Annotated in this window: 53 protein-coding genes; 21 read left to right on the forward strand and 32 right to left on the reverse strand. The window is 58.0% G+C overall.

Translation table 11 applies throughout. The annotated features are described in order from the left end of the window. Nucleotides 1-560 precede the first annotated feature (560 nt). Genes puuE through P4L78_RS12410 form a run of 3 tightly spaced genes read right to left on the reverse strand, consistent with a single transcriptional unit; the run spans nt 561 to nt 2,965 of the window. Entirely contained in the window at nt 561-1,487 is a 927-nt protein-coding gene (puuE, locus tag P4L78_RS12400) for an allantoinase PuuE (protein ID WP_309328372.1), read from the reverse strand. A gap of 16 nt (nt 1,488-1,503) precedes the next feature. After that, on the reverse strand, nt 1,504-2,235 hold the full coding sequence (locus P4L78_RS12405; protein WP_309328374.1) for an aspartate/glutamate racemase family protein: 732 nt from the start codon (nt 2,233-2,235) through the stop codon (nt 1,504-1,506). Between the two features lie 31 nt (nt 2,236-2,266). After that, nucleotides 2,267-2,965 (reverse strand): GntR family transcriptional regulator, encoded by a 699-nt coding sequence (locus P4L78_RS12410; RefSeq protein ID WP_309328375.1) that lies wholly within the window; start codon nt 2,963-2,965, stop codon nt 2,267-2,269. Between the two features lie 340 nt (nt 2,966-3,305). Here P4L78_RS12410 and P4L78_RS12415 point away from each other — a divergent pair, with 340 nt between their 5' ends. Then, nucleotides 3,306-4,745 carry an NCS1 family nucleobase:cation symporter-1 gene (locus tag P4L78_RS12415; RefSeq protein ID WP_283150792.1) on the forward strand — a complete coding sequence of 480 codons (1,440 nt, stop codon included), beginning with the start codon at nt 3,306-3,308 and terminating at the stop codon, nt 4,743-4,745. Between the two features lie 245 nt (nt 4,746-4,990). On the opposite strand, the gene P4L78_RS12420 is transcribed toward P4L78_RS12415, so the two are convergent. From P4L78_RS12420 to P4L78_RS12450, 7 genes are all read right to left on the reverse strand, one after another. Then, complete coding sequence (locus P4L78_RS12420) at nt 4,991-6,037, reverse strand: OmpA family protein (RefSeq protein WP_283150791.1); 1,047 nt, start codon at nt 6,035-6,037, stop codon at nt 4,991-4,993. 396 nt (nt 6,038-6,433) lie between these two features. After that, nucleotides 6,434-7,093 carry a 3-oxoacid CoA-transferase subunit B gene (locus P4L78_RS12425; protein ID WP_309328377.1) on the reverse strand — a complete coding sequence of 220 codons (660 nt, stop codon included), beginning with the start codon at nt 7,091-7,093 and terminating at the stop codon, nt 6,434-6,436. 1 nt (nt 7,094) lies between these two features. Further along, nucleotides 7,095-7,802, reverse strand: a complete 708-nt coding sequence (locus P4L78_RS12430) for a CoA transferase subunit A (protein ID WP_309328378.1) — start codon at nt 7,800-7,802, stop codon at nt 7,095-7,097. Nucleotides 7,803-7,883: 81 nt separating this feature from the next. Further along, on the reverse strand, nt 7,884-8,660 hold the full coding sequence (locus tag P4L78_RS12435) for a 3-hydroxybutyrate dehydrogenase (protein WP_309328379.1): 777 nt from the start codon (nt 8,658-8,660) through the stop codon (nt 7,884-7,886). A gap of 39 nt (nt 8,661-8,699) precedes the next feature. Further along, nucleotides 8,700-10,091: a GntP family permease gene (locus tag P4L78_RS12440; protein WP_283150787.1), complete on the reverse strand. Its 1,392-nt coding sequence runs from the start codon at nt 10,089-10,091 to the stop codon at nt 8,700-8,702. Between the two features lie 430 nt (nt 10,092-10,521). Beyond that, nucleotides 10,522-11,091 carry a hypothetical protein gene (locus P4L78_RS12445; RefSeq protein WP_309328381.1) on the reverse strand — a complete coding sequence of 190 codons (570 nt, stop codon included), beginning with the start codon at nt 11,089-11,091 and terminating at the stop codon, nt 10,522-10,524. Nucleotides 11,092-11,343: 252 nt separating this feature from the next. Continuing rightward, nucleotides 11,344-13,401: a S46 family peptidase gene (locus P4L78_RS12450; protein WP_309328382.1), complete on the reverse strand. Its 2,058-nt coding sequence runs from the start codon at nt 13,399-13,401 to the stop codon at nt 11,344-11,346. Nucleotides 13,402-13,779: 378 nt separating this feature from the next. Between P4L78_RS12450 and P4L78_RS12455 the strand changes: the two genes are divergently transcribed. Both P4L78_RS12455 and P4L78_RS12460 read left to right on the forward strand, forming a co-directional pair. Beyond that, entirely contained in the window at nt 13,780-13,989 is a 210-nt protein-coding gene (locus tag P4L78_RS12455; RefSeq protein WP_283150784.1) for a hypothetical protein, read from the forward strand. Between the two features lie 3 nt (nt 13,990-13,992). Further along, nucleotides 13,993-14,262, forward strand: coding sequence for a hypothetical protein (locus tag P4L78_RS12460; RefSeq protein ID WP_309328384.1), 270 nt, complete (start codon nt 13,993-13,995; stop codon nt 14,260-14,262). Between the two features lie 10 nt (nt 14,263-14,272). Here P4L78_RS12460 and P4L78_RS12465 read toward each other — a convergent pair whose 3' ends face one another. Then, nucleotides 14,273-15,166, reverse strand: coding sequence for an HTH-type transcriptional regulator ArgP (locus P4L78_RS12465; protein WP_283150782.1), 894 nt, complete (start codon nt 15,164-15,166; stop codon nt 14,273-14,275). 134 nt (nt 15,167-15,300) lie between these two features. On the opposite strand from P4L78_RS12465, the gene P4L78_RS12470 reads away from it, so the two are divergent. The 3 genes from P4L78_RS12470 to P4L78_RS12480 all read left to right on the forward strand — a co-directional run bounded on the left by P4L78_RS12470 (nt 15,301) and on the right by P4L78_RS12480 (nt 19,580). Continuing rightward, on the forward strand, nt 15,301-17,679 hold the full coding sequence (locus P4L78_RS12470) for a PBP1A family penicillin-binding protein (protein ID WP_309328386.1): 2,379 nt from the start codon (nt 15,301-15,303) through the stop codon (nt 17,677-17,679). Then, entirely contained in the window at nt 17,669-18,307 is a 639-nt protein-coding gene (locus P4L78_RS12475; protein ID WP_309328388.1) for a trimeric intracellular cation channel family protein, read from the forward strand. The genes P4L78_RS12470 and P4L78_RS12475 overlap by 11 nt, the downstream gene beginning before the upstream one ends. 64 nt (nt 18,308-18,371) lie before the next feature. Further along, complete coding sequence (locus P4L78_RS12480) at nt 18,372-19,580, forward strand: winged helix-turn-helix domain-containing protein (RefSeq protein WP_283150779.1); 1,209 nt, start codon at nt 18,372-18,374, stop codon at nt 19,578-19,580. 18 nt (nt 19,581-19,598) lie between these two features. Here P4L78_RS12480 and P4L78_RS12485 read toward each other — a convergent pair whose 3' ends face one another. Then, nucleotides 19,599-21,038, reverse strand: coding sequence for a PLP-dependent aminotransferase family protein (locus P4L78_RS12485; RefSeq protein ID WP_283150778.1), 1,440 nt, complete (start codon nt 21,036-21,038; stop codon nt 19,599-19,601). 176 nt (nt 21,039-21,214) lie between these two features. On the opposite strand from P4L78_RS12485, the gene P4L78_RS12490 reads away from it, so the two are divergent. From P4L78_RS12490 to P4L78_RS12500, 3 genes are all read left to right on the forward strand, one after another. Beyond that, entirely contained in the window at nt 21,215-21,589 is a 375-nt protein-coding gene (locus P4L78_RS12490; RefSeq protein WP_309328390.1) for a hypothetical protein, read from the forward strand. A 393-nt stretch (nt 21,590-21,982) separates the two neighbouring features. Further along, nucleotides 21,983-22,915, forward strand: a complete 933-nt coding sequence (locus P4L78_RS12495) for a VTT domain-containing protein (RefSeq protein ID WP_309328392.1) — start codon at nt 21,983-21,985, stop codon at nt 22,913-22,915. 119 nt (nt 22,916-23,034) lie between these two features. Next, complete coding sequence (locus P4L78_RS12500; protein WP_309328393.1) at nt 23,035-24,417, forward strand: MFS transporter; 1,383 nt, start codon at nt 23,035-23,037, stop codon at nt 24,415-24,417. 88 nt (nt 24,418-24,505) lie between these two features. Here the strand turns inward: P4L78_RS12500 and P4L78_RS12505 are convergent, their stop codons facing one another. From P4L78_RS12505 to P4L78_RS12515, 3 genes are all read right to left on the reverse strand, one after another. Further along, nucleotides 24,506-25,828, reverse strand: coding sequence for a PAS domain-containing methyl-accepting chemotaxis protein (locus P4L78_RS12505; protein WP_283150774.1), 1,323 nt, complete (start codon nt 25,826-25,828; stop codon nt 24,506-24,508). 621 nt (nt 25,829-26,449) lie between these two features. Next, nucleotides 26,450-27,622, reverse strand: coding sequence for an MFS transporter (locus P4L78_RS12510; RefSeq protein ID WP_309328394.1), 1,173 nt, complete (start codon nt 27,620-27,622; stop codon nt 26,450-26,452). After that, nucleotides 27,619-28,155 (reverse strand): MarR family transcriptional regulator, encoded by a 537-nt coding sequence (locus P4L78_RS12515; protein WP_309328396.1) that lies wholly within the window; start codon nt 28,153-28,155, stop codon nt 27,619-27,621. The genes P4L78_RS12510 and P4L78_RS12515 overlap by 4 nt, the downstream gene beginning before the upstream one ends. Nucleotides 28,156-28,342: 187 nt before the next feature. On the opposite strand from P4L78_RS12515, the gene P4L78_RS12520 reads away from it, so the two are divergent. Then, a complete protein-coding gene (locus P4L78_RS12520) occupies nt 28,343-29,356 on the forward strand; it encodes a hypothetical protein (RefSeq protein WP_309328397.1) in 1,014 nt (337 codons plus the stop codon). Nucleotides 29,357-29,426: 70 nt separating this feature from the next. Here the strand turns inward: P4L78_RS12520 and P4L78_RS12525 are convergent, their stop codons facing one another. Next, complete coding sequence (locus P4L78_RS12525) at nt 29,427-29,708, reverse strand: hypothetical protein (protein ID WP_283150770.1); 282 nt, start codon at nt 29,706-29,708, stop codon at nt 29,427-29,429. A 358-nt stretch (nt 29,709-30,066) separates the two neighbouring features. On the opposite strand from P4L78_RS12525, the gene P4L78_RS12530 reads away from it, so the two are divergent. From P4L78_RS12530 to P4L78_RS12545, 4 genes are all read left to right on the forward strand, one after another. Continuing rightward, nucleotides 30,067-30,660 (forward strand): undecaprenyl-diphosphatase, encoded by a 594-nt coding sequence (locus P4L78_RS12530; RefSeq protein WP_309328398.1) that lies wholly within the window; start codon nt 30,067-30,069, stop codon nt 30,658-30,660. 43 nt (nt 30,661-30,703) lie between these two features. Continuing rightward, nucleotides 30,704-31,495 carry a hypothetical protein gene (locus tag P4L78_RS12535; protein ID WP_309328399.1) on the forward strand — a complete coding sequence of 264 codons (792 nt, stop codon included), beginning with the start codon at nt 30,704-30,706 and terminating at the stop codon, nt 31,493-31,495. Nucleotides 31,496-31,622: 127 nt separating this feature from the next. Continuing rightward, nucleotides 31,623-32,288 (forward strand): response regulator transcription factor, encoded by a 666-nt coding sequence (locus P4L78_RS12540; protein WP_309328400.1) that lies wholly within the window; start codon nt 31,623-31,625, stop codon nt 32,286-32,288. Continuing rightward, nucleotides 32,264-33,643, forward strand: a complete 1,380-nt coding sequence (locus P4L78_RS12545) for an ATP-binding protein (RefSeq protein WP_309328401.1) — start codon at nt 32,264-32,266, stop codon at nt 33,641-33,643. The genes P4L78_RS12540 and P4L78_RS12545 overlap by 25 nt, the downstream gene beginning before the upstream one ends. 108 nt (nt 33,644-33,751) lie before the next feature. Here the strand turns inward: P4L78_RS12545 and P4L78_RS12550 are convergent, their stop codons facing one another. Next, entirely contained in the window at nt 33,752-35,419 is a 1,668-nt protein-coding gene (locus tag P4L78_RS12550) for an alkaline phosphatase family protein (RefSeq protein ID WP_309328402.1), read from the reverse strand. Between the two features lie 747 nt (nt 35,420-36,166). Here P4L78_RS12550 and P4L78_RS12555 point away from each other — a divergent pair. After that, entirely contained in the window at nt 36,167-36,502 is a 336-nt protein-coding gene (locus P4L78_RS12555; RefSeq protein ID WP_283150764.1) for a multidrug efflux SMR transporter, read from the forward strand. A gap of 137 nt (nt 36,503-36,639) precedes the next feature. On the opposite strand, the gene P4L78_RS12560 is transcribed toward P4L78_RS12555, so the two are convergent. The 9 genes from P4L78_RS12560 to ubiA form a co-directional block, all read right to left on the reverse strand. After that, nucleotides 36,640-37,671 carry an NADP-dependent oxidoreductase gene (locus P4L78_RS12560; protein WP_309328403.1) on the reverse strand — a complete coding sequence of 344 codons (1,032 nt, stop codon included), beginning with the start codon at nt 37,669-37,671 and terminating at the stop codon, nt 36,640-36,642. A 164-nt stretch (nt 37,672-37,835) separates the two neighbouring features. Beyond that, entirely contained in the window at nt 37,836-38,747 is a 912-nt protein-coding gene (locus P4L78_RS12565) for a M48 family metalloprotease (protein ID WP_309328404.1), read from the reverse strand. Nucleotide 38,748: 1 nt separating this feature from the next. After that, nucleotides 38,749-39,294 carry an SH3 domain-containing protein gene (locus tag P4L78_RS12570; RefSeq protein ID WP_309328405.1) on the reverse strand — a complete coding sequence of 182 codons (546 nt, stop codon included), beginning with the start codon at nt 39,292-39,294 and terminating at the stop codon, nt 38,749-38,751. Beyond that, nucleotides 39,294-41,114: an adenylate/guanylate cyclase domain-containing protein gene (locus tag P4L78_RS12575; protein WP_309328406.1), complete on the reverse strand. Its 1,821-nt coding sequence runs from the start codon at nt 41,112-41,114 to the stop codon at nt 39,294-39,296. The genes P4L78_RS12570 and P4L78_RS12575 overlap by 1 nt, the downstream gene beginning before the upstream one ends. A 98-nt stretch (nt 41,115-41,212) precedes the next feature. Beyond that, nucleotides 41,213-42,046 carry an AraC family transcriptional regulator gene (locus P4L78_RS12580; RefSeq protein ID WP_283150759.1) on the reverse strand — a complete coding sequence of 278 codons (834 nt, stop codon included), beginning with the start codon at nt 42,044-42,046 and terminating at the stop codon, nt 41,213-41,215. An 82-nt stretch (nt 42,047-42,128) separates the two neighbouring features. Continuing rightward, nucleotides 42,129-42,671 carry a YbhB/YbcL family Raf kinase inhibitor-like protein gene (locus tag P4L78_RS12585; protein ID WP_283150758.1) on the reverse strand — a complete coding sequence of 181 codons (543 nt, stop codon included), beginning with the start codon at nt 42,669-42,671 and terminating at the stop codon, nt 42,129-42,131. 187 nt (nt 42,672-42,858) lie between these two features. After that, nucleotides 42,859-43,590, reverse strand: a complete 732-nt coding sequence (locus P4L78_RS12590; RefSeq protein ID WP_283150757.1) for a YebC/PmpR family DNA-binding transcriptional regulator — start codon at nt 43,588-43,590, stop codon at nt 42,859-42,861. An 89-nt stretch (nt 43,591-43,679) separates the two neighbouring features. Continuing rightward, complete coding sequence (locus tag P4L78_RS12595; RefSeq protein WP_309328407.1) at nt 43,680-44,510, reverse strand: hypothetical protein; 831 nt, start codon at nt 44,508-44,510, stop codon at nt 43,680-43,682. 1 nt (nt 44,511) lies between these two features. Further along, a complete protein-coding gene (gene ubiA / locus P4L78_RS12600; protein WP_309328408.1) occupies nt 44,512-45,387 on the reverse strand; it encodes a 4-hydroxybenzoate octaprenyltransferase in 876 nt (291 codons plus the stop codon). 244 nt (nt 45,388-45,631) lie between these two features. Here ubiA and P4L78_RS12605 point away from each other — a divergent pair, with 244 nt between their 5' ends. After that, a complete protein-coding gene (locus P4L78_RS12605) occupies nt 45,632-46,840 on the forward strand; it encodes a hypothetical protein (RefSeq protein ID WP_309328409.1) in 1,209 nt (402 codons plus the stop codon). Nucleotides 46,841-46,923: 83 nt separating this feature from the next. Here P4L78_RS12605 and P4L78_RS12610 read toward each other — a convergent pair whose 3' ends face one another. Further along, nucleotides 46,924-47,481, reverse strand: coding sequence for a chorismate lyase (locus tag P4L78_RS12610; protein ID WP_309328410.1), 558 nt, complete (start codon nt 47,479-47,481; stop codon nt 46,924-46,926). 104 nt (nt 47,482-47,585) lie between these two features. Between P4L78_RS12610 and P4L78_RS12615 the strand changes: the two genes are divergently transcribed. The 4 genes from P4L78_RS12615 (at nt 47,586) to bioH (ending at nt 50,654) form a co-directional block, all read left to right on the forward strand. Beyond that, the gene (locus P4L78_RS12615) at nt 47,586-48,308 is read left to right on the forward strand and encodes an AzlC family ABC transporter permease (protein WP_283150752.1); all 723 of its coding nucleotides are present in this window, start codon (nt 47,586-47,588) and stop codon (nt 48,306-48,308) included. Beyond that, entirely contained in the window at nt 48,305-48,616 is a 312-nt protein-coding gene (locus tag P4L78_RS12620; protein WP_283150751.1) for an AzlD domain-containing protein, read from the forward strand. The genes P4L78_RS12615 and P4L78_RS12620 overlap by 4 nt, the downstream gene beginning before the upstream one ends. 96 nt (nt 48,617-48,712) lie before the next feature. Further along, nucleotides 48,713-49,873 carry an 8-amino-7-oxononanoate synthase gene (gene bioF, locus P4L78_RS12625; RefSeq protein ID WP_309328411.1) on the forward strand — a complete coding sequence of 387 codons (1,161 nt, stop codon included), beginning with the start codon at nt 48,713-48,715 and terminating at the stop codon, nt 49,871-49,873. A 13-nt stretch (nt 49,874-49,886) separates the two neighbouring features. Beyond that, nucleotides 49,887-50,654: a pimeloyl-ACP methyl ester esterase BioH gene (gene bioH, locus P4L78_RS12630; RefSeq protein ID WP_283150749.1), complete on the forward strand. Its 768-nt coding sequence runs from the start codon at nt 49,887-49,889 to the stop codon at nt 50,652-50,654. A 30-nt stretch (nt 50,655-50,684) separates the two neighbouring features. On the opposite strand, the gene P4L78_RS12635 is transcribed toward bioH, so the two are convergent. The 4 genes from P4L78_RS12635 to secB all read right to left on the reverse strand — a co-directional run bounded on the left by P4L78_RS12635 (nt 50,685) and on the right by secB (nt 54,314). Beyond that, on the reverse strand, nt 50,685-52,301 hold the full coding sequence (locus tag P4L78_RS12635; protein WP_283150748.1) for an inorganic phosphate transporter: 1,617 nt from the start codon (nt 52,299-52,301) through the stop codon (nt 50,685-50,687). A 111-nt stretch (nt 52,302-52,412) separates the two neighbouring features. Then, the gene (locus tag P4L78_RS12640) at nt 52,413-53,405 is read right to left on the reverse strand and encodes an NAD(P)H-dependent glycerol-3-phosphate dehydrogenase (protein WP_283150747.1); all 993 of its coding nucleotides are present in this window, start codon (nt 53,403-53,405) and stop codon (nt 52,413-52,415) included. Continuing rightward, nucleotides 53,402-53,860 (reverse strand): SH3 domain-containing protein, encoded by a 459-nt coding sequence (locus tag P4L78_RS12645; RefSeq protein ID WP_283150746.1) that lies wholly within the window; start codon nt 53,858-53,860, stop codon nt 53,402-53,404. The genes P4L78_RS12640 and P4L78_RS12645 overlap by 4 nt, the downstream gene beginning before the upstream one ends. Next, nucleotides 53,835-54,314, reverse strand: a complete 480-nt coding sequence (gene secB / locus P4L78_RS12650; protein ID WP_283150745.1) for a protein-export chaperone SecB — start codon at nt 54,312-54,314, stop codon at nt 53,835-53,837. The genes P4L78_RS12645 and secB overlap by 26 nt, the downstream gene beginning before the upstream one ends. A gap of 440 nt (nt 54,315-54,754) precedes the next feature. Between secB and P4L78_RS12655 the strand changes: the two genes are divergently transcribed. After that, nucleotides 54,755-55,183, forward strand: a complete 429-nt coding sequence (locus tag P4L78_RS12655) for a hypothetical protein (protein ID WP_309328412.1) — start codon at nt 54,755-54,757, stop codon at nt 55,181-55,183. A gap of 102 nt (nt 55,184-55,285) precedes the next feature. On the opposite strand, the gene grxC is transcribed toward P4L78_RS12655, so the two are convergent. After that, nucleotides 55,286-55,552 (reverse strand): glutaredoxin 3, encoded by a 267-nt coding sequence (gene grxC / locus P4L78_RS12660; RefSeq protein ID WP_283150743.1) that lies wholly within the window; start codon nt 55,550-55,552, stop codon nt 55,286-55,288. Between the last annotated feature and the right edge of the window lie 354 nt (nt 55,553-55,906).

Genomic DNA, 55,906 nt, shown 5'->3' on the forward strand with positions numbered 1-55,906 from the left:
AGCAACAGCAACAGCAACAGCAACAGCAACAGCAACAGCAACAGCAACAGCAACAGCAACAGCAACAGCAACAGCAACAGCAACAGCAACAGCAACAGCAACAGCAACAGCAACAGCAACAGCAGGAAACCCTTGCACACCAATCACATCGTCATTCCCGACCTAGGCGGTCCCCTTGGCGGAAATCCAGTACAACGTCGGCAGCCAGTAGCGGCAACAGCAAACAAAGACCGCCAGCCAACAGACGACGTGCTTTTCCTCCCCTTTCAGGCGCCAAGCGAAGCAAGATTGCCCCGGGCTTTCGGGTGACGCTTGTCCGACGCCCGCTTGCGGGCTAGTTCGTCGACCCGCCGGGGCAATCTTGCGAAAGTGGGGGTATCCAGCCGCAGGCTGGACGCCGGTGCGGGGTCGCCTTCTTTTTGGTTACTTTTTCTTGGCGAGGCAAGAAAAAGTATCGTGCTCCCGGTCACCACCGGGTATCAAACCAAACCGTGCCGCAGGCACCCCATCTCTTCACATTGCAATGCTGGCCCAACCGCCAGCGGCGGGCTCCACCCGCCCTACACATCCTTAAACGGATGCTCCGCCCGCCAATGCTTCGCCACATCCACCCGCCGACAAACCCAAACCCGCTCATGTTGTTCAATATGATCCAGAAAACGCTGCAACGCCCGCATCCTCCCGGGGCGGCCGAGTAAACGGCAGTGCATGCCTATGCTTAGCATCTTTGGGCTGTCTTCGCCCTCGGCGTACAGCACATCAAACGCATCTCGCAGATAGGTAAAGAAGTCATCACCCTGCGAGAACCCTTGCGGTAGCGAGAAGCGCATGTCGTTGGTGTCTAGCGTGTAGGGCACGATCAGGTGCGGAGCCGTTTCGCCATTGGTTTTGGTAACGGTGGTCCAGAACGGCAGGTCGTCACCGTAGTAGTCGGAGTCATACAAGAAGCCGCCGTAATCGGCCACCAGTCGCCGGGTATTGGGGCTGTCGCGGCCGGTGTACCAGCCCAGCGCGCGCTCGCCGGTCAGGCGTTCGACGATGTCCATGCCGATCTGCATATGCTCGCGTTCTTGCGCTTCGGGCATGTCTTGATAGTGAATCCAGCGCCAGCCGTGGCAGGCGATTTCGTGGCCCAGTTCGACAAAGGCGTGGGTCAGTTCCGGGTTGCGTTCCAGCGCCATAGATACGCCAAAAATGGTCAACGGTAGACCGCGTTTTTCAAACTCTTTGAGAATGCGCCATACCCCAGCGCGTGAGCCGTATTCGTAGATCGATTCCATCGAGAGATGACGGCCCGGAAAGCTGGCCGGGTTGAACATCTCGCTCAGAAACTGCTCTGAGCCCGCATCGCCATGCAGTACACAGTTCTCGCCACCCTCTTCGTAATTGAGCACAAATTGCACGGCGATCTTTGCTTTGCCCGGCCAGTTGGCGTGGGGCGGGTTGCGGCCATAACCGATCAGATCGCGTGGATAGTGTTGCGTCATAAAGTGGTCCGGGTGGTTAACGGGAGTAACGCGCAAAGTCGCCGCTGAAGGGTTTGGCGGGCGGAAAGTCCAGATCGCCGTGTTTGCTGGTTTGCAGTTTCAGTGTAACCAGTGATTCGGCCAGCGCCACCGCTGCGGTCACGCCTTCGATCACCGGTAAACCCACAGCTTGGGCGATCTGTTCGGTGAGATCGGCCATGCCGCCGCAGCCCAGCACAATCGCGCCAATGCCGTCTTCACGCCGGGCGCGCAGGGCTTCTTCCACAATCAACTCAAATGCCGCTTGTGGATTGCGTTCCAGCGCCAGTACAGGGATTTCCGCCGCACGCACGCGCCGACAGCGGTTGGCCATACCGTATTCATGTAGCAGACGCTCAGCCACGATCCCGGTGCGGCCCAGCGTGGTGACCACCGAAAACCGTGTGGCAATCAAACTAGCCATGTGAAACGCGGCTTCGGCAATGCCGATCACCGGGGCGCGCGTCAGCTCGCGGGCGGCGTACAGGCCGGGGTCGCCAAAGCAGGCGATCACGTACGCATCGGTGCCAGTCGCTTCGCCCGCACGAACTTCATCGCATACACCCACGGCGGCAATGGCTTCGTCAAAGTGCGATTCAATCGACACCGGGCCGCTGGCCGGGTTCACCGCAATGATTTCGGTCCCCGGTCGGGCCACGGCCAGCGCCGCGGCGCCGATCTTGTCAGTCATGCTGGCGGTGGTATTGGGGTTGATGATGCGTAGGCGCATGGTGGTTCCTGGCAAGTCGTGGCTAGTCGGGTTATGCAAGTCCCGTGCCACGGCGGGCGATGGTGCTCAGTATGGCTTTCAGGTCTGGCTCTTCATCTTCTACCGCAAAGCTGCAACTGCGCTCGACTTCCAGCAGATGTTGGTCCATCCACTCCACGGCGGCTTTGGTTTCGCGGGTGCTGATCAAATCCAGAATCTGTTCGTGTTCGGAGTGGCGGCATGAAACAGCAATCGGCGCGCCATAAGTGGCGATGATCAGCGACGAACGCGCGACCAACTCCCGTAAAAAGTGCGCCAACGTGTCGTTATCGGCAATACGGATCAACGCCAGATGAAACTCGCCGGAAAGTCGAATGGCGGCGGGACGATTGCCGCTTAGCTGGGCTTCATCCTCGCGCAGCATGATCTCGCGCAAGGCCTTGATTTGATTGGGCCGGGCGTGGCTGATCACTTGTGGCAAAGCAGCGCATTCAATCATGCGGCGGGCGGCAAAGACCTCACGCGCCTCTTTCACCGATGGCTGCGCTACCGAAGCGCCCTTGTTGGGGACAATATCCACCAGCCGCTCGTGCGCCAGTCGCTGCAATACCTTGCGAATACCAGTGCGCGATACGCCAAAAGTTTCTGCCAGTTCATCCTCTGGCAGGCGGGTGCCAGGGGGGAGTTGCACCTCAAAAATGGCGGCGTGCAGGTTCTCGTAAATGGCTTCGTCACGCGTTTTTGCGGACATGCTGACTTCCTTTTGTTGCCCGGTTCTGGTGCGATTGCACCGTTTTGTGTCGTATTTTGTATTCTTATTTTCTAATTATTGTATACAAAATTAATGCCAATTGCGTAATGCGAATCGTAGCACTGAAGCGCGTTGCAATGGGCTTATGGCCGTTATTCTTTGTATCAGGCAAACGCTGGAACGCTTTTTGCTGGTCATCTTACTGCAGACCTTATGCGCAGCGAATGACCAAAGTGGAATCGCTGCTACCGATTGTATACAAAGTGAGTTGCGCTGAATCCTGCCAGAAATGGCGGTGAGCAGTGTGGCAAAAGTAAATCAACAGGTCAGGAGTCATTCCATGTCTGAGCAAACTCCAGCCGGTTATAGTGACCGGCTTTACAACGAAGATCTGGGCCCGCTGAAAAAGCAGGACTGGAACTGGTACAACATTTTTGCTTTCTGGATGTCGGATGTACACAGTGTTGGTGGCTACGTGTTTGCCGGTAGCCTGTTTGCTTTGGGTTTGTCGAGTTGGCAGGTGCTGGTGTCGTTGATCGCCGGGATCTGTCTGGTGAACGTGTTTGCCAATCTGGTCGCCAAGCCTAGCCAGAAAGCCGGCGTGCCGTACCCAGTGGCTTGCCGCATGGCCTTTGGCGTGTGGGGTGCGAATGTGCCGGCGATCATTCGTGGGCTGATTGCGGTGGCCTGGTACGGCATCCAGACTTTCCTTGCTTCCAGCGCGTTGACCATTGTGCTGCTGCGCTTTTTTCCGGGTCTGGAAACGCTCACCCATAGCGCCTTTGCCGGGCTCAGTTATCTGGGCTGGCTGGGGTTCATGATCATGTGGGTGCTGCAGGCGCTGGTGTTCTGGAACGGCATGGGCACCATCAAACGCTTTATCGACTGGGCTGGCCCGGCGGTGTACGTGGTGATGCTGTGTCTGGCTGTCTGGATTGTGATGAAGGCCGGTCCAGGCAAAATCACCTTTAACCTGGGTGAAGTGAAATACCATGGTTTGGCCGTGATTGGCCCGATGATCACCGCGATTGCGCTGGTGGTGTCGTACTTCTCTGGCCCGATGCTCAACTTTGGCGACTTTTCGCGTTACGGCAAATCGTTCAAGGAAGTAAAACGCGGCAACTTCTGGGGTTTGCCGGTTAACTTCCTGGCGTTCTCGGTGGTCACCGTGGTGATTACCTCGGGCACCATTCCGGTGTTCGGCCAGATGATTACCGACCCGATCCAGGTTGTGGCCAAAATCGACAACACGCTGGTGGCGGTGCTGGGCGCGTTTACCTTCGTCACCGCAACGATCGGCATCAATATCGTTGCCAACTTTGTTTCGCCAGCGTTTGATTTCTCCAACGTCAGCCCCAGCAAAGTGTCTTTCCGCGCGGGTGGTTTTATCGCGGCCATCGGCTCGGTGTTTCTCACACCGTGGAACCTCTTTAATTCACCGGACGTAATCCACTACACGCTCGATACGCTGGCGGCATTCATTGGCCCGTTGTTCGGGATTTTGCTGGCGGACTTCTACCTGGTGCGCAATCAGGAGATCGTGGTGGACGACTTGTACAAAGACAAAGCCGGTGGCGCGTACTGGTACGACAACGGCGTAAACAAGCGCGCGTTATATGCGCTGGTGCCGTCGGTGGCTGCCGGTTTGCTGATTACCTTTGCCGGGATCAAATCAATGGCCGACTTCAACTGGTTTATCGGTTGTGCGCTGGGCGGGATTTCTTATCTGGCAATCATGAAGAGCCCGGTGTTTGTACGGGCGGCACGCCAAGTAGCGTAGTTGCATTCGGGAAGATGAGCGCGAGGGGTAACTCTCGCGCTCTTTGTTTTTGGCGCTACAGACATGTGGGCGATGTGTCGAGTCATTGCCAGGCATCACCCAATGCGTACTTTCCCCTTCGCTTGAATTCAGAGAAGTGAGCCGCGCGGTCGGGATTCAGCTTTGCAAATCCAGCCCAAATAAGAACGGCCAGATTGCATGGTGTGCAACCTGGCCGTTCTTCCCGGCAATACTCTAAAAAACGCTTATTGCGCTGGTGTCACTGTTTCTTCATGCACACCTTGCGCATCAATCTCTACGCGACGATCTGGCGCCAGGCACTCAACCAGCTTTTTGTGACCCTTGACCTTGGCGCAAGTGTCGCCAGTAACCGGGTCTGCCTCGCCTTTACTCTGGGCTTCAACCTTGTCAGCAGGAACACCCTTGGACACCAGGTAGTCCGCAACGGCTTTGGCGCGGCGATAGCCGAGATCCATGTTGTATTTCTCGCTGCCGATCCGGTCGGTGTAGCCGATCACGATGGCTTTACCTTCTTTTGGATCGAGCGATTTGACTTGGTCATACAGCTTGTCCAGTGCGTCATGGCCCTCAGGTTTCAGATCGGCCTTGCCAAACTCAAACAGCACGTCAGTTTTGAGCGAGAAGTGCTTGGTAACCACTTGCGGTTCCGGTGCCGGAGTTGGTGCCGGAGCTGGCGCTGGCGCAGGTTCGGCTACCGGCATAGGAGCCGGAGTCGGGCTGCCAAAATAGTAGTTCAGGTTCAGCGTCAGACTGTTGCTCTTGAACTTCATGCCGTGATCAGACGGCTCGGTCGCGGTCCATTCGCCAGCCAGACCCCAGTGAGGTGCCAGTTTGTATTCCAGCCCCAACCCGCCGTGAAAGGCGTTACCACCAAAGTTGTTGCTCTCGCCGGAACCATTAACCCGACCGTAGCCCAGTTTGGCGTACGGCATCCAGCGATCAAACGGCAGACCCAGTTTCAAGTCCGCACCACCCAGGTTGGCACCGTACTGGGAAGTCATGCCGCTGCCAGGCCCGTCGTGAGCGCTTTTGTCGATATAGTCATAAAAGCCGCTAAACCCGACCAGGAAGTTGTCCCACTGCATGTTGTAGCCGAGCTCGCCACCACCTGTAAAAGCATCGTTGCTGTGGGTCGCAAAATTGCCGTCGGTTTCCGAGCGGTTAATACCCGCTTTCAGTCCCCCAAAAAAGCCGGAAAAATCATCGGCGCAAAGGGCTTGAGTACTGATCAGCCCTGCCAGAATGGTCAGGCAAATACGTGCTTTCTTCATCTTTTTGCTCCTACTCTTGCCTTGAAGGTCTGTCGGGCCTGGCCATTTTGGCGAAGCGCGGCACCAATAGGTTGATTGCGTTTGTAATGGCAACCTGCTTCGGACTATAGGTACCCGGCAGTGCAACAAATAATTACAATTTGGTATCAGCAGACGTACGGTAGGGGAAAGATTTTTTTGTATTTTTTTTGCAACACGGATGGCAAGGGCTAATACCACCTGGACAAGTGGTATTGGAGCAGAGCGTAGCAATAAATTTGTAAGAATAGCCTGACAATTGAGTGTGGATAAGAGATGAACTGGCACCACAGCTTAACCCTGCGGTACCAGTGGTATTACAGGGGTGAAGAGCAGCGGGCTCGCGCGTCGCCGCAAGAAAAGCAGGCACTGATCTGGTTAAGCGACTAAGCCAACGGCAAACTGTAACGCCACACCCGTCTTCGCCTGGGCCTCTTCAGCGCTGACACCGGGTGCCAGTTCCAGCACATGCAGGCCGTCTTTGCCGACTTCCAGTACGGCCAGATCGGTGATGATCAGATCGACCACACCGACGCCGGTTAGCGGGAGGGTACATTCCGGCAACAGCTTGATTTCCTGAGTACCATCCTTTTTCTTTGCCACGTGTTCCATCAACACGATCACTCGCCCGACGCCGGCGACCAGGTCCATCGCGCCGCCCATGCCTTTGACCATTTTGCCGGGGATCATCCAGTTGGCCAGGTCACCTTTTTCGCTTACCTGCATGGCACCGAGGATGGCCAGATTGATCTTGCCGCCGCGAATCATTCCAAACGAATCGGCGCTGGCAAACGTGGCCGAGCCAGGCAGGGTAGTGATGGTTTGCTTGCCGGCGTTGATCAGATCGGCGTCGACTTCATCTTCGGTGGGAAAAGGGCCAATGCCCAACAGGCCGTTTTCGGATTGCAACCAGACTTCCACTCCATCCGGCACATGATTGGCCACCAGTGTGGGCAGGCCAATGCCCAGGTTCACGTAAAAGCCGTCCTGCAATTCTCTGGCGGCACGCGCGGCCATTTGGTCTCGGGTCCAGGCCATATCAGCTTTCCTTTGCCACACGCACAGTGCGTTGTTCGATACGTTTTTCGGGGCGCGGGTTGTGGATCAGTCGCTGCACAAAGATGCCCGGCGTGTGGATCTGGTCCGGGTCCAGCTCGCCAATCTCGACGATAATTTCCGCTTCGGCCACGGTAATGCGTCCGGCGGTGGCCACGTTGGGGTTGAAGTTGCGTGCAGTGCGGCGAAATATCAGATTGCCCGCCTTGTCAGCCTTCCACGCTTTGACCAGCGAGACATCGGCCACAAGCGCGGTTTCCATTACATACATCTTGCCGTTGAACTCGCGGGTTTCTTTGCCTTCAGCCACCAGCGTGCCGTAGCCAGTCGGCGTAAAAAACGCTGGAATCCCCGCGCCGCCTGCCCGCAGTTTTTCGGCCAGCGTGCCTTGCGGGGTGAATTCCAGTTCCAGTTCGCCTGCCAGATACTGGCGCTCAAATTCTTTGTTTTCGCCCACATAGCTGGAAATCATCTTGCGAATCTGTCGGCTTTCCAATAACTGGCCCAGGCCAAAGCCATCAACTCCGGCGTTATTGGAAATCGCCGTCAAATTACGCACGCCGCTGTCACGCAAGGCGCTAATGAGCGCTTCAGGAATACCGCACAAACCAAAGCCACCGACAGCGATGGTCTGGCCATCTGCGACGATATCGGCCAGTGCCGTGCGGGCGTCCGGATAAAGTTTATTCATATCTGGTTGTCCAGTTCTGGTGTGCCACGGTTGCCCCGCCAATCTTGATCAGCCACCCAGCAAATCCGAAAGATGTGCGCTTCATTGCGCCGTCCACCCGCCATCCATCGCCCATGCCGCGCCACGCACTTGCGCGGCGGCATTGCTACTCAGAAACAGCGCCAGTTCACCCAGTTGCTGTGGGGTCACAAACTCAGCCGAAGGTTGTTTTTCGATCAGCAGGTCGCGAGTGGCTTGTGCTACGGAAATGCCACTGGCCGCTGCCCGATCGGCAATCTGTTTTTCCACCAGCGGCGTTTTTACCCAGCCGGGGCAGATGGCGTTGCAGGTCACGCCGGTTTGCGCCAGTTCCAGCGCGGCGGCTTTGGTTAAGCCAATCAGCCCATGTTTGGCTGCGACATAAGCGGACTTCTGCGCCGAGGCCACCAGACCATGGGTGGATGCAATATTGATGATCCGGCCCCAGCCCCGTGCCTTCATTCCATCAATGGCCAGCCGCATGGTGTGAAAAGCCGCCGAGAGATTGATTGCGATCACCGCATCCCAGCGCTCTGGCGCAAAGTCCTGCACGCTGGCGACATGCTGAATGCCCGCGTTATTCACCAGGATATCCGCACCGCCGAACTCACTTTCAACATAGCGCATCAGATCGGCGATTTGGTCTGGCTGAGCCAGGTCCGCACCGTGATAACCCACGCGCCCGGCATAACGGGTGACGCTTTCCTGCGCGGCCAGCACGTCGCCAAAGCCATTGAGCACCACGTTGGCACCGTGGGCCGCCAGCACTTGGGCAATGCCCAGGCCAATGCCGCTGGTCGAGCCGGTAATCAGTGCGGTTTTGCCTTTAAGGTCTGTCATGAGTGTATGTCTCACAAAAAATGAAGCTGGATATCCGTCTCACACCAGGCCGGTGAGGTAATACACGCTGATCACAAAGAACACCGCCACGGTCTTGATGAGGGTGATGGCAAAGATGTCGCGATAAGACTCACGATGGGTCAGCCCGGTGACCGCCAGCACAGTAATCACCGCGCCGTTGTGCGGCAGCGTATCCATGCCGCCCGAGGCCATGGCCACCACGCGATGCAGCACGTCCAGCGGGATATGCGCCGCATTGGCGGCCTGGATAAAGGTGTCTGACAATGCCGCCAGCGCCAGGCTCATGCCGCCCGAGGCCGAGCCGGTAATCCCCGCCAATGTGCTGACGCTGATCGCGGCGTTCACCAGCGGATTGGGAATGGCGCTCAGGGCGTGGCTGACCGCAATAAACCCGGGCAGGGCGGCGATCACACCGCCAAAACCGTATTCCGAGGCGGTATTCATGGCGGCCAGCAAAGCGCCGGAAACGGCCTGCTTGCTGCCTTCCATCACGCGGCTGCGAATGGTGCGAAAAGCCGTGGCCAACACAAAGATCACGCCAAACAACAACGCGCCTTCCACTGCCCAGATGGCCGTTACCGCCGGAATAACCGTGGTGACTGGTTTGGCCAGACCCGGCAAAGCCAGCGTGTGACTGGCGCCGTACCATGCCGGAATCAAACGGGTTAATGCAAAGTTGATCACGCCGATCAGCACCAACGGCGCAATCGCTAGCCAGGGCGAGGGCAGATTGGAGGTATCCACCGGCGCGGGTTCGTTAAGCAGATTGGTGCCGTAACCTTCCCCCGAGCGCATCAGCACCCGGCGACGCCAGTTCAGATACAGCAGGCCCACCACAAAAATGAACAGCGCACCGGCCACGCCCAGCCCCGGCGCAGCCCACGTGGTGGTCTTGAAAAAAGTGGTCGGGATGATGTTCTGGATTTGTGGCGTACCGGGCAGTGAATCCATGGTGAACGAGAAAGCACCCAGCGCAATCACGCCCGGAATCAGTCGCTTGGGGATATTGCCCTGGCGGAACATCTCGGCCGCAAACGGGTAGACCGCAAACACCACCACAAACAGCGAAACGCCGCCGTAGGTAAGCAGGGCGCAGACCACTACGATGACGGCAATGGCTTTCTCGCGGCCAATCCAGCCAATGACCGCATTCACGATGGATTTGGAAAACCCGGATAGCTCGATCAATTTGCCAAACAGCGAGCCCAGCAAAAACACCGGGAAGTACAGTTTGACGAACACCACCATCTTTTCCATGAAGATGCCGCTGAACACCGGTGCAACCAGCGTCGGATCAGTCAGCAGCACCGCACCGAGCGCGGCAATGGGTGCCATCAGAATCACGCTGTAACCGCGATAAGCGGTGTACATCAGCAAGGCCAGTGCGGCTAGAACAATCAGCAGAGCCATTTACTCCTCCAGTGGCGATATTTTTTTTGCCGTTCTGTCTGACGAGGAATTCGCCAGTCGCACATATTCAGTGCGCCACCGGGTAAAAGCAGATTTTGTACCAGGAAAAAATGAACTACATATTGAGGGTTTACGCGGCTCGGCGTGGGAGTATCGGGAAGGGTTGTCTCGAAACGTAGACGATTCGACGATTTGTGCGAGCGCAGCAAACTGATCTAAATCAGTAACTGCAGCGCCGAAAACGCGGTTTTGTCTCGATTTGTGGACGAAGTCTCCGAATAGAGACGAATTATGATGTAGCTAGTGAAAGCGCAGCGGGCAATGGCAATAACGGGCGTAGCAAAACACAACGGCTACCCGATTTGCCCGCAAGCAAAGGAGTAGCCGTTAGATGTCATGTCACCAGCCTGATCGCCGGCGAGCGAGGGCGTTACAACAGCGAATTGATCAGACTTTGATTTAGCGAAGCAGTGGTCACTTCGCTGGCTGCCTGCGGATCGTTCTGCAGGATTTGCGCCCACTGGCTATCCAGTGAGGTGGTGCTGCCTGACGCCGCCGCAGTGGCTGAACTGGAGCTGCCAGAATTGCCTTCCAGCTCACTCAGTAACGAATCAAAGCTGCTGCTGCCTGTGCTGGCGGCTGCGCTGCTGCCGTCAAGCAGGCTCAGCATGTCGCTCGAACTGCTATCGGTGCTGTCTGCCGAATCGCTGGCCAGCAACGGGTCGGTCATGGTGTTTTGCGCCAGAATCTGGTTCAGATCTGACAGCAACCCGGCGGAAGTATACGTCGTCGCATCGCTGTTATTGCTGCTGTTTCCCAACGAGACGGTGGTGCTGGGGCTGGCGACAGCTGTCGTCGCGCTGCCGCTGGTGACTGATTCTTCTGCGGCCAGTACATCGTTGAGCAGACTGTCGGTAGTGGAAGTGCCTGAACTGGTGCTGCTGGAGCTAAGGCTGGCCAGCAGCGACGAAACTGAACTGGATGAAATGCTGCTGGTCATGGCCATACTCCCCGAGTCGATATCGATGCCACTCAGGGCAACTGGCGACATGAGTGGATTGGCCGCCCAGAACGGACGGACCTGGCTGGCATTGCACCAGAGCCATGTATCCCGCGTTTGTCCAGGTTCCGCTGATTTGTATCGCTGACGTATCAGGGCGTCTTAAAGCGACCACTGGCATGCGGGGAGCATCATTTGCGATGCCCGGCCGACACGCCAGCAGTCTCAGCTTTCCACGCTGCGCCGTATTGTTTATGGGGCAGTCATTTCCTTGACCAGCGCACCGGCGCCGTAAATTTTTTCCAGCGCTTCCAGAATGGCGCCGCTGTGTACCGCGACAGACCGGTTCAGCGTTTCATCGTAATAAAACGCGCCGCCCAGCGAATGGATATTGCCGTCGAAAATCAGCCCGACAATCTGGCCGTTGCGATTGATGACCGGGCTGCCGGAATTGCCGCCGATGATGTCGTTGGTGGTGACGAAGTCCAGTCGTTGTTGCAGGTTCAGCCGGTCTTTGGCCGCCAGCCACGACTGCGGCAGGGCAAACGGTTCGGCACCGGTGGCGCGACCAAACAAGCCAGCCAGGTCGGTATATGGCGCGATGTCGCGGCCATGTTCCTTCCAGCCGCGTACCTCACCATATGACAAGCGCAGCGTAAACGTGGCATCCGGATAAACGCCGGTACCGGCTTGGGCAAAGCGGGCCTGGGCGATCAGTTCGGCATTCTTCTGCTCGACCGATTCCACGCTGTCTTCGTACTGCTTGCGGATTGAACGCGCCGCCGGGTCGACCAGGCGCGCCAACACGATAAACGGATCGTTCGATGCTGCCACCGCATTCTTGCCGCCTTGCCACAAGGCCTTACGCGCAGCTACATCGCCAAGATGCGTGCCATTGACCAGTTGTGCGGCCACTTGTGCTGGCGATTGCTTGCCCAGCACCTGCTTGACGAATGGATCATCCGCGCCCAGCAATTCGCGCATTTTGGTTAGCGAAGCGGTCAGCCGCGCCTGTTCAAAGTCCGGGTAGATCGGCGCGCTGGAGAACAACCGTTGTTCCAGCTGCGGCAGTGCTGATTCATTGAACTCAGGCAGGCGTTTGGCATTGGCCAGCGGGCGTTCATCACCACCACGCAGCACATCGCGGGCGATATCAAAGTAGCGGCTATCAAACGCGATGCCGATTTCTTTGGTCAGGTAATCGTTTTCCAGATCACGATATTTCAGTTCGGCCTGGGCAATGGCATCCCATGCGCCACCCACTTTGGCCTGCAGCGCCGGATTACCGGCCACAAAGGCGCGCAGGCTGGCTTCGTCTTTGCGCTTTTGTTCCAGCAGCGCCGGGTTCAACAACGCTTCCAGCTGGCCGTAGCGGGCTTTGTAGGTATTTTCCACGCCAAACAAATGCGTGGAGGCGACGCGTGCGGCTTCATCGCTGCTGCGGCTGTACTCGGTGAGCATGCCGCGCATTTGCGACAGCCGTAACAAGCTGTGCACCAGGCGCACATCACGCGTGGTTTCCAGTTGGGCCACCGTGAGCAGGCGCTGCGTCATGCCGGGGTTGCCAGTCACAAAAGTCAGTTCACCCGGTTGCGCGCCATTGCGATTGAGCGGGAAGTAATCCTTCACCACCGCCGGTTTACCGTTTTCATACGCCCGCAGCAAAGACATATCCAGGTCATAGCGCGGGAAATTGAAGTTGTCCGGATCGCCGCCAAAAAAGCCCATGGCTTTTTCCGGGACGAACACCAGGCGCACGTCCTGATAGCGGTGATATTTGTACAAGTCGTAGCGGCCACCGTGATACAGATCGACCACATCACAGCGGGTAGTGGTTTTATCGTCGCCTACGCAAGCTTGGGCCAACGTGGCTTTGACGGCGTTCTGCGCTTGTTTGAACGCGCTGCCATCCAGCCCTTCGGTGGCTTTCTTTACCGTGTCGGTGACGTCGGTAATCTGGTCCAGCCGGTTCAATTCGATTTCCGGGCAGCGGACTTCCTGGCCAGGCGTGGCGGCCAGAAAGCCATCGTGCACATAGTCTTTTTTGGCCGTCGACAGTTGTTCGACGCACGACAGCGCGCAGTGGTGATTGCTTAGCACCAGTCCGCTGGGCGAGATAAACGACGCCGAGCAGCCACCAGCAATACGCACCGACGCATGCATGACCTTGTCGATCCAGTCCTGCTTGGGGGTGAAGTCATATTGCTGCTGGATACGGGCGGTGGGCAGATTATCCAGCGTCCACATGCCTTCGGCCGCGAAGCCCAAGGTGGGGAGTAAAAAGCTGCTTAAGATCAGTAATTTACGCAAGGCAGACTCTCTTTGTATGAGCTTTGATCCAGTCCGTTCGCTCGCTTTGGCCGGGTCTGGCTATCCGGGATTGCGGGTTGGCTCCGGGATCAGGCGAGGAAGACTGCGGAGGAGGTGATGATTGCAGGTAAAACCAGTGCCGGGCCATTTTCGCGAATGCTCACGTCCAAGGCCAGTATGACTGCTGAATCTGTCTGATCCACCCCACCAGCGGTCACGGCGGCGGATTTGCTCCGTTACTTATTAAGTTATTTTATGCATTACGTACAAATACTAAGCTGAATTCACCTTTATTCATGACCCGATCACACTGTGTTCATTCGCTGCTACCGAGGGTTCGGATTGGCGGCTTAACAAAAAAGAACATCGGAGATCATCATGAAACGCACTCTTGTCATTGCACTTGTTGCTGTTGTAGTCGGTTTTGCCGTGATGGATGCCGTCGAGGCAGCGCTGGCCTTTGAAACCAGAATCCACACCATGCTGTCGCTGGCCGAGACTGGTGCCGCAGTGTCGGATACCGCCGCCGTCGCGCAGAGCGTCGCTGGCTCCATGCCGGCTTCCATGTCTTTTCTGCGTGGGGAATGAGTCATGACCCAATTTGCAGAGCAAATGGCTCCCCGCAAGACTGCTTCCCCGCACTGGCATCGATTGCTGTTCTGGCTGGGCTTTATTGGTAGCGCCGTGCTGACCTGTGCTTTGTTGCTGGACGCCTGGGTTGTGCAACCGGCTGCGTTGCAGGCCGCTGAAGCCAACGCCCAGCCGGTGGCGGCCGGGGCGTTACGGCAATTGCCGGTGGTGACTGCAGGGCAGCCAGAGCACGCGGCATTACCGCATATCTATCGCGTGAACTTGCGCTGATCTGGGCGAATCAGCTCACCGTGAGCAACTGGCGCGCGGCTTCACCGATCCGCCGTGACATGTTTTCCATGCGCGGCGACTGGACTTTCCAGGCATGCCAGAACAGCGCGATATCGGTGGGATGATCTGGCGCCAGATCAACCAGTTCCCCCGCCGCTAACGCATCGCGAATCAGCATCTCGGGCACCATGCCATAACCCAATCCGTACTTGATTGCGGCGTAATGCGGATCGCAACCTGGCACGTAATTGCAGGGATAAGCCTTTGCCGTGAGGCCCAGTCTTTCCTGCAAAAACGAGGCTTGCAGCGCGTCCTTGCGGGTATAGGCCACCACCGGTGCATGGCGTGCGGCAGCACGGTTCAATCCTTGGGGAAACCAGCGCGCCGCAAAGCTGGCACTGGCGATCAGCCGGTAGCGCATGATGCCCAGCGGATCGGCAAAACAGCCTTTCATTGGCTTGGGCTGAGTGCTGATACACCCCGTCGCCATACCGGTTTCGAGAACTTCATAGGTGTGGTCCTGGTCTTCCACCACCAGGTCCAACAACACCTGTTCGCTGGCCAGCAATTCGGCCAGTGCCGGAAAAAACCAGGTTCCCAGCGTATCGGCGTTGACCGCGATGGTTACTGATAAGGGCGCGTGACGTTGCTCGGTCAGGTCAGAGGCCAGGTCTTCTTCCAGCAGCATGACCCGACGCAAATGCTGTAGCAGCCGTTGCCCCACGCGAGTGGCCCGTACCGGGCGGCTGCGCACCACCAGTGCCGCGCCCATGTCTTCTTCCAGCGCACGCACCCGCTGGGAAATCGCCGACGGCGTGACATGCAAGCGGGCTCCGGCTTGTTCAAAACTGCCGGTTTCAATCACGGCCAGCAGCGCCTCGGTTTGTCTGGGGTCTAGTGCCACGGTACAGGCTCCGCAAGAGGTTCGATATTAAGAATATTTAAGCATGGCTAATAAATAGTAAGCAATGTTCATGTTATGCCATTGCCTTTGCATAATCCACGCCCGCAGCAAGCTGCGACCCTCATGGAAAACCAATGACTGAATCCCCCGCTACTCCTCCTGCCAAGTCATCGCTGCGCCGTTTCTGGCGCGGTGTGCTGCTGGCACTGGGTTTTGTTGTTGGCCTGAGTGTGATTGGGGCAGGCGCGCTGGGCTGGTGGGCCTGGCACACCTGGCAAGGACTGCCATCAATTAAAGAACTGGCGGCATATCAACCAGCGCAACCCCTGCGCATTTACGCCACCGATGGCACCTTGCTGGCGGAATACGGCCAGGAGCGACGCGACGTATTGCCGTTGGCGCAAATACCGCAACGTATGCAGCAGGCCTTGCTGGCGATTGAAGACGCGCGTTTCTACGAGCACGGCGCGGTGGATTTTTCTGGCCTGGCGCGGGCGGCAGTGGCGAATGTGCTGACCGGTCGGCATGGCCAGGGCGGCAGCACGATCTCGATGCAGGTGGCGCGTAATTTCTATCTGACGCGAGAAAAAACCGTCGAGCGCAAACTGACCGAGATGCTGCTGGCCTTCAAGCTGGAGCAGGAATACGGCAAAGACCGTTTGCTGGAGCTGTACATGAACCAGGTTTACCTGGGCGAGCGGGCATACGGTTTTGCGGCGGCGGCCAATATCTATTTTGGCAAGCCGATCAGCCAGATCAGCGTGGCGGAAGCGGCCATGCTGGCGGGCCTGCCCAAAGCACCATCGGCCTACAACCCGGTGGCCAACCCGGAGCGCGCCAAAGTACGCCAGCAATACATCCTCAAACGGATGCACGAACTGGGTTATCTGACTGACCCGCAATACCAGCAAGCGCTGGCAGAACCATTGGAACTGGCGCCGGACAACCCGGCTTTGCGCGAAGCCGCTTACCCGGTAGAAGCCGCCCGGCGCTGGGCGCTGGAACGCTATGGCGATGACGTTTATGCCATGGGGCTGGATATCCACACCACCATCAATATGGCGGATCAGCGCCGCGCCGACGCTGCAATGCGATCCCGGTTGCTTGATCTGCAAGCGTCTCGTGGTTATCGCGGCCCGGTCAAAACAGTGAACCTGCCAGCCGATGGCCCGGACGGCCAGAGCGTGCGCAGTCTGTTATCCAGCGTGCCCGACAGCGGCGACGATGTTATTGCCACGCTGGTGACCGGGCACCAAGGTACCGTGCTGCGGGCGCTGCGCCGCGATGGTTCGCCGCTGGATATCGCCACCACCGGCATTACCTTTACGCCCGCCAACGCGGTCAATCGCGGGGCCATTGTCTATGCCCATGATCTGGGCAACGAACGCTGGCAACTGGTGGCTTTACCGGAAATGGAAGGTGCGCTGGTATCGCTGGATGCGCGTAGCGGCGACATCCTGGCGCTGGTGGGCGGCTTTGATTTTGCCCGCAACAAATATGACCACGCCCTGCAGGCGTATCGGCAACCGGGTTCCAGCTTCAAGCCATTTATTTATTCGGCAGCGCTGGAAAAAGGCTACTTCCCCGGTACCGAAGTGGATGACACCCAGCGTCTGCTGACCGCAGAAGAAACCGGGGCGCGACCATGGCGGCCGAAGAACTACAGCAACAATTACGAAGGATTCATCACCGTTCGGCGCGGGTTGGCACGCTCCAAGAATCTGGTTTCAGTCAGTCTGATGCAGGCCGCCGGGCCGCAGTTTGTGCAGCAACACGCGGTGCAGTTTGGCTTTGATGCTGCGCGCAACCCGCCATCGCTGCCGCTGGCGCTGGGCGCTGGTGGCGCAACGCCATTGCAGATGGCTTCGTCTTATGCGGTATTTGCCAACGGCGGCATTCAAGTGCCATCGCGCCTGATCAAGAGCGTGAACGACCGGTTGGGCAAGGTGCTGTATGCCGCACCGGTACAGGCTACGGGTAAACGCGTGGTCTCAGCGCGTAACGCGTGGTTGATGGACAGCATGCTGCGCGGCGTGGTCAGCACCGGCACCGCGCACTCGGCCAAGGTATTGGGGCGGGATGATCTGGCCGGTAAAACCGGCACCTCCAACAACGCCCGCGATGCCTGGTTTGCCGGATATGGTGGCAATCTGGTGTCGGTGGTGTGGGTGGGCTACGACCAGCCGCGCAGTTTGGGTGGGCGTACCGGTGGCACGGTGTCGCTGCCAATCTGGATCGATTACATGAAAACCGCGCTGGCGCAGCGCGAGCCGGTGCCGCAAACAGATCCACCAGCCGGTCTGGTACAAGATGGCGACGATTTTGTGTACAGCGAATACACCACGGGCACTTGCGTGGCGGATGACCATGACTTTATCCGCAGCCCGTTCAAATGCCAGATTGTGAACAATGGTGGCTCGGCCAATGTGGCATCCGCACCCGCTGAAAACGATAATGCAGCACAGGAAGCCGAACGTGAGACTATTTTGAAGTTGTTTTCCAATGACGGTTGAAGCCATGCTGCTGCATTACATTTATCTGGTCGCGATTGTCGCCGAAGCCATGTCGGGCGCAATCATGGGCATGCGCCGCGGGATGGATTTATTCGGGCTGTGCCTGGTGGGTACAGTCACCGCGCTGGGCGGTGGGTCGATCCGCGACATGCTGTTGGGGCATTACCCGCTCAGCTGGGTGGCGAACCCTGAATATCTGCTGTTCACCGTAGTGGCTGCGATACTGACCGCCGCCGTGGCCCGGCATATCCATCGCTTGCGCATGCTGTTTTTGCTGGTCGACGGACTGGGGCTGGTGGCATTTACCATTATCGGTTGCAACATCGCGCTGGGTGCCGACGTGCATCCCGCCGTTGCTGTGGTGTTCGGTATGATCACCGGCATCTTTGGTGGCGTGCTGCGCGACATTCTGTGCAACGAGATTCCACTGGTTTTGCGACGCGAGTTGTATGCCAGCATTTCGCTGATTGCCGGTGGTTTGTATATGGGGCTACAGGTGCTGGATGTCGAAGCTGGCACGGCGTCGCTCATCGCTTTGGCCATCGGTTTCGTTATTCGCTGGCTGGCGATTCACTTTCGCTGGGAGCTGCCGGGATTTTCCGGCACAGGAATCCGCGGCTTCGAGTAATTGCCCAAGTGCGTTCGGGCAGATTGAGTAGAATCGGCTTCTCTTGTCTTGATGCTTGCCCATCGTGAAAACCATCTCGCTTGCTGCTGCCCGCACCCTGCATTTATCCGCGCAAGGCTTACTGACGCCACCCCGGCGCAAAGCCAACAAGCCGGATATGCTGGACGCCATCCGCCGCATGGCCCAATTGCAGATCGACACTATCCACGTGGTGGCGCGCAGCCCTTATCTGGTGTTGTTCAGTCGGCTGGGTGCATACGACAACACCTGGCTGGAACAACTGCTGGCCGAAGGCAAATTGTTCGAGTACTGGTCGCACGAGGCATGTTTTCTGCCGATTGAAGACTACGGCCTGATGCGCCATCGCATGCTCGATCCATCCGGCATGGGCTGGAAATACGCTGCTAACTGGCACCAGCAATATCAGGCTGACATCGACCAACTATTGCAGCGAATCCGCGAAAGTGGCCCGGTGCGGGCTGCCGATTTCTCGCGGGCCGAGGGCTCGGGCAGCGGCTGGTGGGACTGGAAGCCGGAAAAACGCCACCTGGAAGTCTTGTTCACCACGGGCGAATTGATGGTCAGCGAGCGTCGCAACTTCCATCGCGTGTATGACCTGGCTGAACGCGTACTCAAAAACTGGGACGATGCCCGAGATCTGGCTGATTCGGCTACCGTGCACGTTGAACTGATCCGCCGTAGTTGTCGCGCCTTGGGCGTGGTGCGCGCGGATTGGGTTGCCGATTACTACCGCCTGCCCAAAGTGTCCTATCTGGCGGACCTGCAAGCGCTGACTGATGCGGGGGAGTTGATCCCGGTGCAGGTTGAAGGCTGGAAGGCCGCTACCTGGATACATCATGAACTGGCCGAACAAATCGACGCCGCCCAAAGCGGCGAGTTGGCCTCGACCGTGACCACGTTGTTATCGCCGTTCGACCCCGTCGTGTGGGATCGAAAACGGGCTTCGGCCTTGTTCGGTTTCGACTACACCATCGAGTGCTACACCCCGGAGCGCAAGCGCAAATATGGCTATTTCAGCCTGCCGATACTCAATCGCGGCAAGTTGGTTGGGCGGCTGGATGCCAAAGCGCACCGAACCAGCGGTATCTTCGAGATCAAATCGTTGCATCTTGAAGAGGGAGTGCGGGTGAGCGGGCGCTTGCTGACGGATATACGCAAAGCCATCCAGAAATGTGCGGATTGGCATGCCACGCCGCAGGTGGTTATCCGGAATGCGCCGGTGGGCGTGGCGGAAGCGTTGCTGGCGGCGTAGAACTGGGCCTAACCCCGCTCAACCTGCTGGCGACTTCTCCACAATGGCCCCTAACTTGCGCATCGCCTGATCCAGCTCGCTGTTATACGGCGTGCCGCAGCTGATCCGCAAAAACGAATTGAAGCGCTGCGAGTTGGAAAACATCACTCCCGGCGCAATACGGATGCCTGCTTTAAGGGCTGTCTCAAACACAGCTTGCGAGTTGCGTTTTTCGGGCATTTCTACCCACAGGCCAAAGCCGCCTTCCGGCACGGTCAGGCGGGTGCCTTCGGGAAAGTACCCAGCGACGGCTTGGGCGACTTGCAGGCGTTGCGTACGCAGATGGGTGCGCAGGCGCCGCAAATGACGCTCGAACTCGCCCGACCCCAGAAAACTGGCGGCAGCCAGTTGTGACAACGCTTCATTGGGGCGGGAATGAGCGTATTTGAGCATTTCCACGCGGCTGCGCCATTTACCTGCGGTAATCCAGCCCACGCGCATGCCTGGCGCCAGTGTTTTGTGCAGTGACGCACAATGGATCACATTGCCGGTTTGATCCCAGCTTTTGAGCGACGGCATGGTGCTGTCGTTATCGGCCAGCAGCGCATAAGTGTCGTCTTCAATCAGCGCAATATTGTTGGTTTCGCACCAGTTGACCAGCCGTATTTTGTGGGCTTCCGGCATGATCGCGCCCAAGGGGTTTTGCAAATGCGGCACCACCACCACGGCTTTGATGCTGCCATAGGTTTGCACGGCCAGCTCCAGCGCCTCCAGCGAGATCCCGGTCTCCGGGCTGGTGGGGATTTCCAGCGCGCGCATGCCCAGGCTTTCCAGTATCTGCAGCACACCGTAAAAGGTGGGGGATTCCACGGCGATGATGTCGCCCGGTTGGGCAATGGCGCGCAGCGCCAGGTTGAGCGCTTCGGTACAGCCGTGGGTGATGATGATGTCATCGGCGGTGAGATTCATGCGCGCCCCCATGGCACGCCGGGCAAGCACGCTGCGCAGGGTGCTGTGACCGTTGCGTGGCACGGCTCTACCGAACAGTTCCGGTTGCTGGCGCAATACCCGTACCGCAGCTTGTCGCAATGCCTCGTTTGGGTATAACTCCGGCGCGCCGCACGCCACGCCCAGGTTGATCTGCACTTTGCTGCTCATGGCCTGCGCCAGAATCGCCGAGACTTTCTCGTTGATGCCGACGTATTGCGCGGTATCAGGCAGGGCCACTATCGGATCGGGCACCTTGGCCAGCGCACTGCGGGAGCGATGGCAGACAAAGTAGCCAGAACGTGGCCGCGCTTCCAGCAAGCCCTGGCTTTCCAGGTGGCGGCAGGTTTGCAACGCGGTAGAGAGACTGATGTCATGCCGTTCCATCAATGCGCGCACTGAAGGCATACGATCACCGGGGCGCAAGGTGCCGGTTTCAATGGCCTGACGGTAGTGGCTGGCGAGCTGGCGGTAGATAGGCAATTGGTCCATGCCCCATTCTGCGGTGCACGCCGGAGGCATAACAGATACAGATTTTCCTGATCTGCATCGAAACAGATGCACTGTTCTGGTCTTGTTTCGTTGCGCAAAATCAGCGTGTGTACCTGTGGGGCGGCGGTGCTATTCCTTAATCTGTATGGCATATCCCACCGCAGGAGATTGCCAGCATGTCGCGCCTTCCCGAATCTTTTCTGACTATCGAAATGCTCAATGGCCAGACTTTCCAGTTTCATAGTCGCCCAGGCATGGCAGTGCATGTGTTATCCGGGCATCTGCATCTGGCCGAAGCGCCACGCTGGCTGGCGGAAGAGGTATATCAAGTGCCGCGTTATCTGAAGTCGGGAGACTTCTACACCATGCAGGAAGAGGGGTGGTCCACCTTGTATGCGGTGGGCGGCACGGAGCTGCGCTGCATTGGCTTTCAGGAGCCCAAGTCCCAGAGTCTGGTGCTGTGGAACAAAATCAAGGCCATCCGCCTGCCCGCGCGGTGTTACGGTTGGCTGCGGCAAACGGTGACTTTGGCCACTTCATTTCGCCTTTGATCGCCTTGGCTGGGGTCGCCGCGATTTCAAATACCTTCTGCAAACATCGTCAGATGGTCTGCAGTGAACTGGTTAGCCCGCCCAAGCTGTGGCGCATTCGATAACTGATAATCTGGATGACCGTCGTGTGCTCGAACACGACGGTCTTTCCGGTCTCCCCGGGCCAACCAGGCCAACGCTCTTCAGTTTGTGACCTTCTCCTGCCCGGCCATACCCGGCCAATTGCTGCATTGCGGATGACCGGCGGTCTTTCAGACCAGCCAGTAGTCGGCGCATGATCTTGCGTTCGCACAGCCCGCCCACAAATGTCTCAGTAAATAGTGGAAAATCGTATGATCGATGCATAAACCACCGCGATAGCTGGTCTGTGCATGAATCTCACCCTGTGACCCAATGAACATCCATTTTTTGCTGGGCTGGACCCAGCAGTACGCATTACCGCTGACTTTTCTGGTGACGCTGATTTCGCGGGCGGGCTTGCCGCTGCCCGCTGCGCCGCTGTTGGTGATGGTGGGCGCATTGGCAACTGCGTCTGGTGAAATGGCATTGGGTTTGCTGCTGGCCGCGACCGTGGGTGGCGCGCTGGGTGATCTGGTCTGGTTTATGGCCGGGCGCCGTCTGGGTCGGCGCGTGTTGGGCGTGATCTGTAAAGTGTCTTTGTCGGCCGACGTGTGCGTGCGGCAAAGCGAAACCCTGTTTGTGAAATGGGGGGGCTTGTCGCTGTTTGCGGCCAAGTTCGTACCGGGGATTTCCGCTGTAGCTCCGCCACTGGCGGGCGCGTTGGGTTGGTCATTACCGGCGTTTTTGCGCTGGAATGTGGCGGCCTCTATTTTCTGGGCGGTCGTGTTTCTCGGGCTGGGTGCCCTGTTCAGCAATCAGCTTGATCTGGTCTTGGCTGTGCTGGAACAACTGGGTGAAGGCGCCATCTGGTCGCTGGCGGCACTGGTGGTGGTTTATCTCATCGCCCGGGTGATCAAACGCCGTCACGCAGCAGAATTGTCGGAAGAAATGCCGCGCATTTCGGTGGCGCAATTGAAGGCAGCCATTGCTGCCGGTACCGATCCGGTAATCATCGATGTACGCTCGGTGGAAGGGCGTTCGCTGGACCCGCGAGTGATTCCTGGCGCCTATCTGATCGGCCTGAAAGAGATCGACACCGCCACGTCGATTCTGCTGCAAGACCGGGATGTGGTGCTGTACTGCAGCTGTCCCAATGATGTCTCGGCCGTGGCCGCTGCCCAGCAATTACGCGGCATGGGCTGGACCCGTGCTTTGCCGCTGGCGGGCGGGCTTGAAGCCTGGTTCGAGGCCGAACTGCAAAGCTGACATTGTCCGGCCAGCCGTTAGCTGTATCCCTGTGCAAACTTACAGCCTGTTACCCTGACATATCAGACCAATCGCTACAATGCCGTACCACTTGATCGGTGGTGTCTCCGGCTTTGGTCATGCATCGTCCCTTCATTATTCCGCTTATCGTCGCCTGTGCCTTGTTCATGGAAAACATGGACGCCACAGTGATCTCCACCTCGCTGCCGGTACTGGCCCGCGACCTTGGACAAAGCCCCATTACCTTGAAACTGGCACTCACCGCGTATGTCGTCGGCTTGGGTGTGTTTATTCCGGTATGTGGCTGGGTGGCCGACCGCTTTGGCGCGCGCACTGTGTTCCGTTCTGCCATTGGCATTTTCATGCTCGGCTCCTTGCTGTGTGCGGTCTCCAGTTCGCTGGAAGCCTTTGTTGGCGCACGTTTTTTGCAAGGTATGGGCGGGGCGATGATGGTGCCGGTCGGGCGCATCATCATCTTCCGGGCGATACCGCGTGCCGATCTGGTTAAAGCCATTGGCTATCTGACCATGCCCGCATTGTTCGGGCCGGTGATCGGGCCGCCATTGGGTGGATTTATCACCACGTATTTTCACTGGCGCTGGATTTTTCTCGTGAACATCCCGGTCAGCTTGCTGGGTCTGTATCTGGCAGGACGCTTTATCAGCAACACGCGTGAGGCTTCGCCGGAGCCGCTGGATGTCCGTGGCTTCATCGTGTCTGCGCTGGGTAGTTCGTTCACCATGTTGGGTCTGGCGCTGCTGGGTAGCCATCTGGTGCCGGTGGAATGGGCTATCGGCATGACGCTGGTTGGCGTGATCGTGCTGTGGCTGTACTTTCGGCAAGCGTTGCACGCGGAGCATCCGTTGCTTGACCCACGCTTTTTGCAGATACCCACTTTTCGCGCCAGCGTGCTGGGTGGTTCCCTGTTCCGGATTGGTTTGGGCTCGGTGCCGTTTTTGCTGCCGCTGGCACTGCAGGAAGGCATGGGCATGAATGCTTTTCAATCCGGCGCGATTACCTGCGCTTCGGCCTTTGGCGCGCTATTCATGAAAAGCCTGGGGCCGCGTGTGCTCAAGCGCTGGGGCTTTCGCCAGGTGTTGATGGTCAATGCGCTGCTGGCCGGCCTGGCGCTGGCTCCCTTCGGCCTGTTTAACAGCCACACCTCGATCATGGTGATGCTGGCGGTGGTGGCACTGGGCGGGTTCTTCCCGTCGCTGCAGTTCACCTGCCTGAACTCGATTGTCTATGCCGATATCCGCAGTGAAGACGCCGGCCGCGCCACTAGTCTGGCCAGCGTGGTGCAGCAGTTGTCGCTGGGGCTGGGGGTGATTGTGGCGGGGATGGCACTGCAGTTATCCAATCATCTGCAAGGGCACACGCATATTCAGGAGTCTGACTTCTGGCCCGCATTTCTGGTGATCGGATTGTTCTCGATCCTGTCGATTCCGGTCACGCGCAAGTTGCCGCATGACGCCGGGAGCGAAATGGCGCAACGCGGGTGATTGCAGCGGGCATTGCAGGCAGACAGCAAAAGAGGCATCCGTGGATGCCTCTTTGTATATCCGCCATGTATATCTGTTAGATAGCCCGTCAGATTTTTGCAGTCTTCACCGACGAAAACTCGCGGATCACGCGTACCACCTGCTTGGAGCTTTCGCTGATGCGAATAATGGCATCGCCTGCCTGATTGGCCAGCGTCACGCCATCGTTGGCCTGGTTTACACAGGCTTCCATACTCAGAATGGCCGAGCGGGTGCCTTCCTGGATTTTACTGGTCATCCCGGCAATCTCGGTGGTTGATACGCCGGTGCGTTCGGCCAGCTTGCGTACTTCATCCGCCACCACCGCAAAACCACGCCCTTGCTCGCCCGCGCGGGCGGCTTCAATGGCGGCATTCAGAGCCAGCAGATTGGTCTGGTCGGCAATTTCTTTAATGGTATTGACGATGCTGCTGATGTGGCTGGATTTAACGCCCAGTTCCTCGATCAGCTTTGACGCGCTTTGCACCGTGTTGGCAATGCCGTGCATTTCTTGCGCCGCATGCTGGATCACCTGCTTGCCTTGCTCAGACACCGCGTCGGTTTCTTCAGAAATCTGATAGGCGTGGCGCGCATTCTGGGCATCGGCTTCTTGCTGCAGCACGCGTTCGGTAATGTCGTTGGCAAACTTGATGATTTTGTACGGTTTGCCTTCGGTATCGAAAATCGGGTTGTAGGTGGCTTCCATCCACAATACGTTGCCATTCCTGGACATGCGCTTGAATTGGCCAGATACAAACTGGCCGCGATTGAGCGTACGCCAGAACTCGGCATATTCCACGCTGTTGCGGTAATCCGGATCACAGAACAGGCGGTGATGCTGGCCTTTGATTTCATCCAGCCGATAACCCGTGGCGTGCAGAAAGTTATCGTTGGCGGTAATGATGGTGCCATCCAGATTGAATTCGATGGAGGCCATCGAACGATCAATGGCGCTGAGCATATTGCGCTGGCTCTCTTGCGCCGAGATCTGGCTGGTAATGTCCTGGGCAAACTTCACCACTTTGATGACCCGGTGCTGGTCGTCAAAGATCGGGTTGTAAGTGGCTTCCAGCCAGATCGGTTGCCCATCGCGGCGAACCCGTTTGAAGCGCCCGGAAGAAAACTTGCCCGCCGCCAGTTGTCGCCAGAAGTCGGCGTATTCCGGTTTGCTCGCGTAACCCGGCTCGCACAGCACCCGATGATGCTTGCCGACCAGGTCGGATCGCTCGTAACCCGTGGTTTTCAGGAAATTGTCATTGGCGCAGAGAATGGTGCCATCCGGCGTGAATTCGATCACCGCCATGGACCGGTCCAGGGCTGTCAGGAAAGCGTCTTGCAACTTGATTTTCTGGTCCTGCTGCAATGCCAGTTCTTTGCTCTGCCGGTTAAACATGGGGACTCCTCCCAGAACAGTTTTTATACACAGACGATGGATCGACGATGTGCTGCGGATCGTCCCGATGTGGGGCGAGCATGACCAAGGCCGGATCAAATATCTGAGAAACAGGCCAATCGAGTAGTTAAACGCTTAAATGCGCTACCCGGAACAAGGCATCAATTTCAAATATCATTGTTTTCTTAATTACTACCTGAGCGAGTCATTGTTTGACAAATCAGCCTCCCAAATAGCAGGGGACTGTATTTTTTATGCTACTGTTGGGTAAGTGTTTAGCAGTATGTTGCGTAAGTTGTAAACTGATATATCTAGCAGTTTTGCTGGTTTTAGCTCAAACTTTGTAAGTTTTCCACAAAATAAAAGAAAGGCCGCACTTGCGTGGACTTATTGTCCAGCTAGTCATGACCAGCGAAAACGTACGCACTTGCTTACGATTGACGGCCATTTAATCCTTTGCAAATGTAGCTGCGGATCTGGCAAAAAGATGTATGAACCGTGCCTGCGAAACAGGACGTAAAAAGGGACTGAGGGCATCGATTTACGGATTGGGTAGGCCGCAACACGCCAGATTGCGAGCCCAAACAATGTTATCGAGGCGCTGAGCCTGCGCGGGCTATGTCAAATTTGAGACGCGGCAGTCCGCGCCACCCGCAACATCGCTAGTGCCACCGCGCCGAGCAGCAGCACCAGCCCGATCTCCTGCCACAACAAGGCATCGCCACCCCACAGGTTCATGCCGGTACCGGCGCCAAGCGGGCCGAGGATGGAGCTGCCGGTGTAGGTCACGGTGATCAGGCGCATGTTGCGGCCCATGGCGCTGACCGGGCTGCTGGCGGCGGCGTAGACCGCCAGCGTCAGAAACGCTGCGGTGACGCCGCCCAGCAAGAAAGCACCGGCTGCCAGTGCGGGAGACCAACTGAGTAGTAGCAACAGGCTGGAGACCGCGGCAGCCACGCTGCTGATCAACACGGTTCCGGCCAGCCCGATGCGATCGGCCAGCCAGCCTATGGGCATCTGGCACAAGGCTGCGCCCAAGCCAAACAACGCCAGCAGACTCGCCGAATCGGTACTGGATATTCCACGGCCACTGGTAAACAACGGGAACAAACCATAGAACGCACCCGCGCATAGCCCACCGACCACGGCGGTGGCCATGCCCAGTTTGATCACCGGACTAAAGCAGCTGGCGCTGGTGGCCGGTGCGGGTGAGTGCGCATGATGTGCCGGGTCGTGGCTGTCGCCCCGGGCAAACAGTAATGGAATGACCGCGCTCAAGGTAAACAGCCCACCCGCAATAAACGGCATATCGCCCGCGATACCCAGCCACACGGCAAACGACGGCGCGATGATTTCGGCCAGCGCAATCAGGGTTTCGTGCGTACCAACCACGCGGCCACTGTAGGCGGACGGCACCAGGCGATACAGCCAGGATTCATTGGCAATCCAGCGCACGCCCAAGCCCGCACCAATCAAAAACGCGGCCAGTAACCATAATGGCCATTGCTCCCAAGGCATGATGGCGAAGCCCGCAACACTGATCAGCAAACCCGCGCCAACCGCCAAACGGGCTCCAAAGCGTGCGGCCAGACCAGGCGTGCCTATCAGCCCGACCAGCATGCCGGTCCATTGCATGGCGGCGAACAGACCGGCGCGGGGTGCATCCAGCCCATGCTGAGCCAGCCACAGTGGCAACACCATAAAGCCAAAGCCGAACTGGCCGATCTGCGCAAATGAAGACACCAGCGTTAGCGCACTGATGGTGTGCCACGGAAGTCGGGAAGAGGCGGTCACGTTGTCACCTGATGAATCGGCATGGGCAAGCCAGTGGCGCGATTTTCCACCGGGCAGCCTGCCTCCAGACAAGGGCCATCGTCGCATAACCGGCACAGGCGCATGGAGTGCGGGCTGGCGCGGGTTTCGTGCCACAGCATTTTGACCAGCAATACTTCCAGCTGGATTTGCTCGGAGTTATCCAGGCGTCCGACCACGCGTTTCAGCATGGCATCACGCGCCGCCATGACTCGCTCCAGTTCAAGCAAGCCGCCCTCGGTCAGGTTGAGCGCCACAGTGCGTTTGTCACGCCCGGGGTCTTTGCTGACCAGGCCGGCGGTAACCAATCCGGCTACCGCCCGCACCGCCGCAGGGTGACACAAGTCCAGCACCTCGCGCAGGGTTTCAATTGAACAGCCTGGATAGATATGAATTGCATTTAGCGCCGCCCGCGTGGTCAGCCCGCTTAGTGAGGCAGGCATGGGCTGATCGTGGATTTCATCCATGACATGCAAGGCGAGCACACCCAGCAAGTTTTCAACGGGCAGAGCCATGACACACCTCATATGCAAACTGCATGTATGCATACTGCATATAAGCCTGTCTGAATGAAAGCGCTGAATGGGGGTTGAGGCGATGAATGGCGCATCCGTCGATGTCGGGCTACGCCTGTTATGCTGCGCGCATTACGCACCGAGCCAAGAGTGTGTGTTTCGTCATTACACCAGGAGACTGTCGGGAATGAAAACGGGATTGTTGCTGAGCATGCTATTGGCCACCGCCGTGGCGCTGGCCGCGCCTGACTATAAAGTCACCGCGCAGATTGCCATTGATGGGCCGGTCAGGTGGGATTACCTGCAATATGATGCCGCCAGCCAGCGCCTGTTTGTGGCGAACGGCACTCAGACCGATGTGATCGATACCCGTACCGGCAAGCTCCAGGGCGTGATCGCGGCTACCCATGGCGTGCACGGCATCGCTATTGCGCATGATCTGGGATTGGGCTTTACCAGCAATGGTGCCGACAACGAGATTGGCGAGTTTGCACTGGAAACCCTGCAACCCGGACGGCGGATCAAGGTGGGAAGTAATCCGGATGCCATCGTGTATGACGCCGCGACCCAGCGTGTGGTGACCTTCAATGGCAAATCGCAAGATATCAGCATTGTGAATGCAAAAACCGGGGAGCTGGTGCAGCCCGCAATTGCCGTCGGGGGCAAGCCGGAATTCGCGCAAACCAACAATCACGGACTGGTGTTTTTCAATATCGAAGACACCAATGAAGTCGCCGTGCTGGATATACGCAAGGGCGCGCTGGTGCAGCGCTACTCGATTAGCCCCTGCGACAGTCCAACCGGTCTGGCGCGTGATGAAACCAGCGGACACCTGTATTCGGTATGCGGCAATGGCGTGATGGTGATTAGCGATCCGGTGACTGGCAAGGTGCTGGGGCAAGCACCGATTGGTCGTGGCGCGGACGGGGTAGCGTTACTGGATGGCTACGCCATAAGCGCCAATGGTCGCGATGGCACGGTCAGCGTGGTGGCACAAACCGCGCCCAACCAGTTTGCGACTGTGGCAACCATCAAGACAGCGCCTGGCGCTCGTACCATTGCGGCAGACACACTGCTGCACAAACTATATTTGCCTACCGCCAGTTTCAAGCCACAAGACCCGGCAGCATCAGCTGGCGGACCTGGCGCCCGTCCGGTGGCGCAAGAGGGGACTTTCCGCATGCTGGTGCTTGGGCGTTAGCCATCAAACATAAAACAATCGCCAATGCTGGTCCCGCGCTGGCCAGCATCGACGACTGACCCTGGCGTATTCAAGCTTTTACGTTGATCAGATTGCCCGAAGTGCTGGTCAATACCGAACTTTGGCTGGATGCAGCCGGGGTGGCGCCGGGTTGATTGGCCGCCGCCTGGGCGCGTTTTTGTTCCAGCCGTTGCGCTTGGTGGTCACCACCGCGGGCTTCTTGTGCCGTTTGTGCTGCGGTTTCTTTCGCTTCTTGAGTGGCCGAAGATGCAGTGTTGCTGCTGGATGCCGAAGCGACCGGCGATTTGATGGAAACATTGAGCGAACTGGATGCTACGGCGCCAACTGACATGGCAAAACTCCCTGTGTGTGTTGCCAGGCGCAGCATTGCGTCCTGACGTTACTGCAGATCGAACTGCAAAGAAGGCAGAGTGATTCACGTTGTGTAACCGCGCCTTCACGCTTGCCCGGACCCCCCGGACCGAGCCTGCAAAGCGGGCACCCAAACTTCCCCACCCCGTTTCAAGCGCAATTGCGCGCTTCATTAGCATGTTCTTTGATACTTAGAACAGCCTTAGTGGCGACCTCAGTCCTGGCTAAGTCAGCCCAGGTACATTCCAGCTTTCAAAATTGTGCGCGCAGCTTGTGTTTGCGCCACGGCCACCCCTTTGGGCTGGCAGCAGGCTTTGCCTGGTTTACGGAGCCGGAAATTGGAAGAACTCAATCAAGCGCTGTTTTTGTGGATGAATGCGCCTGCTCACCCCTCCGCCGGGACCGTGCTGTGCGCGACGGTGCTGGCTGATTATTTGATCTGGCTGGTGCCGTTGCTGCTGGTGATCTGCTGGTTGTGTGGCAACGCGTCCACCCGCTGTTTTGCCACAGAGGCCGCCACTGCCGGTCTGCTTGCGCTGGGTCTGAACCAGTTGATTGGCCTGGTCTGGCAGCACCCGCGCCCGTTCATGATCGGTGTGGGGCATACCTTGATCCAGCACGTGGCTGACTCATCTTTCCCCAGTGATCACCTCACGCTGCTTTGGGCCGTGGCATTCAGCCTGGCTTTGCATCCACACCTGCGCCGAATCGGCGTCGCACTGGCGTTAACGGGTTTACCAGTGGCGTGGGCGCGTATTTATCTGGGCGTGCATTTCCCGCTGGATATGCTGGGTGCTGCCATTGTCGCAGCCCTCACTGCCGCGCTATGCCGCCAGCCACAACGCTTGATGAGCTGGCTGTTTCAATGGGTGGAACAATGTTACCGCTTTGTCGGGCAACCACTCATCAGACGTGGCTGGATACCAAAATGACCCGCTACGACCACAGTGTGGTGACTTTGGTGGGCAGGAGTTTATGGTGATCGATTTCGCCACCGAAATACCTGCTCCCGCAAGGCCGGTCAAAGTGCCGGAAGTGACGATGCTGTTCTGGTTGATCAAAATGATGTCGACCACCGTCGGCAAGTCGGCAGCGGATTTGCTCAATGCCGATCCGCGATCAGGTCTGACGGGTTATTGCATGGTCCTTGGGATCTTGCTGATGGCGATATTGCCAGCGCAGGTGCGCAGCCGTCAGTTCACGCCGTGGCTGTACTGGTGCTGCATGTTGCTGGTTGGCATGGCCGGTGCGTTGCTCAGCGACAGCCTGATTGACCAACTGAGTGTGCCGCTGACCTATGCCACTGGTTTGTTCTGCGTGATGTTATGGATTACTTTGGCTGTGTGGCATGCCGAAGAAAGTTCGGTGTCCTTTCGCTCGATAGTCACCCGCAAACGTGAGTTGTTTTACTGGCTAGCCATCCTGTTCACCTTTGCGCTGGGAACAATCGCTGGCGACTGGGTGGCAGAAAATCTGCATCCCGGTTATGCCTTCACGGTTCTGTTACTGGGTGTCGCGCTCGGGCTGGTTGCAGTGGGCCATTACCTGCTGGAGTTCAGCGCCACCAGTTGTTTCTGGACCGCCTGCGTGCTGACTTGCTCCTTTGGAAATGCCTGTAGCGACTGGTTGGCCCAGCCGGTCCATGACGGTGGTCTGGGCTTGGGCAAGCTGGTCACCAGCGGGTTATTCTTGCTGACCACTATTGGCCTGGTGGGATATCTCAGCGCTACCCGCAAGCATCTGACTGGATCGCAATGGCTGGAGTAAGCGGTTGCGCGCCATGCAGGCAGGGCAGGCTGTGTATAAACAAGGTTGATGAATTGCCCTGTGGATTCTTGCGTAGCGCTTTGGCTCAGCACGCGGAAGCGCTCGCTATCAAGTCGGTGAGGTCGTTATGAGGGTATTGCTGGTCGAAGATGACGCCATGATCGGCGAGGTAATCCAGGCCGCGCTGCGTGACGCATCCTGCGCGGTAGATTGGGTGCGTAACGGGCAAAACGCCATGGATACGGTCGCCTGTCAGTATTACGACGTCGTGCTGCTTGATCTGGGCTTGCCGGGCAAAGATGGCCTGAGCGTACTGCGCAGCATCCGCAGCAGTGATAACCCGGTGCCGATATTGATCATTACTGCGCGTGACGCGCTGGCTGACCGGTTGGCCGGGCTGGATAGCGGTGCTGACGACTACGTGCTCAAGCCATTTGAGATGGCCGAATTGCTGGCCCGCATCCGCGCCGTACTGCGGCGCAAAAATGGCCAGGTCATGCCGGTCATGAGCAATGGCAATCTGGAACTGGACCCAACCACCCGTGAAGCCACCTTCAAGGATGGCGCGCCGCAGCGCTTGTCCAGCCGCGAGTTTTCATTGCTGCAAGCCTTGATGAGCCGTCCCGGTGCGATTTTGTCGCGGTCCGCGCTGGAAGACCGCATTTATGGCTGGGGCGAAGAAGTCGAAAGCAACGTGGTTGAGTTTCTGATCCACTCACTACGCAAAAAACTGGGCAACGAAGCCATCAAAAATATAAGGGGCGTGGGATGGATGGTTTCAAAGAGCGAATAAAAGACTCGCTGCAACTGCGGTTGTCGCTGTGGTTGGCAGTGGTCATCCTGGGCGTCGCCATCATTGCTGGCGCGTTTTCTTTTTTTACAGCCCAGGATGAAGCGCACGAACTGCAGGATGAGACGCTGCGTCAGGTCGCCTTGTTGTTTGACGAGCATCACTTGCCGCTACCACCAGTAGGCAACCCGCGCAAACTCTCCGACCGAGAGGAAGACGTCAGAGTCGTGGTGCAGCGTGTTCCGGTTGACGCCAATACGCCCGGCGATGACGACAGATCAACACCGGCGCTGTCGGCCAGTTTGAAAGACGGAATGCAAACACTGGTCACCGGCGACGATACTTATCGAGTGCTGATCAAAACCGTGCGCGGTGGTGCGCGCATTGCGGTGTCGCAAGAAACGGTCGTCCGGGACGAAATCGCCCGTGATAGCGCCTTGCGCACTTTGTTGCCGTTTCTGATTCTAGTGCCGGTTTTGTTGCTGGTGGTGGCCGATCTGGTGCGCAAGATGTTCAGGCTGATTGCCGAACTCTCGCAGGAAATTGACCAGCGCGGTGAGCAAGAACTGCACCCGATCGCACCGCATACTTTACCCAGCGAAATCCGCCCGTTTGTGGTGGCCATCAACCGCTTGCTGGGGCGGGTGGCTCAATCAATGGAAGGCCAGCGGCGCTTTGTGGCGGACGCCGCGCATGAATTGCGCTCGCCGCTCACCGCGCTGTCGTTACAGGCCGAACGGCTGAGTACGGCCCCAATGTCGCCCCAGGCGCAAGAGCGCCTGACTGCCTTGCGCGGTGGCATCGAACGCGCCCGCATCCTGATCGACCAGTTGCTGACCCTGGCGCGAATGCAAGGCACGGCTGGCGACGTACCCAATACGGTGTCGATCCAGCATATTTTTCGGCTGGTGCTGGAAGACCTGCTGCCACTGGCCGAAGCCAAGCAGCTTGATATCGGCGTGGTCGATGGCAAGGACGCGCTGATCCGTGCCCAGGAGGCCGACCTGAAAGTGCTGGTCAAAAATCTGCTGGATAATGCGATTCGTTACACCCCCGCTGGCGGGCGAATAGACCTTGCGGTGGAATCGCACGGCGAGCAGGTCGTGTTGCAGGTTGACGATACCGGTCCCGGAATTTCTGGCGCAGAACTGGCGCGGGTGTTTGATCCGTTTTATCGCGTGCTGGGTAATGACGAAACCGGTGCCGGGCTGGGTCTATCCATCGTCAAGGTCATTACCGAACGTATCGGCGCCCATATCGCACTGGCATACGTAGATGAAGCCCGGCAGCGTGGTCTGCGGGTACGGGTGACGTTTCCCGCGCTGGATGTGCTTGCCGCACCAGACTCTTCCAACTAGCAGCGGCAAAGGCCCAAGCGGGATATCCGTACATCCATATGAAAAAAACGGCCCAGCGGGCCGTTTTCTTTTACCAGTTTGCTACGTGCGTTTTGTCGATTGGGTAAATCAATATCCCAACGCTGGCAGTACCGCAGTGCCTTCCACCTGCACCGCGTTCAGCAAGGTCGGTGCCAGGCCCAGTGCCTTGAGGATGGTCGGGGCAATCTGCGTGGTCCCAACCGCCGTGGTGTTGGTCTGCCCGGTCAATGTCGGGTAGGAAACCAGCAGCGCTACGTGGCTGTCGTCTGGCGCGTTGCCACCGTGTTCGGCATCTTTCTTGGTGCTGCTGGTGTAAATGACGCCCGGATTAGGTTGCACGATGATATCTGGCGTACGGCCTTGTGCCGGGTCGCCAAATTCTGCCGCCAGTTGCGAGCCCGACAAGATATAAGCCTGGGCGTTGTTGGCGCAGATGCCGGTGCCGGTACAACCGTTATTGGCCTGCAAGGTAGCCAGCACGGCGGGCAGTTGTGACTGGTCATGCAGCCAGATCAGGCCGACATCATCGTCTTGTACCATGCCAGTGCCGGACAAGCCGGTGCCATCATTCAGGCTGCCGCTGGTGGTGGCGTTCTGGCCAAAGTGCCCGGTCGAATCCAGATAATTGTTTGCCTGGAGCAAGGCGCTCAACGTATCGCCATTCTTGATCAGCAAGGAATGATCGGAAGGCGACTGGCCATGCTTGGCGGACACCACAATCAAGGTCGATGAATACAGGTTCTGCGCCTTGAGTTCTGCCACCATCTTGCCCAGCGCGGCATCCACATACTTGATGGCTGCGCTGACTTGCGGGCCCGGGGTGAAGACCGCGTCGGTATAACCGCCGCCGCTGGCCCGCGTTGCTTTCTGTGCCACGCTCAAAGTCTGGAAATTGGTGCCGAACAGCGTCGGCACGCTGGCTGCAGCGCCGGTGGAGTCTTTCCCGTCAATCTGGTTGATGATGGCCTGCACGTGCAGATTGTCGAAGGTTTCGGTGTGGGTATAGACGTCGGTGTAATCCGTACCGGTAGCGGCATCGGTAGAGTTGATCTCCGTGCGGGCCAGATCATCCACACCCTTGCCGGAAGGACCATTCACCCAGTCATAACCCCAGGCATGCTTGTCTGCCCATGCCGTACGCGAGCCAGCCAGGTTGGCTTTGACCACTTCAAAAATGGTATTGGTTTTGATGTAGTTATGCGGATAAACCGGCACGCATACGCCATTGAGCTTCTGATGCGGGATCGCCTGCGGGTTGAACGAGCCACCGCCATCAATGTGCACCAGTGCGCCGCCATTCAACGCATCAACACCTGTCGTTTCATCAAACACCACGTTCCAGCCTTGAGCGCCGGTACAGGTGGCGTCGCCTGGGGCGTACAGCGTGCGGTCATAAGACACGTCGTAGAACAAGCCTGCGGTCTTGGGCGAACCGCCAGTGAGTTGCGCGGCCAGACCCGGGAAAGAATCCGACAAGCCCGGTGTGGTTGCACCGGTATACGTCACGCCGGTTTGCGCCAGCGTCGCCAGATTGGGGCAACCGCCGTTGGCCACGCAAACGCTCAGATCTTGTTGATGCATGCCATCGATGCTGATCAGCAAGACTCGCTTTGCAGTCGGGCCAACTGCAACCGGCGCTGGCGTCGGGGCCGGTGTAGGCGTCGGAGTGGGAGTGCTCGAACTGTCAGAAGAACCGCCGCAGCCAGCAAGCAGGGCGGCCAGCACAGGTACCCAGGTGAAGTGAAGAAGTTTCATGTAATTCGCTCAGGGTGAAAAGCGAAAAATACTATTTTGCTTACATGTTAATTTCGTTTCACTTTACTTATAAGAAACTTAGGGTTTCATCTGCAACAATCCAGAATCGAGGCTGCGATTCGTTTTCAGACAATTTGGGGGCGGGTTATTATTTTGTACAACTGCTTTTTTTATGAAGAACCAAAAGCAAAGCTGGCTGAAAATAGCCCTTCGCTGGATGTTTTCTTAATCGGCAATACATCTTTTTTTTAAAAGTCAGATTTGTATTTGAATTGGTTTTCTGGTTTCAACGACCTCATTCTCGTGTTGTTCCATTGCCAGGTTTCATGCAGATAACGCAGCAGGGCTGTGAAAATTAGCATTGCTGGCATCAGGTTCGCGGCAAAAAGACAAGGCCCACTTGGTCTTGAAAGAAGCGGACTTTGATTGCGTCTATTTGCATTTTCCACGTTGTTGCGCTGATTTTAATAATCGGCCGTCGGCAGGGGACGTGCATGCTACCTTGGCATGTTGTTGCTTCAGAAACCGTGGCGGTTTTCAGCCATGAATCTGTGCTTACAAGGATTGAGTTTGTGTAAGGTTTTGGCGATGACGGGCCAGGGTCGATGCTACAGGCCTGGTCGCTTGGGTGTGCGCATCTGCCTCAACTTGTGTTCCCGGTCTGGATGACATACCGTTATGCCGTCTGGGTACCGCTGCTCTCCTGCTCTCAATGTTCGGTATAAACATTGGGTTGTGAGGATCTGCATGCCTGCTATCAAACCTGCCTGGATTTTTCTGGGGCTCAGCATCTTTGCCGAAGTGATAGGCACCGTTGGGCTCAAGTTTTCCGCTGGCTTTTCCCGCCCGCTGCCCACGGCAATCACCATTGCCTGCTACCTCAGCGCGATCTGGCTGATGGCGCTTTCCACCAAACAACTGGAAATTGGCCTCGCTTATGCCGTGTGGGCTGGCGCCTGCACCGCGTTGACGGCGGTGGTGGGGATTACCTGGTTTGGCGAATCCGTGTCATCGGTCAAATTGCTGGGGCTAGGTCTGGCGATTGCCAGCCTGATTGTGCTCAATCTCAGCGAAAGCGCCTGAGACTCGCCGTGGCGAGGACTGATGAGACACTTTGAACTTGGCCATGCAAATGAAACCGGGTGGCTTTTAAGGCGACCCGGCTTAGGACTACCGTGCAGAACCAAGGTGATGGCTGCAGGATAAGTCTGGCTTAAGCGTTAGTCTGCGCCGACGCGAATCACCAGCTTGCCGTTGTTCTTGCCCTGCAGTAGCCCGATAAATGCCTGCGGCGCATTTTCCAGTCCGTCGACCACGTCTTCGCGATATTTGATTTTGCCTTCCTGCAGCCACGCGCCCATTTGCTGCTGGAATTCGCCGATGCGATGGCCGTAATCATCAAAAATGATGAAACCCTGCATCTTCATGCGTTTCTTCAGAATAGTGCCCATCAACAGACCCAGACGATCCGGGCCATCGGGCAGGTTGGTGGCGTTGTAGTTGGCGATCAAGCCGCACACTGGCACGCGAGCGCCGGTATTGAGCAGCGGCAACACGGCATCCAGCACCGCGCCGCCCACGTTCTCGAAATAAACATCAATGCCTTTGGGGCAGGCGGCGGCCAGCTGCTGCGCCATATCGGAAGAACGATGATCAATACATGCGTCAAAGCCCAGTTCTTCGGCTACATAGCGACATTTTTCGGCGCCACCGGCAATGCCGACAATGCGACAACCTTTGAGCCTGGCAATCTGCCCGACCACTGAGCCGACTGCGCCAGAGGCCGCTGCAACCACCACGGTCTCGCCCGCTTTGGGCTGGCCGATATCGAGCAAGCCCATGTAGGCAGTAAATCCGGGCATCCCCAACACGCCCAAGGCCCACGACGGCGGCAATTTGCCATCCAGTTTCACCAGCGCTTTACCATTGGCCACGCTGTAATCCTGCCAGCCGGTGTAGCCCAGCACCCAGTCGCCGGGTGCAAAGTCAGGGTGACTTGAAGTTACTACCCGACTCACTGCGCCGCCTACCATCACTTCGCCAATTTGTACCGGTGGAGAGTACGACGGCGCGTCGCTCATCCGGCCGCGCATATAGGGGTCGAGCGACAGATACACCGTGCGCAGCAAAACTTCGTTGGTAGCCGGTGTCGGGATTGCGCTGGAGACCACATCAAAATTGGCTGCGACCGGTAAGCCATGCGGGCGCGAGGCCAGCAAGATGCGGCGGTTATTAGAGGTGGATTGCGACATGAATTGAGCTCCTTGCTGGCCGTCTAATGGAACCGGTGGCCCAAAGTGGCGGGACGGCGGTGGCTTCAAGCATAGCCAGCGCCGGCGCGGTGCCTGGAGGAAACAGGACATACGGTGACCACCCGCCGTCATGATTGGACCCAATGCCAGCGGGCTACCAGCGGCTACGGTGCTGTCTTCACGCCATACTTTGCCGCAATCGCATTGAACCGCGAGGTGTTCTCGGTGCCGCTGGCCCAGGGTTCCAGCCGGTCACCGACCACCTGATCAATCTTGTCCAGCCGCGCGCGCGGGCTGGGGTGGGTGCTGAACATCAACTGCAGATTGCTGTCTTGCGGGTTCAAGGCGTCCAGCGTTTGCAGCACGGCGGGCAGGGCGTAGGGGTTGTAACCGGCGCGGGCACACAACACCATGCCGGTGATGTCGGCGGCAAATTCGTCGTCTTTATCCAGCCCGCGCACATAGACTTCAGAAAACCCGGAAGCCAGATTGGCACCGATCTGCTGCGCTTGCTGATTGCCCTTGTAGGCGACCACGCCTTGCAAGGCATTGCCCAGCGCATCTTTCCCAGCCCCAGACTGAATGGCGCGCACATGATGATGGCGTAGCACGTGCGTGGTTTCGTGTCCCAGCACGCAAGCCAGTTCGGCTTCGCTGTGCATCTGTGCCAGCAAGCCCCTGGTGATGAACACAATGCCGCCCGGCATGGCAAAGCTGTTGATGGTGTTGGTGTCGATCACCCCAAAGCGCCAGTTCACGCCCACAGCCTCACTCTGGCTGGCCACCCACACGCCGACATCGTTCACATAACGTTGCAGCGAGGCATCGGCCACCAGCGGAGCGGCGCCGAGCATGTTCGAGGCCAGTCCGTTGCCGATTTCCTGTTCCTCTTTGGGGCCGATAGTGCGGTTGGCGTCGCTCAGGTTTTTGACCGTGCTGCCAATGGCGTTGACCAGGTCGGGATTGTTGTTGAGCTGATTGAAAAGGTTATTCAGATCCAGTGCCGCAGCGGGCTGTGCCAAAAACCAGACGCACAGCGGGGCGACGACGAAGAAACGACGAATATGGCTGCGCATGTCAGTTACCTCCGCGTGCTGGTGCATTGCCGGTGGTCGCTGCCGTGGTCGGGTCAATATACGGTACCGATTTGCTGGTCAGATTCGCCGCGCGGGCGGCTTGCGCGGCCTTGCTGCTGCTGACGGCGTAACCGTTGAGCTTGTTCAGTTCCTGCGGATTGGGGTGAGTGGAAGTCACCTCCGGGCTGGTCAGACCCTTCACCCCGGTAGTGACGGTCGTGCCGGATGAACCGGTGGTAATCACCTTGGCCAGCGTGCCCAGCGTGGAGCCGCTGCTGGCCGTGCCAGACGAAGTGCGCACATTCAGCAGCTTGACCCAGCCGCTCTGGCCAGATGTAGTTTTCACCTGCATCCATGCGCCCTGGCGGCCGGTAACTGTGACGCTACTGCCGACGGACACGCGAGTGACGGTGGCTGCATCCAGAAACGGTTTTTGTTTCAGATCGGATTGGCGAATCAGTGTGCCACTTTCGGCATGGACCAGCGCAGCGGTACATAGCAGCAGCACACTAAAGATTGAGCGATAACGGTTGACGGGTGTTTTCATTATTTTTCCTTGGGCTCGAACAACTGTACGGCTTGTTCACGGCCTTTGACGTGGTGACTTCCACAATCTACAAATCCGAACGCATCGCCGCACGCCTGACGGGTGGCGTCTGAAACCAGAATCCGGGCGATACCTTTGGTCTGGCTTTCAATGCGGCTGGCCAGATTCACGGTATCGCCAATCACTGTGTAATCCAGCCGTGACGGTGCGCCGATGAACCCTACCACTGCGGTGCCGGTGTGGATGCCGATACCGACATCAAACTCCGTATTCAGATGATTCAGTTCACTCAGTGTCTGTTTGAATGCCGCAAGTTCCGCAGCCATTTCCAGTGCGGCGGCGACGGCGTGACGGGCGTGGTCTGGATCATCAGTCGGTGCACCCCAGAATGCCATGATGCAGTCGCCAATGAATTTATCCAGCGTGCCACCGTGCTTGAAAATGACGGCGACCTGGCGGGTGAAGTAGCGGTTGAGCAAATCGACCACAAATTCTGGCGGGTGCGCCTCGGACAAACTGGTAAAGCCGCGAATATCCGAAAACAGCACGGTAATCTGCTGGCTGTGGGCACGCTGGCCCACGGCCAGATCAGCGCTATCGACCAGCGACCGGGCCACGCGCGGGTCCAGAAAGCGTCCAAACATCTGCATGGCGCGCTCGCGGCGGCGCTTTTCAGATAACCAGGCTTGCAATGCGCACAGCCAATAGCAGAGCCAGCCCCAAGCCAGCGGGCCATACAGCGGAAGTAGCCAGTTTTGCCCGAGCGCCAGCCAGCCAGCAACAACGCTCAGAACGCTGGTGATGATCAGTGTCACGCCTAGCCAAAGCATGTTGATACCGCGCCAGAAACCGAGCACCAGCAAGCCGCACAAAGCCAGCGCCCACAAGCCGAACCAGACGTGGTGCGGTCTACGCAGCCAGTCGCCATGCTGCAGGTTGTCGATGGCGGTGGCGAGAATCTCTACGCCGGGATACGCGGCCGCAATGGGCGTCGGGCGCAAGTCTTGCAGACCAGGCGCGGCGGTGCCGATCAGGATGATCTTGCCGGCAAATTCATTGCTGGCGCGCTTGGGGTGTTCGCTGTTGAAATCCAGATAAAAGTCGCTAAAGCTGATTCGCCGATGTGGCGCTGTCCAGTTCAGCGTGATGCGATCTTGCGGCGGGATTTGCCAATGCTGATCTGCTGCCAGTTGCCCGGCCAGCGCAGGAATCTGCCAGCCTTCGAAGTTGCGGCGCAGCAAGTAGTTGCGGCCAACGCCGTCATTATCAGCCAGAAAATTGATCAGCCCGCCACGCCAGGTTTCTTGCGGCATGGCCCACGGCAGCAATAGCGGCAAGCTGACATTCAGATTGGCCGTTGGCGTTTTGATCAGGCCAAGAGAAGGCGGCAGGTTACGCAACAACGGGCCTGTGCCATCAGCCAGTTGCACGCTGGGCAGATACAACACGTCGGCATGTTGACGCGCCGTGTCCTGAAATAGTTTGTCGCTGTCGGCGCGAAAGGTATCGGGCTCGTTGAACATCAAATCGAACACCACGGCTTTGGGCTGTTGCCGGGCTAGCGCATCCAGCAATTCGGCATGCATGGCACGCGGCCACGGCCAGCTACCGGCTTCGTCTATCAGTGCGGTCAGGCTTTTCTGGTCGATATCAATGATGACGATATCGGCAGATGGCGCGTGCAGCGGCGCGTGACGGGCCAGTAAACGGTCGTTCACCCAATGATCCACTGGTCGGGTCAACCGCCAGCCGCCGTAGTCGGCTGCGATCAGCGCCGTCAGAAAAACCAGAATAAAAACAAAAGCAGAGCGTTGCGGCATGAGCGCAGCCAGAAAAGGTCTTGCGCAGGTTTATAGCATGAGGCTGTGGTTTGCCCAATTGCAGCGCTCGCAATCAGTGGCAGGATTTATCGCAATCTTTATGCGATGACAGCGCCCGTGGCAAAAGTCCGTTGATGGCCGCGAATTGCCGTCGGTGCAAAGCCAAAGCGTTTGCGAAAACGAATGGCAAAGCGCGAAGGCGATTCGTAACCGGCATCGAGCGCAATCTGTGACACCGGGCGATCGGTTGATTGCAGCAAGGTCAGCGCATAAGACATGCGCACATCAATCAGTAACTCGCTCAATGACATGCCCTCGCCAGCCAGTCTGCGCCGCAGAGTGGCTTCACTCATGGCCAATTGCGCTGCCAGGGCTGGCCCGTTCCACGCATCAGCGGGCGCAGCGGCGATCAGACCGCGGATGCGGCTATGCAAAGTGACCGGCGTGCCAGGCCGAAAATGCACGCCTTGCCCAGCCAGCCAGAGCAGCATTTCGGTCAGTCGATGCCGGGCGATGGCATCGGGTACATTGTGGGCGTCACTCAAGGCGGCCAGCGCGCCGTCATAAGCCAGATTGAATGCCGCTGGCAGTGTCCCGATTGGCAAAACATCCCGCACGTAATCGCGGGCATGACCGTAATCGGCTGCGTATTGTTCGATTAACTCCGGTTGCCAATTCAACCAGACCGATTCGTAAACACCCTCATGCGGGCGCAGATTGGTGACGTCGAGTACTTGTCCTGCGGCAATGGCGACCGCTTCACCTTGCTTGATCAGGCATTCGCGCCCTTGCCAGCGCAAAATCTTGGAACCCTGGCGCACCATGATCAGCACCGCATGATCCATGGGCATGCGCACCATCTCCTGCTCCCCATGCTGCAGGATACGGGCGGTGGCGCCAATGCCGGGGCGGGCAAAAATCGTGCGGCTCATGCGGATTCCAGAACGGGTTGGCAAACGCGCCGCCAGTTCAGTGTGATCTGGCGGCGCGGGCGAACAAGGCGGTCTTCCAGTGTTAACGCCCGAAGCGGGCTGTCATTGTGGCTTTACCCAGCGTCTGAAAATGGGCGGTAAAGCCGGTCACTGCCGGAGTGGCCTGCGGGTCGATATCCAGTTTATCGACTTTCAGGGCGATCACGGAAATCTGATAACGGTGAGTCTCGCCGGTGGGCGGGCAGGGGCCGAGATAACCTGGCTTGCCGGTGTCATTGCTGATCTGCAGCGTGCCTGCTGGCAACTGGTTGCTGTCGTTCCCCGCACCGCGCGGCAGCGATTGCGTGTTGGCTGGCACGTTGGCCAGTATCCAATGCCAGAAGCCAGAACCGGTCGGCGCATCCGGATCGTACATGGTGATCAGAAAACTTTTGGTGCCTGCCGGGGCACCGCTCCAGGCAATTTGGGGTGAGACATTGCCGCCCTGGCAACCGAAGCCGTTGGCGATTTGGGTCTGGTTGAATACGCCGGTTTTGAGGTCGTCGCTATGGACTTCAAAATCCGCTGCAAAAGCGCTGCCCATGGCGCTGAAGAAAAACACAAACGGCACAATACGCTTGAACATGACAGGCTCCTCGCCGATGGATTGAACACGCATCCAGTATCAACCGCCGCGATCCTGGGCTTGGTTCTGCTGTCGTCAATTTTGGTGCCGATTCGATCAATTCACGCCTTTTCTACCCACGGTGGGCATGAAAAAGCCCGCATTTTGATCGGCGCGGGCTTCGGGGTTGTCGAAAGGACAGACTGGCTTACTCTTCCTCATCCATGACGGCGGTGGTGTACACCTCTTGCACGTCATCCAGGCTTTCCAGCGCATCAATCAGTTTTTGCATCTTGATGCTGTCGTCGCCGGTCAATTCGGTTTCGGCCTGCGGCTTCATCGACACTTCGCCGATCTCGGCCTTGAAGCCAGCGGCTTCCAGTGTTTCCTTGATGCCAACAAACTCGTACGGCGGGGTGATGACTTCAATCGAGCCGTCTTCGTTGGTGACCACGTCTTCGGCGCCTGCTTCCAGCGCCGCTTCCATCAGTGCGTCTTCGTTCGTACCCGGCGCGTAGATCAGATAACCGCAATGCTTGAACTGGAATGCCACACAGCCATCCGAACCCATATTGCCGCCGTACTTGGCAAAAGCATGACGCACATCGGCCACGGTCCGCACTTTGTTGTCAGTCAGGCAATCGACCATCACCGCCGCGCCGCCAATGCCATAGCCTTCGTAGCGGGTTTCGGCGTAATCCACGCCTTCCAGATTACCCGTGCCCCGATCCACTGCGCGCTGGATGTTGTCCTTGGGCATATTTGCCGCCAGACCCTTGTCGATAGCCAGACGCAGGCGCGGGTTCATGTTGGCATCACCTCCGCCCATTTTGGCGGCAACGGTGATTTCCTTGATCAGTCGCGTGAAAACCTGGCCGCGCTTGGCGTCCTGGCGGCCTTTACGGTGTTGAATATTCGCCCATTTGCTATGGCCGGCCATGATGCAGGTTCCTGAATTCGGTTAATAGAATAGCCGGGGATTTTAGCACAGGGGCTATCGGGCAAGACAGGCGGACAAATGCCCGCAGTTCATAACCAGTGGCACAAACGCCCAAAGCCATATGACATCAACCCGCTCACGACGACCAGCGCCGCCGCGCGGTGGCGACCGGAGAGCCAAATGATTGCGCTGCTCCACACCACACACAACGCCAGTCCTGCCAGCAGGGGCAACCAGCCAAACGCCAGCGTCACCGGCAACAGAACGGTGAGCCAGGCGCGCAAAGCGACCAGCAGATGTTCACGGCGGCCAGGTGTGGGCGGCGGCAGATTGGGCAACAGGGTATTAAGCGCGGGCAGGGCCAGTACCGGGTCGGTGTGCAATTGGGTGATCAGTTGCCCGGCCTGTTGAACAGATATCCCGACCGCGACCAGCATGGCTTGCAAGCCCACTACGTCTTCCGGACCCGCTTCTTCATCCAGCACTTCATCGTCGTTAATGGGCTCTGCAATGGCGGGCGGCTGGATTTGCCGCAACACCGCCCCGGCTTGCCATACGCTGCCCAGAAACACGCCTAGCCACAGTACAAAAGTAATGGTGGCGGGCAAGCGCTGAAACCCGGCCAGCAGCAATGGCAAGGTGGCGGTAAACAGGGCGGCGTCTTGCAACGTCTGCCGTGAGCGCCGTTGCAAGGTCTGGACTTGCGGCGCATACAGCGCGGTCCCATCGACACCGCTTTGCTGCAACAGTCGCCAACACACCGCTGGCCCGAAACGGCGTAGCAAAGCCAGACCGAAGCGGCTGGATGCCTGCCCTGCCTTGGGGTACAGCGCGGCGATTTCCAGCCAGTACCACTGGCGCGGGGTGCCGGATTCCAGATCAGAAAGAGTCAGCGCAACCTGGCGCGGATCAAGACGCAATTCAGTGCAACCAGTAGTCGAGCACCAGACTCACAAAGATCACTGCGCCGATATGGTTGTTATTGAGGAAAGCCTTGAAGCATTTTTGTGGGTCGCGCTCGCGGATCAAGCGGTATTGATCGAACAGCATCAGCGCCAGGGCCAACGCCAGACCGGCCAGATACACAGCGCCGCGCCCCGTCAGCCAGCCGCCCGCCGCCATCAGGCCCAGAAAGGCAAAGTGACACAGCATGATCGCGGCCACATCAAACCGGCCAAAGGTTATGGCGGAGGTCTTGATGCCGATTTTCAGATCGTCGGCGCGGTCGGTCATGGCGTAGGCGGTGTCGTAGGCCACGCTCCAGAACACGTTGGCCAGCAACAGCAACCAGGCCAGCGGCGGCAGGCTGTTGGTGAGCGCGGCAAACGCCATGGGAATGCCAAAGCCGAAGGCAATGCCCAGATAAGCCTGCGGAATCGCCAGAAAACGCTTGGTAAACGGATAGCTCGCCGCGACAAAAACCGCAGGCAGCGACATCCATTTGGTCAACGCGTTCAGCGGCAGAATCAGCGCAAACGCCAGTAGCGCCAGGATCGTGGCCAGCCACAGCGCCTCTCGCGTGCTGACCAGCCCTGCGGCCATGGGCCGGTTTTTGGTGCGCTCGACATGGCCGTCGAAGTCGCGGTCGGCGTAGTCGTTGATCACACAACCGGCCGAACGCATCAGCACGGTACCGATGATAAAGATGATTACCACCAGCACATCGGGCTTGCCGGCACCGGCAAACCACAAGCCCCACAAGGTCGGCCACATCAGCAGCAGGCTGCCGATAGGTTTATCCATGCGGGTGAGTTTGAGATACAGCGTCAGGCGCGACGGTTTAGCGGTAGTGGTCATGTTTTTTCATAGCGCAGTTTTGAGTGCGCAGTGTGCCGCAAAGCGGGCGTGGCTGAAAAGGCCGGTGCAATGTGTCAGCCAGATACAAACGCGTTGTATTCCGTTGCCCGGATCAAGCGTTAAAGCTCCAGCCCGCGCGCTACGCGTGCGGAACAGACAAAACCAGCGTGATCTGGCCGGTCCGGTTCCCCCGATGACCGCCTGCTTATGCTGACTAACCATCCATGAATGGAATCCGCTCATCGTGAACAAGTTTTATAGCTGGGGCGCTGCCCTGGGCGCCTGTATTGCATTGGCTGCCTGCAACGGTACTTCCTCTTCTTCTTCGCCCTCTGCCCCAAGCGGCTTTAGTGTGACCGCTGCCGATGGCGCCGCCATCGTGACCTGGAACCAGCAATCGGGCCTGAGCTATTGGTTGTTTGGCGCGATGACCAGCAATCTAACGGTGAGTAACGTGCTGGATCAGCCGCACAACATGATTCTGTCTGGCGTGAGTTCGCCCTACGTGGTGGCCAGCTTGACGAACGGCAGTGCCTATTCGTTCCTGATGAATGCGACCAAAGACAGTGGCCCGGCGGGTTCGGCCACCGCTGCGGTCACGGTGGTACCGCAAGCGTCGGGCTATACCTGGCTGAATGGCAACGCCTTCTCGGCGGGCAATCAGTATGGGCAAGCTTGGGGGACTAACCTGTATGCAGCGGTTGGTGCGGGCGGTGCGATCAATACCAGCCCGGATGGCATCAACTGGACGGCGCGCAGTTCTGGCACGGCCAATGATTTGTACGCGGCAACCTATACCACCGCTTTGGCCGATGTATTTGTGGCCGTCGGCGCCAACGGTGCCATTGTGACCAGCCCGGATGCCGCCACCTGGACTGTGCAAGCGTCCGGTACCGCAGCCAATTTGCGAGCCATTTCGTTCAATGGCACCTACTACGTGGCCGTGGGTGATAACGGTGCGGTGCTGACTTCCACTAACGCCTATACCTGGACGATTCAACCCGCACCAACGACTGCCAATCTTTATGGCATTACTTATGACAGCACCAACAGCACCTTCTACGCGGTGGGTTCTGGCGGCGTGATCTTGTCCAGTACCGATGGTTGGCAGTGGACGCTGGTGACATCCAATACCACCAACGATCTGTACAGCATTGCCTTTGGTAATGCCTTGTTCGTGGCAGTGGGCGCGAACGGTACCATCATGCAAAGCGCGGATGGCGTGACTTGGGCACAGCAATCGTCGCCGACCAATCAGAACCTGTATTCGGTGGTGTATGGCTCACAATTTGCTGCGGCGGGTGCAGGTGGTGTAACGCTGAATGGCACTCCCGCTGGCACGGCCTGGACGGCTTCCAGTTCGGGCACCAGTCAGGATTTGCATTCGCTCAGCTTTGATTTCTATCGCTTGCTGGCGCTGGGCAATGCCGGTACCAATGTGATCTCGTATTAAGGCGATATCGGCGGTTTTTTTGGCCGACCATGAAAAACCCCGGCGGGATACCTGGCCGGGGTTTTTTATCGAGAGCGTGGCGGTTAGCCCGGTGTGCGAGGGTTTGCCGAGGGCACGGCAAAAGCCGGAGGCAAAAATACTTCTGTTACCAGCAGCAGATCATTGCCGGTCGCAAACAATGAGCGCCGCGCCCACAAGCGTGGTGGCATCGGGCCGACTGCAGCCTGGGCTTGTTGCCACAATGGATGACGGCGATCCACCCGGCGCCAAGCCAGTGGGCTGCGCCGGATGGTGGGGTCAGCAAACAACATTGAACCGAGCGAACGGTTGCCGATACCGCGCAGTCGTCGAAAACCACGGCGAGTGGCGGCGCGAGTGGCCACACTATGGGCGTAGACCAGCGGCAGATCGCCACTCATCAACACCACATCGCGGGTAATGGCTTTTTGCTGGCGCTGGATTTTCAGACTACGTAGTTCGTCGTGGTGCACGGAGCGGGGCATCTGGCGCAATACGCGAACATGAAACCCTGGAAAGTGCGCCACCAACCGCGCGGTCAGTGAGCCGCGTTCGGTCAACCAGGGTTTGAGCGAGCGCGGTGCAATGCATAAGGGGTGATACCAGCGGGATTGGTGGGGCATGGATCGTGGGGGTGACTTACCGGTGCGTAATTATGCACTGTTTATACAAGAGTTCGGCGCAACTGTGGCGAGGCAAGCGCGGGAGCCTCGTTTATCATATGGCCATGAACGCGAAATCCCCTGATACCTCTCTCGCGCCGGCCGCCGGATTCTGGCAGGCCGCCCGCGATACCATTCCCATGCTGGTCGGCGCCGCACCCTTCGGGGTGATCTTTGGCACGCTGGCCTCTACTGCCGGTTTGCCGCCGTGGGCGACTGTTTTGATGTCGTTGCTGGTGTACGGTGGCTCTAGCCAGTTTGTGGCTGTCACTTTGCTGGCCAGCGGCGCGTCGAGCCTGGTGATTATCGCCACCACCTTGATCGTCAACCTGCGCCACGCCCTTTACAGTGCCACGTTGCTGCCGCATATCAGTGCGCTGCCCAAGCGCTGGCGCGCATTGCTGGCGTGGTTTCTGACCGATGAAACCTTTGCCATCGTGTATCACAAAGTCGATAGCGGCGAGCCATTGCGCATTGGCCCGTATTACCTCGGTTCGGCGATGGCCATGTATTGCAACTGGCAGTTCTGGACCATCGTCGGCATTTTGATTGGCCGCAGTGTTCCCGGTATTGCCAACTGGGGACTGGAGTTTGCCATGGTGGCGACCTTCGTCGGCATTGTGGTGCCCTTGCTCAAAAGCCGCGCACAGGTGGCTGCGGCACTCAGCGCGGGTGCGGTGGCGCTGCTGGCAAACGGGCTGCCCTACAAGCTGGGACTAATGGCCGCCGCCTTTGCCGGCATCGTCGCGGGCATGAGCGTAGCCAGCATGGAGTCACCTAAAAAATGATGAATATCCTGTTATTGATTCTGGGTATGGCCGCAGTAACTTATCCGGTGCGTGCCGGACTGTGGCTGGGTAAAGGGCATATCCCGGCCCGCGTGAAAGAGGCGCTGGCGTTTGTGCCCACCGCCGTACTCACCGCCATCGTGGTGCCGATTGTGCTGCTCAAAGACGAGCACCTTTATCTGGACTGGCATAACGCGCAATTGGTGGGCGCGTTGGTGACTGGTTTGATCGTCTGGCGCACCCGGCATTTGCTGGCAGGCATTGGTGGCGGATTGATCGTGTTTGCGGCGTGGCACTGGATCATTTAACCAGCGCTGCTGGTCCCGCCGGATTCCTGCACTATCCCGTTTACAATGAGTGCCTTGGCGCAGCGTGCTGCGCATCTGATCCCGAGATCATCCGTTATGCCTTTTTCCCAACTCGAAGCCGATCTGGCTGCCCGCCGTGCCGCGCATCTGTATCGGCGGCGCCCGATTGTAACCAGCGCGCAAGGCCCGTACGTTGAGGTTGATGGCCAGCGGCTGGCCAATTTTTGTAGCAACGATTATCTCGGACTGGCCAATCATCCGCAGATTATTGCGGCCGCCATGGCCGGAGCGCAGCGCTGGGGCGTGGGTAGCGGGGCGTCCCATCTGGTATGTGGGCACCAGAGCGCGCATGAAGAATGCGAACACAAACTGGCGGCGTTTGTCGGTAAACCGGCCGCGTTGACGTTTGCCACGGGTTACCTGGGCAATCTGGGTGTGATCACTGGCCTGGTAGGGCGTGAAGACGCCGTATTTGCCGACAAGCTCAATCATGCGTCACTCAACGACGCCTGCTTGTTATCTCGCGCGGCATTCAAACGCTATCCGCACAATGACCTGGCTGCGCTGGAACACTTGCTGGCTACCACCACTGCCCGACGCAAGCTGATTGTGGTCGACGCCGTGTTCAGCATGGATGGCGATTGCGCGCCGCTGGCAGATTTGCTGGCACTGGCCGAACAGTTTGACGCGTGGTTGTTTGTGGATGACGCGCACGGCTTTGGCGTATTGGGTGACGGGCACGGCTCACTGGCAGAGGCGGCTATCGATTCGCCGCGCATTATCTATCTGGCTACTTTGGGCAAAGCGGCGGGCGTGGCCGGGGCGTTTGTCGCGGCCGAACAAGTGGTGATCGACTATTTGATCAACATGGCAGGCCCATATATCTACACCACGGCGGCACCCGCATTAATTGCCGAGGCGGTGAGCGCCAGTCTGGACGTGATCTCTTCTGAGAACTGGCGGCGTGAGCGTCTGACCGGGCACATCCAGTTACTGCGTAATGCGCTGGCCGATGCGGGTCATCCGCTGATGCCTTCGACTACGCCGATCCAGCCACTGGCGATGCCAGACAGCGAATCGGCGCTCGCCTTGTCTGCCGCGTTACGACAACGCGGGCACTGGGTGGCGGCGATCCGGCCACCCACCGTGCCGACGCCGCGCTTGCGTATCACCTTGTCGGCGGCGCATGAAACCGCTGATGTCGAACACCTGATCGCAGATTTGTGTGAGTTGCTGGCGCAGTCGGCCAGTAACTGAAACGGAGTAACTCTTGAGTCTTTATTTTGATAGCGTCGGCCACGGCGACGACGTGGTGTTTCTGCATGGCTGGGCCATGAACGGCATGGTGTTCAAGCGTGTGGCAGAAAAGCTGGCAGATGATTTCACCTGCCATCTGGCTGATCTGCCAGGTTGCGGCGCCAGTGCGATGGTTGAACCGTACTCGCTGGAGCGCATTGTTCAGGCCATTGACGAGACTTTTCCGTGGCCGGTGCATGTGGTGGGCTGGTCGCTGGGCGGCGCTGCAGCGGCGAGCTGGGCATTGGCCCGACCTGAGAAAATCCGCTCGCTCACCTTGGTGGCTTCATCGCCCAGCTTTGCCCAACGCCCGGATTGGCCCGGTGCCACGCCGATGCCGGTGTTGCAGCAATTTACCGATAATCTTTCCGGCGACTGGAAAGGCACACTCAAACGCTTTATTTCGCTGCAAACCATGGGTGGTGGCGAGGCGCGGGCCATTGCCCGTGAACTGGTGGACGACCTCTTCAGCCATGGCGAGCCAGACAGTGCGGCGCTCAAAGCCGGGCTGGAAATCTTGCGGGATACCGATTTGCGCAACAAAGTGGGCGCGCTGGATTTACCGGTGCTGCTGCAATACGGGGATCGCGACGCCATGACGCCACTCAGCGCCGGACAATGGCTGCAGCAAACCATCAAAGGTGCGCAGCTGCATACCTATCGCGGGGCGGCGCATGTGCCGTTTCTCTCGCATCTGGACGAGTTCGTCACGGCACAGCGCGCCTTTCTGCGGTCGGTTTAACTCAACCGCAGAGCAGGGGAAGGCTACTACTCAGTGCGCAAAGCGGCTGAACAACCAGTACAGCGATCCAGACAACAGCATCGCCACTGGTAGTGTAAGCACCCAGGCCATCAACAAATTGCGCACCGTCGACATCTGCAGGCCGGAGTGATTGGCCGCCATCGTGCCCGCCACGCCGGAGGACAACACGTGTGTGGTGCTGACCGGCAAACCATAGGCATCGGCTGCGCCAATGGTCATCATCGCCACCAGTTCGGCACTGGCACCTTGGGCGTAGGTGAGGTGGGTCTTGCCAATCTTCTCGCCCACAGTGACCACAATGCGTTTCCAACCCACCAGCGTACCCAGGCCCAAGGCAATCGCCACGGCCACTTTTACCCAGGTCGGGATGAACTTGGTCGCGCTATCCAGCGATTTGCGATAGTTGGTCAGCACGGCCTTGTCGGCAGCGTTGATCGGGCTGTTGTCGTCTTTGAGCAGCACACGCAAGGCTTCCGAGTTCAGATATATGTCATTGCGCACGTTCTGCACCACGTTATGCGGCACTTGCTGCAGATTATCGTATTGGCCAATCTGTGCGGAAACAGCGTCGGAGAGTGCGGCTACGGATGCTGCGGTATCCGGCTGGATTTTGTGGGATTGCACAAAGGTTTCAACGGAATTGCGGAAATTCGCCGCTGCAGGTGCCTGGGCATAACGGCTCAGCGTGTGCGACGCTTGTTGTGACACTGCTTCAAAAGTCAGCACGTCTTTTGTCGGCATGGCGCGGTTCAAGGCGTAGGTAGTCGGCAAGATGCCGATCAGGATCAGCATGATCAGGCCCATGCCTTTCTGGCCATCGTTGGAGCCGTGCGCAAAACTTACCCCGGTACAAGTCAGCACCAGCAGGCCACGAATCCACCACGGCGGTGCTTTGCCATTTTTCGGTTCCTGGTACAGTGCAGGCACTTTAACCAGCTTTTTGAGGATGATCAGCAGCAGGGCCGAGCAGGCAAAGCCAACCAGGGGCGACAGCAACAACGACTTGCCGACGTTCAGTGCCTGACCCCAATCCACGCCACTGGTATGTGCCGCGCCCGAGGCCATTAACTGATTAGCCAGACCCACACCAATAATCGAGCCGATCAGGGTGTGCGAGCTGGATGCGGGTAGGCCGAGCGCCCAAGTGCCCAGATTCCAGATGATGGAGGCCAGCAGCAGTGCAAACACCATGGCAAAGCCCGCGTTGCTACCGACGTGCAAAATCAACTCAACCGGCAGCAACGAGATAATCCCGAAAGCCACCGCGCCGCTCGAGAGCAGCACCCCCAGAAAGTTGAAGAAGCCAGACCAGACCACCGCAAAAGTGGCAGGTAGAGTGTTGGTGTAGATGACGGTAGCGACGGCGTTGGCGGTATCGTGAAAGCCGTTGACGAATTCAAAGCCCAGCGCGATCAACAGTGCCAAGCCTAACAAGCCATACGGCAGCCAGCTGGCCAGCGGCGCGGCAGTGGTGTCGATGTCATTGACCAGGCTGACCGTGGTGAAAGCCAGGCCCGCTACCAGAAGAACCAGAAATAACAGAACTGCAAACGGGCCATTCTTTTTTTCGAGCTGAAGGCGGCCGCTGCCAGCCAGAGCGGCATCAGCGGTGGTAGCGTCTGACATGGTAGTTCTCCGGGGTAGAATAACCCCCTGAAACTACTCACGATTTGTTGCAAGTTGATGATGCTGGCATGACGGTCGGCTGATGGTTATGTTCAGCTACAAAAAACGGCCTTAAAGGCCGTTTTCCATGCGTGGAGCGCGTTCCATCAACGTACTGAGCACTTCCTTGACCTGCGCATTTTCAAACAGCAAACGGCAAACGCCTTCGGTAATCGGCATATCGACCCCGAGTGCTTGCGCCTGTTTGAGAACTTCGCGTGCTGCCGGAACGCCTTCTGCCACGTGCCCCAGGTTTTTCAGGACATCATCCAGCTTGAGGCCTTGCGCCAGCATCAAACCGACACGCCGGTTGCGCGAGAGATCGCCGGTGGCAGTCAGTAACAGATCGCCAATGCCCGCCAGTCCCATAAAGGTTTCTGGCTTTGCACCCAAGGCCGCGCCAAAACGGGCCATTTCAACCAGCCCGCGAGTCAGCAACGCAGCGCGTGCGTTCAGGCCCAGCGACAGGCCGTCACAAATCCCGGCGGCAATGGCCAGCACGTTTTTGACTGCGGCGCCGATTTCCACCCCGATCAAGTCATCGCTGGCATACAGTCGCAACACGCTGGTATTCAGGGCGTTGACCGTATTCTGGGCAAAGGCTTTGTCGGTCGAGGCAATGGTGACAGCCGCAGGTTGGCCTTTGGCAACTTCTTGCGCAAAGCTGGGCCCGGATAACATGCCGCGCGGCACGTCGGCGGCCATTTCTTCCTCGGCAACCTGATGCGGGAACTTCATCGTCCCGGCTTCCAGACCTTTGCAAGCCCACAGCACCGGCGCGCGATGATCCAGTGTGCGCAAGGCTTTGAGCGTGGGTCGCAAGCCGGAAAGTGGCGTAACCACCAGCACCAGATCAGCTGCGCTGACTGCGAGGCCAAAATCGGCCTGAATGCTCAGGTTGTCGGGGAAAATGATGCCCGGCAGATAGCGCGGGTTGCTGCGGGCAGCGGACATCTCTGCGGCCTGGTCGACGTCGCGCGACCAAAGCACCACCTGATGCTGCTCTGCAAAGCGGATAGCCAGTGCGGTGCCCCAGGCACCTGCACCTAAAACTGCTAACTTCATGCGCCCCAAACCTCTTCGATCCGGACATAACCGATGACGCCATCACGATGTTTGACCTTGAGCCAGCCCGCGTGATTGTTCTCGAGTAGTTCCAGCAAGACATCTTTGTCGGCGTGCAACAAGACGGGTGAATCGGCATCTGCACGCTGGCGGACATCCAGCGTTTTTACTGTCTGAACAAAATGCCGGGTAGAGAGATCTGCCTTGTGTACCCAAGCCAGCAAGCCATCCCGATCCCGCACACGTACCCAGGTGTCGGTTTCCGATAAGGCTTCGAGGGGAGTATCGCGGCTGACCACGAACAGCTTTTTACTGTTGTCCTGCGGTGCCTGGTAAAGCACCACGCCATGACGGGCAACCGAACGGATATCGAGCGCGTGTACCGCACTGCTGGCAATGGCTGCCAGCAGTGCGGTAATCCACAACGCCTTAGTGGGTTGTAGGTGTTTCGGCATTGTCTTGTGCGGCAGCTTGCTGAGCGCGTTGTTGCAGATAGATTGCTTCAAAATTGATCGGCTGCAGCAAGAATGGCATGAAGCCGGCACGAGTGGTCAGATCCGACACCGCTTCACGCAGGTACGGGAACAGGATGCTCGGGCAACCAATGCCCAGCAGCGGATCAAGTTCTTCTGCCGGAATGTTTTCAATGCTGAACAGACCAGCCTGGGTGATCTCAACCAGGAACAGGGTCTTGTCGCCAACCTTGGCTTGCACGGTGCTGGTCAGCGAGGCTTCGTAAAAGCCGTTATCAAAGCTGGTCGCCTGATTGCGGAACTGTACGTTGAATTCCGGCTGTTCTTGCTCCATGAAGCTTTGCGGGCTGTTGGGCGATTCCAGCGAAACATCTTTTACGTACACTTTCTGAATTGCGAAGACCGGTTGCTTCGCTTCTTGATTCTCTTCGCTCATCGCGATTCCCTTCCTTGGTATTGCGCTGGTTGGCGCCACTCGTTCAAATCATTCGAAATCAAAATACATATATGTATAGATACCTGTGCGAGCGCACCCGCGGGCGAAATCATCGCACGAATCGCTACAACATGCACCGGGTGTAGTGGGGGCATTGGGCAGCAATTCGGCGAGACGGATCAGCGCGCCGCCCGTTGGCATGACAAGTGGTTGGTTCCTCGCCATGTCTGGAGGTTCCCTATTGGCAATGAACGGCCAATGTTGGTGTGATCCATGCAATTGGTTACAGGCTCAGGCCCATCCCAGGGTCAACCCGACGCTACGGCTGGCGTTGATTGTGTCGCAATGTCGCGTAATGGCGGGCGGCTTATATATAAGAACTCGCCGCCCGAGCGACTGCGCCTATACAACAATTGAAAGTAGCGAGGAGTGTTTTCTATATGAAGTCGACAGCAGGTTCGGTCATTAAGGGCAATCGCATGGGTCAGGTACTGACAATGGCGGTTGTCGCTGCATGTATTCAGGGGGCGTTTTCTGGCTGTGCCACGCATGAGAAGGTCGTGGTGCGAGAGACAGTTGTCGCCCAGCCTGTTGTGCACAAAATGCCTGCGCCTATTCGCGAAGATCAAGGGCGCTCGCCTGGCGCGGACTGGAACTGGGTGCCTGGCCACTGGAAATGGGAAGGCAATAACTGGTTCTGGGTTCATGGTCGCTGGATAGAACAAGCTGTAGCGCCGATGCCGCCAATCATCGTTGAACAGATTACTGTTGCGCCGTCACCGCGCCATTATTGGGTGCCGGGCCATTGGGTGTGGCAATACAACGGCCATGGTGGCTGGGTCTGGATCAAGGGCTCCTGGCACGTGTGAGTTGGGCGCCTCCTGACCAAAGAGCGTGTGCAACACGTTATATAAAGACAAACCCCGCAACTGCGGGGTTTGTCTTTATATATGCACATATATATATGCGTGCTATGTCGGCTCGCCGGCCAGTAACGGCATCAGCCCGCCAGCGCGATCCAGCGCAGCCAGATCGTCATAACCGCCTACGTGAGTCTCACCGATATAAATTTGCGGCACGGTGCGCCGACCGGTGCGGGACATCATCTCTTCTTTGCGACCTGCTTCCAGATCAACCCGAACCTTCTCGATCTCGGTGACTCCGCGCTGGCCGAGTAAACGTTCTGCCATTACGCAGTAAGGGCACACTCCGGTGCTGTACATCAGGACTTTAGGCATCGACTGAACAACCTTATCTATATATATGATATGTGCGCAGAAACGCGCGAATTCGGGCGAAAAACGCCCCACATGACACAGATTATGAGGGTGGAATCGGGTGTAACAAGAGGGGGTTTAGGGCGGGGAATAAAAGTTTTTGCGAAAGATTGCTTGCCGATCAGTCACTTGGCGGGAAAATTGCAGAAATTGCGGGGGAAGGTGTTGACGGGTTCCGGTCTGGTCCGTATAGTTCGGTTTCTCCGCTGCAGACACAACAGCGAAACGGCGAAAACGAAGAGTTTAGCAGGGTTTCCGGGTCTGGTGGCAAACGATCTTTAACAAATTACAGCCGATGAGTGTGAGTGCTTGGGA

Origin of the sequence: Silvimonas sp., assembly GCF_031291215.1 — a bacterium.
GTDB classification, from domain to species: Bacteria; Pseudomonadota; Gammaproteobacteria; order Burkholderiales; family Chitinibacteraceae; genus Silvimonas; species Silvimonas soli.

What these genes read in the sequence shown, in the direction of transcription:
- puuE (WP_309328372.1), bottom strand. Translation starts at nt 1,487, where the DNA reads ATGACGCAACACTATCCACGCGATCTGATCGGTTATGGCCGCAACCCG.
- P4L78_RS12405 (WP_309328374.1), bottom strand. Translation starts at nt 2,235, where the DNA reads ATGCGCCTACGCATCATCAACCCCAATACCACCGCCAGCATGACTGAC.
- P4L78_RS12410 (WP_309328375.1), bottom strand. Translation starts at nt 2,965, where the DNA reads ATGTCCGCAAAAACGCGTGACGAAGCCATTTACGAGAACCTGCACGCC.
- P4L78_RS12415 (WP_283150792.1), top strand. Translation starts at nt 3,306, where the DNA reads ATGTCTGAGCAAACTCCAGCCGGTTATAGTGACCGGCTTTACAACGAA.
- P4L78_RS12420 (WP_283150791.1), bottom strand. Translation starts at nt 6,037, where the DNA reads ATGAAGAAAGCACGTATTTGCCTGACCATTCTGGCAGGGCTGATCAGT.
- P4L78_RS12425 (WP_309328377.1), bottom strand. Translation starts at nt 7,093, where the DNA reads ATGGCCTGGACCCGAGACCAAATGGCCGCGCGTGCCGCCAGAGAATTG.
- P4L78_RS12430 (WP_309328378.1), bottom strand. Translation starts at nt 7,802, where the DNA reads ATGAATAAACTTTATCCGGACGCCCGCACGGCACTGGCCGATATCGTC.
- P4L78_RS12435 (WP_309328379.1), bottom strand. Translation starts at nt 8,660, where the DNA reads ATGACAGACCTTAAAGGCAAAACCGCACTGATTACCGGCTCGACCAGC.
- P4L78_RS12440 (WP_283150787.1), bottom strand. Translation starts at nt 10,091, where the DNA reads ATGGCTCTGCTGATTGTTCTAGCCGCACTGGCCTTGCTGATGTACACC.
- P4L78_RS12445 (WP_309328381.1), bottom strand. Translation starts at nt 11,091, where the DNA reads ATGACCAGCAGCATTTCATCCAGTTCAGTTTCGTCGCTGCTGGCCAGC.
- P4L78_RS12455 (WP_283150784.1), top strand. Translation starts at nt 13,780, where the DNA reads ATGAAACGCACTCTTGTCATTGCACTTGTTGCTGTTGTAGTCGGTTTT.
- P4L78_RS12460 (WP_309328384.1), top strand. Translation starts at nt 13,993, where the DNA reads ATGACCCAATTTGCAGAGCAAATGGCTCCCCGCAAGACTGCTTCCCCG.
- P4L78_RS12470 (WP_309328386.1), top strand. Translation starts at nt 15,301, where the DNA reads ATGACTGAATCCCCCGCTACTCCTCCTGCCAAGTCATCGCTGCGCCGT.
- P4L78_RS12475 (WP_309328388.1), top strand. Translation starts at nt 17,669, where the DNA reads ATGACGGTTGAAGCCATGCTGCTGCATTACATTTATCTGGTCGCGATT.
- P4L78_RS12485 (WP_283150778.1), bottom strand. Translation starts at nt 21,038, where the DNA reads ATGGACCAATTGCCTATCTACCGCCAGCTCGCCAGCCACTACCGTCAG.
- P4L78_RS12490 (WP_309328390.1), top strand. Translation starts at nt 21,215, where the DNA reads ATGTCGCGCCTTCCCGAATCTTTTCTGACTATCGAAATGCTCAATGGC.
- P4L78_RS12495 (WP_309328392.1), top strand. Translation starts at nt 21,983, where the DNA reads ATGAACATCCATTTTTTGCTGGGCTGGACCCAGCAGTACGCATTACCG.
- P4L78_RS12500 (WP_309328393.1), top strand. Translation starts at nt 23,035, where the DNA reads ATGCATCGTCCCTTCATTATTCCGCTTATCGTCGCCTGTGCCTTGTTC.
- P4L78_RS12505 (WP_283150774.1), bottom strand. Translation starts at nt 25,828, where the DNA reads ATGTTTAACCGGCAGAGCAAAGAACTGGCATTGCAGCAGGACCAGAAA.
- P4L78_RS12515 (WP_309328396.1), bottom strand. Translation starts at nt 28,155, where the DNA reads ATGGCTCTGCCCGTTGAAAACTTGCTGGGTGTGCTCGCCTTGCATGTC.
- P4L78_RS12520 (WP_309328397.1), top strand. Translation starts at nt 28,343, where the DNA reads ATGAAAACGGGATTGTTGCTGAGCATGCTATTGGCCACCGCCGTGGCG.
- P4L78_RS12525 (WP_283150770.1), bottom strand. Translation starts at nt 29,708, where the DNA reads ATGTCAGTTGGCGCCGTAGCATCCAGTTCGCTCAATGTTTCCATCAAA.
- P4L78_RS12535 (WP_309328399.1), top strand. Translation starts at nt 30,704, where the DNA reads ATGGTGATCGATTTCGCCACCGAAATACCTGCTCCCGCAAGGCCGGTC.
- P4L78_RS12540 (WP_309328400.1), top strand. Translation starts at nt 31,623, where the DNA reads ATGAGGGTATTGCTGGTCGAAGATGACGCCATGATCGGCGAGGTAATC.
- P4L78_RS12545 (WP_309328401.1), top strand. Translation starts at nt 32,264, where the DNA reads ATGGATGGTTTCAAAGAGCGAATAAAAGACTCGCTGCAACTGCGGTTG.
- P4L78_RS12550 (WP_309328402.1), bottom strand. Translation starts at nt 35,419, where the DNA reads ATGAAACTTCTTCACTTCACCTGGGTACCTGTGCTGGCCGCCCTGCTT.
- P4L78_RS12555 (WP_283150764.1), top strand. Translation starts at nt 36,167, where the DNA reads ATGCCTGCTATCAAACCTGCCTGGATTTTTCTGGGGCTCAGCATCTTT.
- P4L78_RS12560 (WP_309328403.1), bottom strand. Translation starts at nt 37,671, where the DNA reads ATGTCGCAATCCACCTCTAATAACCGCCGCATCTTGCTGGCCTCGCGC.
- P4L78_RS12565 (WP_309328404.1), bottom strand. Translation starts at nt 38,747, where the DNA reads ATGCGCAGCCATATTCGTCGTTTCTTCGTCGTCGCCCCGCTGTGCGTC.
- P4L78_RS12570 (WP_309328405.1), bottom strand. Translation starts at nt 39,294, where the DNA reads ATGAAAACACCCGTCAACCGTTATCGCTCAATCTTTAGTGTGCTGCTG.
- P4L78_RS12575 (WP_309328406.1), bottom strand. Translation starts at nt 41,114, where the DNA reads ATGCCGCAACGCTCTGCTTTTGTTTTTATTCTGGTTTTTCTGACGGCG.
- P4L78_RS12580 (WP_283150759.1), bottom strand. Translation starts at nt 42,046, where the DNA reads ATGAGCCGCACGATTTTTGCCCGCCCCGGCATTGGCGCCACCGCCCGT.
- P4L78_RS12585 (WP_283150758.1), bottom strand. Translation starts at nt 42,671, where the DNA reads ATGTTCAAGCGTATTGTGCCGTTTGTGTTTTTCTTCAGCGCCATGGGC.
- P4L78_RS12590 (WP_283150757.1), bottom strand. Translation starts at nt 43,590, where the DNA reads ATGGCCGGCCATAGCAAATGGGCGAATATTCAACACCGTAAAGGCCGC.
- ubiA (WP_309328408.1), bottom strand. Translation starts at nt 45,387, where the DNA reads ATGACCACTACCGCTAAACCGTCGCGCCTGACGCTGTATCTCAAACTC.
- P4L78_RS12610 (WP_309328410.1), bottom strand. Translation starts at nt 47,481, where the DNA reads ATGCCCCACCAATCCCGCTGGTATCACCCCTTATGCATTGCACCGCGC.
- P4L78_RS12615 (WP_283150752.1), top strand. Translation starts at nt 47,586, where the DNA reads ATGAACGCGAAATCCCCTGATACCTCTCTCGCGCCGGCCGCCGGATTC.
- P4L78_RS12620 (WP_283150751.1), top strand. Translation starts at nt 48,305, where the DNA reads ATGATGAATATCCTGTTATTGATTCTGGGTATGGCCGCAGTAACTTAT.
- bioF (WP_309328411.1), top strand. Translation starts at nt 48,713, where the DNA reads ATGCCTTTTTCCCAACTCGAAGCCGATCTGGCTGCCCGCCGTGCCGCG.
- P4L78_RS12635 (WP_283150748.1), bottom strand. Translation starts at nt 52,301, where the DNA reads ATGTCAGACGCTACCACCGCTGATGCCGCTCTGGCTGGCAGCGGCCGC.
- P4L78_RS12640 (WP_283150747.1), bottom strand. Translation starts at nt 53,405, where the DNA reads ATGAAGTTAGCAGTTTTAGGTGCAGGTGCCTGGGGCACCGCACTGGCT.
- P4L78_RS12645 (WP_283150746.1), bottom strand. Translation starts at nt 53,860, where the DNA reads ATGCCGAAACACCTACAACCCACTAAGGCGTTGTGGATTACCGCACTG.
- secB (WP_283150745.1), bottom strand. Translation starts at nt 54,314, where the DNA reads ATGAGCGAAGAGAATCAAGAAGCGAAGCAACCGGTCTTCGCAATTCAG.
- P4L78_RS12655 (WP_309328412.1), top strand. Translation starts at nt 54,755, where the DNA reads ATGAAGTCGACAGCAGGTTCGGTCATTAAGGGCAATCGCATGGGTCAG.
- grxC (WP_283150743.1), bottom strand. Translation starts at nt 55,552, where the DNA reads ATGCCTAAAGTCCTGATGTACAGCACCGGAGTGTGCCCTTACTGCGTA.